The sequence below is a fragment of the Kordiimonas sp. UBA4487 genome (assembly GCF_002389025.1).
Classification (GTDB): Bacteria; Pseudomonadota; Alphaproteobacteria; order Sphingomonadales; family Kordiimonadaceae; genus Kordiimonas; species Kordiimonas lacus.
Map to the genome: position 1 here is coordinate 120,378 of NZ_DGNR01000013.1, position 55,426 is coordinate 175,803.

General features: G+C 57.8%; 60 protein-coding genes and 1 tRNA gene (1 of these 61 running past the window's edge). 39 read left to right on the top strand and 22 right to left on the bottom strand.

Annotation, left to right across the window (positions count from 1 at the left end; translation table 11 throughout):
* From yidC to rpmH, 4 genes are all read right to left on the bottom strand, one after another.
* On the bottom strand, positions 1-366 hold the start of the coding sequence (gene yidC, locus B3Z17_RS12025; RefSeq protein ID WP_286829996.1) for a membrane protein insertase YidC. 1,365 nt of this gene lie to the left of the window's left edge; 366 of the gene's 1,731 nt are visible here — the first part of the coding sequence; it begins with the start codon at positions 364-366; the stop codon falls past the left edge of the window.
* Entirely contained in the window at positions 359-703 is a 345-nt protein-coding gene (yidD, locus tag B3Z17_RS12030) for a membrane protein insertion efficiency factor YidD (protein ID WP_349680327.1), read from the bottom strand. Before yidD ends, yidC begins: the two co-directional genes overlap by 8 nt.
* Before the next feature lie 32 nt (positions 704-735).
* A complete protein-coding gene (rnpA, locus tag B3Z17_RS12035) occupies positions 736-1,152 on the bottom strand; it encodes a ribonuclease P protein component (protein ID WP_286829998.1) in 417 nt (138 codons plus the stop codon).
* A 123-nt stretch (positions 1,153-1,275) separates the two neighbouring features.
* A complete protein-coding gene (gene rpmH, locus B3Z17_RS12040) occupies positions 1,276-1,410 on the bottom strand; it encodes a 50S ribosomal protein L34 (protein ID WP_074519531.1) in 135 nt (44 codons plus the stop codon).
* Between the two features lie 314 nt (positions 1,411-1,724).
* Here rpmH and B3Z17_RS12045 point away from each other — a divergent pair, with 314 nt between their 5' ends.
* Together B3Z17_RS12045 and B3Z17_RS12050 are read left to right on the top strand one after the other, a co-directional pair.
* Entirely contained in the window at positions 1,725-3,119 is a 1,395-nt protein-coding gene (locus B3Z17_RS12045) for an ATP-binding protein (protein ID WP_286829999.1), read from the top strand.
* A 34-nt stretch (positions 3,120-3,153) separates the two neighbouring features.
* Positions 3,154-4,044, top strand: a complete 891-nt coding sequence (locus B3Z17_RS12050) for a P1 family peptidase (protein WP_286830000.1) — start codon at positions 3,154-3,156, stop codon at positions 4,042-4,044.
* On the opposite strand, the gene B3Z17_RS12055 is transcribed toward B3Z17_RS12050, so the two are convergent.
* Entirely contained in the window at positions 4,041-4,448 is a 408-nt protein-coding gene (locus tag B3Z17_RS12055) for a hypothetical protein (protein ID WP_286830001.1), read from the bottom strand. The two genes, B3Z17_RS12050 and B3Z17_RS12055, sit on opposite strands and share 4 nt — an antisense overlap.
* A gap of 294 nt (positions 4,449-4,742) precedes the next feature.
* On the opposite strand from B3Z17_RS12055, the gene B3Z17_RS12060 reads away from it, so the two are divergent.
* Positions 4,743-4,819, top strand: a tRNA-Arg gene (locus B3Z17_RS12060).
* A 105-nt stretch (positions 4,820-4,924) separates the two neighbouring features.
* Here B3Z17_RS12060 and B3Z17_RS12065 read toward each other — a convergent pair.
* The 3 genes from B3Z17_RS12065 to B3Z17_RS12075 all read right to left on the bottom strand — a co-directional run bounded on the left by B3Z17_RS12065 (position 4,925) and on the right by B3Z17_RS12075 (position 6,170).
* Positions 4,925-5,515 carry a GNAT family N-acetyltransferase gene (locus tag B3Z17_RS12065; RefSeq protein ID WP_286830002.1) on the bottom strand — a complete coding sequence of 197 codons (591 nt, stop codon included), beginning with the start codon at positions 5,513-5,515 and terminating at the stop codon, positions 4,925-4,927.
* Positions 5,516-5,595: 80 nt separating this feature from the next.
* Positions 5,596-5,820, bottom strand: a complete 225-nt coding sequence (locus B3Z17_RS12070; protein WP_074519543.1) for a hypothetical protein — start codon at positions 5,818-5,820, stop codon at positions 5,596-5,598.
* Positions 5,821-5,954: 134 nt separating this feature from the next.
* Entirely contained in the window at positions 5,955-6,170 is a 216-nt protein-coding gene (locus B3Z17_RS12075; protein ID WP_068301366.1) for a DUF3126 family protein, read from the bottom strand.
* Between the two features lie 177 nt (positions 6,171-6,347).
* Here B3Z17_RS12075 and B3Z17_RS12080 point away from each other — a divergent pair, with 177 nt between their 5' ends.
* Positions 6,348-6,746, top strand: a complete 399-nt coding sequence (locus B3Z17_RS12080; protein ID WP_068301363.1) for a hypothetical protein — start codon at positions 6,348-6,350, stop codon at positions 6,744-6,746.
* A gap of 93 nt (positions 6,747-6,839) precedes the next feature.
* On the top strand, positions 6,840-7,325 hold the full coding sequence (locus B3Z17_RS12085; RefSeq protein ID WP_286830003.1) for an MmcB family DNA repair protein: 486 nt from the start codon (positions 6,840-6,842) through the stop codon (positions 7,323-7,325).
* Between the two features lie 10 nt (positions 7,326-7,335).
* Here the strand turns inward: B3Z17_RS12085 and B3Z17_RS12090 are convergent, their stop codons facing one another.
* Positions 7,336-9,414, bottom strand: coding sequence for an HD domain-containing phosphohydrolase (locus tag B3Z17_RS12090; protein WP_286830004.1), 2,079 nt, complete (start codon positions 9,412-9,414; stop codon positions 7,336-7,338).
* A gap of 213 nt (positions 9,415-9,627) precedes the next feature.
* On the opposite strand from B3Z17_RS12090, the gene B3Z17_RS12095 reads away from it, so the two are divergent.
* Together B3Z17_RS12095 and B3Z17_RS12100 are read left to right on the top strand one after the other, a co-directional pair.
* Positions 9,628-10,314 (top strand): transglutaminase-like cysteine peptidase, encoded by a 687-nt coding sequence (locus tag B3Z17_RS12095; protein WP_286830005.1) that lies wholly within the window; start codon positions 9,628-9,630, stop codon positions 10,312-10,314.
* Between the two features lie 60 nt (positions 10,315-10,374).
* Entirely contained in the window at positions 10,375-11,697 is a 1,323-nt protein-coding gene (locus B3Z17_RS12100) for a hypothetical protein (protein WP_286830006.1), read from the top strand.
* 12 nt (positions 11,698-11,709) lie between these two features.
* Here the strand turns inward: B3Z17_RS12100 and B3Z17_RS12105 are convergent, their stop codons facing one another.
* The 4 genes from B3Z17_RS12105 to B3Z17_RS12120 form a co-directional block, all read right to left on the bottom strand.
* Positions 11,710-12,258 carry an ActR/PrrA/RegA family redox response regulator transcription factor gene (locus tag B3Z17_RS12105; protein ID WP_068301345.1) on the bottom strand — a complete coding sequence of 183 codons (549 nt, stop codon included), beginning with the start codon at positions 12,256-12,258 and terminating at the stop codon, positions 11,710-11,712.
* Between the two features lie 5 nt (positions 12,259-12,263).
* A complete protein-coding gene (locus B3Z17_RS12110) occupies positions 12,264-13,622 on the bottom strand; it encodes an ActS/PrrB/RegB family redox-sensitive histidine kinase (RefSeq protein WP_286830007.1) in 1,359 nt (452 codons plus the stop codon).
* A gap of 45 nt (positions 13,623-13,667) precedes the next feature.
* Positions 13,668-14,384, bottom strand: coding sequence for a hypothetical protein (locus B3Z17_RS12115; protein ID WP_286830008.1), 717 nt, complete (start codon positions 14,382-14,384; stop codon positions 13,668-13,670).
* 211 nt (positions 14,385-14,595) lie between these two features.
* On the bottom strand, positions 14,596-15,165 hold the full coding sequence (locus B3Z17_RS12120; protein ID WP_286830009.1) for an ankyrin repeat domain-containing protein: 570 nt from the start codon (positions 15,163-15,165) through the stop codon (positions 14,596-14,598).
* A gap of 150 nt (positions 15,166-15,315) precedes the next feature.
* Here B3Z17_RS12120 and B3Z17_RS12125 point away from each other — a divergent pair, with 150 nt between their 5' ends.
* Genes B3Z17_RS12125 through B3Z17_RS12140 form a run of 4 tightly spaced genes read left to right on the top strand, consistent with a single transcriptional unit; the run spans position 15,316 to position 17,720 of the window.
* Positions 15,316-15,909 carry an SCO family protein gene (locus B3Z17_RS12125; protein WP_286830010.1) on the top strand — a complete coding sequence of 198 codons (594 nt, stop codon included), beginning with the start codon at positions 15,316-15,318 and terminating at the stop codon, positions 15,907-15,909.
* Positions 15,909-16,337, top strand: a complete 429-nt coding sequence (locus B3Z17_RS12130; RefSeq protein WP_286830011.1) for a YcgN family cysteine cluster protein — start codon at positions 15,909-15,911, stop codon at positions 16,335-16,337. The genes B3Z17_RS12125 and B3Z17_RS12130 overlap by 1 nt, the downstream gene beginning before the upstream one ends.
* 46 nt (positions 16,338-16,383) lie before the next feature.
* Positions 16,384-17,025: a hypothetical protein gene (locus B3Z17_RS12135; RefSeq protein WP_286830012.1), complete on the top strand. Its 642-nt coding sequence runs from the start codon at positions 16,384-16,386 to the stop codon at positions 17,023-17,025.
* The gene (locus B3Z17_RS12140; RefSeq protein WP_286830013.1) at positions 17,022-17,720 is read left to right on the top strand and encodes a M48 family metallopeptidase; all 699 of its coding nucleotides are present in this window, start codon (positions 17,022-17,024) and stop codon (positions 17,718-17,720) included. Before B3Z17_RS12135 ends, B3Z17_RS12140 begins: the two co-directional genes overlap by 4 nt.
* 4 nt (positions 17,721-17,724) lie before the next feature.
* On the opposite strand, the gene B3Z17_RS12145 is transcribed toward B3Z17_RS12140, so the two are convergent.
* Positions 17,725-18,129, bottom strand: a complete 405-nt coding sequence (locus B3Z17_RS12145) for a group III truncated hemoglobin (RefSeq protein ID WP_286830014.1) — start codon at positions 18,127-18,129, stop codon at positions 17,725-17,727.
* Between the two features lie 98 nt (positions 18,130-18,227).
* A complete protein-coding gene (locus B3Z17_RS12150) occupies positions 18,228-20,216 on the bottom strand; it encodes a transglycosylase domain-containing protein (protein WP_286830015.1) in 1,989 nt (662 codons plus the stop codon).
* Between the two features lie 147 nt (positions 20,217-20,363).
* Here B3Z17_RS12150 and B3Z17_RS12155 point away from each other — a divergent pair, with 147 nt between their 5' ends.
* The 3 genes from B3Z17_RS12155 to B3Z17_RS12165 all read left to right on the top strand — a co-directional run bounded on the left by B3Z17_RS12155 (position 20,364) and on the right by B3Z17_RS12165 (position 22,009).
* Complete coding sequence (locus B3Z17_RS12155) at positions 20,364-20,933, top strand: TetR/AcrR family transcriptional regulator (RefSeq protein WP_286830016.1); 570 nt, start codon at positions 20,364-20,366, stop codon at positions 20,931-20,933.
* A gap of 53 nt (positions 20,934-20,986) precedes the next feature.
* Positions 20,987-21,334, top strand: coding sequence for a NifU N-terminal domain-containing protein (locus B3Z17_RS12160; RefSeq protein WP_286830017.1), 348 nt, complete (start codon positions 20,987-20,989; stop codon positions 21,332-21,334).
* A gap of 111 nt (positions 21,335-21,445) precedes the next feature.
* A complete protein-coding gene (locus tag B3Z17_RS12165) occupies positions 21,446-22,009 on the top strand; it encodes a NifU family protein (protein WP_068301309.1) in 564 nt (187 codons plus the stop codon).
* Here the strand turns inward: B3Z17_RS12165 and B3Z17_RS12170 are convergent.
* Positions 22,006-23,049, bottom strand: coding sequence for a polysaccharide deacetylase family protein (locus B3Z17_RS12170; protein ID WP_286830018.1), 1,044 nt, complete (start codon positions 23,047-23,049; stop codon positions 22,006-22,008). The genes B3Z17_RS12165 and B3Z17_RS12170 overlap by 4 nt on opposite strands.
* A 159-nt stretch (positions 23,050-23,208) precedes the next feature.
* On the opposite strand from B3Z17_RS12170, the gene B3Z17_RS12175 reads away from it, so the two are divergent.
* The 3 genes from B3Z17_RS12175 to rimI are packed head-to-tail and all read left to right on the top strand — an operon-like array spanning position 23,209 to position 24,983.
* Positions 23,209-23,811 carry a malonic semialdehyde reductase gene (locus B3Z17_RS12175; RefSeq protein WP_068301301.1) on the top strand — a complete coding sequence of 201 codons (603 nt, stop codon included), beginning with the start codon at positions 23,209-23,211 and terminating at the stop codon, positions 23,809-23,811.
* Positions 23,812-23,832: 21 nt separating this feature from the next.
* The gene (tsaB, locus tag B3Z17_RS12180; protein WP_286830627.1) at positions 23,833-24,489 is read left to right on the top strand and encodes a tRNA (adenosine(37)-N6)-threonylcarbamoyltransferase complex dimerization subunit type 1 TsaB; all 657 of its coding nucleotides are present in this window, start codon (positions 23,833-23,835) and stop codon (positions 24,487-24,489) included.
* Entirely contained in the window at positions 24,486-24,983 is a 498-nt protein-coding gene (gene rimI, locus B3Z17_RS12185; protein ID WP_286830019.1) for a ribosomal protein S18-alanine N-acetyltransferase, read from the top strand. The genes tsaB and rimI overlap by 4 nt, the downstream gene beginning before the upstream one ends.
* 14 nt (positions 24,984-24,997) lie before the next feature.
* Here rimI and B3Z17_RS12190 read toward each other — a convergent pair whose 3' ends face one another.
* Complete coding sequence (locus tag B3Z17_RS12190) at positions 24,998-25,297, bottom strand: sulfurtransferase TusA family protein (RefSeq protein ID WP_068301292.1); 300 nt, start codon at positions 25,295-25,297, stop codon at positions 24,998-25,000.
* Between the two features lie 109 nt (positions 25,298-25,406).
* On the opposite strand from B3Z17_RS12190, the gene B3Z17_RS12195 reads away from it, so the two are divergent.
* The 12 genes from B3Z17_RS12195 (at position 25,407) to B3Z17_RS12250 (ending at position 37,255) form a co-directional block, all read left to right on the top strand.
* The gene (locus B3Z17_RS12195; protein ID WP_139167676.1) at positions 25,407-25,817 is read left to right on the top strand and encodes a MucR family transcriptional regulator; all 411 of its coding nucleotides are present in this window, start codon (positions 25,407-25,409) and stop codon (positions 25,815-25,817) included.
* A gap of 151 nt (positions 25,818-25,968) precedes the next feature.
* Positions 25,969-26,391 (top strand): Fur family transcriptional regulator, encoded by a 423-nt coding sequence (locus B3Z17_RS12200; protein ID WP_068301284.1) that lies wholly within the window; start codon positions 25,969-25,971, stop codon positions 26,389-26,391.
* 33 nt (positions 26,392-26,424) lie between these two features.
* On the top strand, positions 26,425-27,360 hold the full coding sequence (locus B3Z17_RS12205; RefSeq protein WP_068301281.1) for a lysophospholipid acyltransferase family protein: 936 nt from the start codon (positions 26,425-26,427) through the stop codon (positions 27,358-27,360).
* A gap of 135 nt (positions 27,361-27,495) precedes the next feature.
* Positions 27,496-28,899 carry a tRNA (N6-isopentenyl adenosine(37)-C2)-methylthiotransferase MiaB gene (gene miaB / locus B3Z17_RS12210; RefSeq protein WP_286830020.1) on the top strand — a complete coding sequence of 468 codons (1,404 nt, stop codon included), beginning with the start codon at positions 27,496-27,498 and terminating at the stop codon, positions 28,897-28,899.
* Positions 28,900-28,941: 42 nt separating this feature from the next.
* Positions 28,942-29,976 carry a PhoH family protein gene (locus B3Z17_RS12215; RefSeq protein WP_082714415.1) on the top strand — a complete coding sequence of 345 codons (1,035 nt, stop codon included), beginning with the start codon at positions 28,942-28,944 and terminating at the stop codon, positions 29,974-29,976.
* A gap of 19 nt (positions 29,977-29,995) precedes the next feature.
* Entirely contained in the window at positions 29,996-30,559 is a 564-nt protein-coding gene (gene ybeY, locus B3Z17_RS12220) for an rRNA maturation RNase YbeY (protein WP_286830021.1), read from the top strand.
* Between the two features lie 18 nt (positions 30,560-30,577).
* Positions 30,578-31,510: a hemolysin family protein gene (locus B3Z17_RS12225; RefSeq protein WP_068301275.1), complete on the top strand. Its 933-nt coding sequence runs from the start codon at positions 30,578-30,580 to the stop codon at positions 31,508-31,510.
* 54 nt (positions 31,511-31,564) lie between these two features.
* Entirely contained in the window at positions 31,565-33,178 is a 1,614-nt protein-coding gene (lnt, locus tag B3Z17_RS12230; protein WP_286830022.1) for an apolipoprotein N-acyltransferase, read from the top strand.
* 74 nt (positions 33,179-33,252) lie between these two features.
* Positions 33,253-33,987: a tRNA (guanine(46)-N(7))-methyltransferase TrmB gene (trmB, locus tag B3Z17_RS12235; protein WP_286830023.1), complete on the top strand. Its 735-nt coding sequence runs from the start codon at positions 33,253-33,255 to the stop codon at positions 33,985-33,987.
* Between the two features lie 93 nt (positions 33,988-34,080).
* The gene (locus B3Z17_RS12240) at positions 34,081-35,394 is read left to right on the top strand and encodes a hypothetical protein (protein ID WP_286830024.1); all 1,314 of its coding nucleotides are present in this window, start codon (positions 34,081-34,083) and stop codon (positions 35,392-35,394) included.
* Positions 35,395-35,406: 12 nt separating this feature from the next.
* A complete protein-coding gene (locus B3Z17_RS12245) occupies positions 35,407-36,543 on the top strand; it encodes a cytochrome-c peroxidase (RefSeq protein ID WP_286830025.1) in 1,137 nt (378 codons plus the stop codon).
* Positions 36,530-37,255, top strand: a complete 726-nt coding sequence (locus B3Z17_RS12250) for an MbnP family protein (protein ID WP_286830026.1) — start codon at positions 36,530-36,532, stop codon at positions 37,253-37,255. Before B3Z17_RS12245 ends, B3Z17_RS12250 begins: the two co-directional genes overlap by 14 nt.
* Before the next feature lie 16 nt (positions 37,256-37,271).
* On the opposite strand, the gene B3Z17_RS12255 is transcribed toward B3Z17_RS12250, so the two are convergent.
* From B3Z17_RS12255 to B3Z17_RS12265, 3 genes are all read right to left on the bottom strand, one after another.
* Positions 37,272-38,594: a DUF1302 family protein gene (locus B3Z17_RS12255; RefSeq protein ID WP_286830027.1), complete on the bottom strand. Its 1,323-nt coding sequence runs from the start codon at positions 38,592-38,594 to the stop codon at positions 37,272-37,274.
* Positions 38,595-38,603: 9 nt separating this feature from the next.
* Entirely contained in the window at positions 38,604-41,771 is a 3,168-nt protein-coding gene (locus B3Z17_RS12260; RefSeq protein ID WP_286830028.1) for an outer membrane lipoprotein-sorting protein, read from the bottom strand.
* 165 nt (positions 41,772-41,936) lie between these two features.
* Positions 41,937-42,377: a MarR family winged helix-turn-helix transcriptional regulator gene (locus B3Z17_RS12265; RefSeq protein ID WP_286830029.1), complete on the bottom strand. Its 441-nt coding sequence runs from the start codon at positions 42,375-42,377 to the stop codon at positions 41,937-41,939.
* Between the two features lie 303 nt (positions 42,378-42,680).
* Here B3Z17_RS12265 and rimP point away from each other — a divergent pair, with 303 nt between their 5' ends.
* The 9 genes from rimP to B3Z17_RS12310 all read left to right on the top strand — a co-directional run bounded on the left by rimP (position 42,681) and on the right by B3Z17_RS12310 (position 53,851).
* Complete coding sequence (rimP, locus tag B3Z17_RS12270) at positions 42,681-43,220, top strand: ribosome maturation factor RimP (RefSeq protein WP_286830030.1); 540 nt, start codon at positions 42,681-42,683, stop codon at positions 43,218-43,220.
* A gap of 57 nt (positions 43,221-43,277) precedes the next feature.
* Positions 43,278-44,939, top strand: a complete 1,662-nt coding sequence (gene nusA / locus B3Z17_RS12275) for a transcription termination factor NusA (protein WP_286830031.1) — start codon at positions 43,278-43,280, stop codon at positions 44,937-44,939.
* A 32-nt stretch (positions 44,940-44,971) separates the two neighbouring features.
* Complete coding sequence (locus B3Z17_RS12280) at positions 44,972-45,619, top strand: RNA-binding protein (protein WP_286830032.1); 648 nt, start codon at positions 44,972-44,974, stop codon at positions 45,617-45,619.
* A gap of 1 nt (position 45,620) precedes the next feature.
* Positions 45,621-48,257 (top strand): translation initiation factor IF-2, encoded by a 2,637-nt coding sequence (gene infB / locus B3Z17_RS12285; RefSeq protein ID WP_286830033.1) that lies wholly within the window; start codon positions 45,621-45,623, stop codon positions 48,255-48,257.
* An 80-nt stretch (positions 48,258-48,337) separates the two neighbouring features.
* Positions 48,338-48,742 (top strand): 30S ribosome-binding factor RbfA, encoded by a 405-nt coding sequence (gene rbfA / locus B3Z17_RS12290; RefSeq protein WP_286830034.1) that lies wholly within the window; start codon positions 48,338-48,340, stop codon positions 48,740-48,742.
* 2 nt (positions 48,743-48,744) lie between these two features.
* Entirely contained in the window at positions 48,745-49,644 is a 900-nt protein-coding gene (truB, locus tag B3Z17_RS12295; protein WP_286830035.1) for a tRNA pseudouridine(55) synthase TruB, read from the top strand.
* 20 nt (positions 49,645-49,664) lie between these two features.
* Positions 49,665-49,934 carry a 30S ribosomal protein S15 gene (gene rpsO / locus B3Z17_RS12300; protein ID WP_068301236.1) on the top strand — a complete coding sequence of 90 codons (270 nt, stop codon included), beginning with the start codon at positions 49,665-49,667 and terminating at the stop codon, positions 49,932-49,934.
* A gap of 213 nt (positions 49,935-50,147) precedes the next feature.
* Positions 50,148-52,313, top strand: coding sequence for a polyribonucleotide nucleotidyltransferase (gene pnp, locus B3Z17_RS12305; protein WP_286830036.1), 2,166 nt, complete (start codon positions 50,148-50,150; stop codon positions 52,311-52,313).
* 143 nt (positions 52,314-52,456) lie between these two features.
* On the top strand, positions 52,457-53,851 hold the full coding sequence (locus B3Z17_RS12310) for an NAD(P)H-dependent flavin oxidoreductase (RefSeq protein WP_286830037.1): 1,395 nt from the start codon (positions 52,457-52,459) through the stop codon (positions 53,849-53,851).
* 101 nt (positions 53,852-53,952) lie between these two features.
* Here B3Z17_RS12310 and B3Z17_RS12315 read toward each other — a convergent pair whose 3' ends face one another.
* Positions 53,953-54,741 (bottom strand): Stf0 family sulfotransferase, encoded by a 789-nt coding sequence (locus B3Z17_RS12315; protein ID WP_333697919.1) that lies wholly within the window; start codon positions 54,739-54,741, stop codon positions 53,953-53,955.
* On the opposite strand from B3Z17_RS12315, the gene B3Z17_RS12320 reads away from it, so the two are divergent.
* Entirely contained in the window at positions 54,665-54,835 is a 171-nt protein-coding gene (locus tag B3Z17_RS12320) for a hypothetical protein (protein WP_286830633.1), read from the top strand. The two genes, B3Z17_RS12315 and B3Z17_RS12320, sit on opposite strands and share 77 nt — an antisense overlap.
* Before the next feature lie 128 nt (positions 54,836-54,963).
* Here B3Z17_RS12320 and B3Z17_RS12325 read toward each other — a convergent pair whose 3' ends face one another.
* A complete protein-coding gene (locus tag B3Z17_RS12325; RefSeq protein ID WP_286830038.1) occupies positions 54,964-55,407 on the bottom strand; it encodes a GNAT family N-acetyltransferase in 444 nt (147 codons plus the stop codon).
* Positions 55,408-55,426 lie beyond the last annotated feature (19 nt).

Below are 55,426 nucleotides of genomic sequence, written 5' to 3' on the forward strand. Positions count from 1 at the left end.
GGAAGCAAGCAGGCGTACGTTGGCAGCGCCATCGTCCAGGCTAACTTTGTGGTTGGTCAGCAACAGATCATTGATGCGGGCGCCACGCAGTGACAGGCTGCCGCTAAGCTCAGGATTGGTGATTGTGATCGAGCCTGCGTCTTCCAGCTGGGTTGGAGCGCTGACTTGTACCGGAGTGTCATCCCCAAAACTGGAGGGCGCTGCTTCTTTGGGCGCAAGGCCGTCTTCCAACTGCGCTGCGGCCTGTTGCTGTACGGCCTCGCGCTGCAGGGCTTCCTGCTGCGGCGAAATGAAAAGCGCGTTATAGCCGAAGAAGACAGCAATCGAGATTGCTGCAAACAGCACAATATTCTTAGTGTCACCCATGAGACGTCATACCCTGATCATCTGGCCGGTCTGGGCCGGCCTCCAAATTCTTGTCACATCCGCAGCCTGAGCCATGCTTGTGTGCATCTGCCGCGGGCGTTTCGCCCGGGCGCACGCTTTGTGGCACAGGATCGTATCCGAATCCACCCCAAGGGTGGCAGCGGGCGATGCGCTTTATTGCCAGCCATCCGCCCTTAAGTCCACCATGAAGACGCAAAGCGTCCACGGCATAGCTGCTGCAGGTGGGCTGGTATCGGCAGCGGGGGCCGATCATTGGCGAGATCACAAGTTGGTAGAAGCGCACCGGAATGAGGAACAGGAAGGCCAGCGGGCTCATGCGCTGCCCTGTCTTATGCTCCTTGCTCGCCATCAGGCATTTCCTCGGTTCTTGTAGGATTTCTGCGGTGTTTTCTGCGGTTTATCCGAGTTTAGATCGGCACCCGCATGCAGTTTTGCAAGGGCCCACTTCATATCGGCCTGCATTTTCACGAAATCATATTCGACAGACGAGGGCCTGCCAACCAGCACATAGGTCCAACCAGCCTGGCCATATTGCGGCAAAATGGCACGGCATGCTTCTTTGAGCCGCCGCCGCGCACGCGAGCGGATAACGGCCTTGCCCACCTTCTTTGAAACGGTAAAACCGGCTCGTGGCGGCGAATCACCCTCACCCGGCATGGCCTGCAGGATAAAGCTGGGCGTCACCCACTTGCGGCGGGTGCCCGCAACCGCCAGATAGTCCGGCCGTTTGGTAATGCGCGCGAGTTTTAAAGCCTGTTCGGTCATGGTGCCGATGTCTGCCCGCCAAATGCCAATAACAACTGGCTCAAAAACAACAAAAGCCGACCGGATATCTCTCGGTCAGCTCTCATCGTGTGTGATAGGGGTGCCCAAAAGGCGCCCAGACCTTTACGCCGAAAGGCGCTTCCGGCCTTTAGCACGGCGTGCCCGAAGCACAGCGCGGCCACCTACAGTAGCTTTGCGCGCACGGAAACCGTGACGGCGTTTACGCACCAGCACACTCGGTTGAAAGGTCCGTTTCACTTGACTTACTCCAGTTAATCGCCTTGCTCTGCGGTGAACCGCGGCCCGGCGTCCAATTTCGAGCGCGCTGTATAACCGTCAGAATTGTCGAAGTCAACAATACATGTCGCGCTTTTTGGTATCCGGTATGCCTTCTACCATATTTTGGTCGGATTTACCCATAAATTAAGGACTTCCGCCGTTCTGGCGCCATAAGGCGGGCGGCCCGATTGTGCCCTTACGGGCGAATCGGCGCTGGACGGATCGGGAAAAGTGCTATTATACGCCAATTAGTTTACTTGCATTTCCATGCGGGATGAGATTCATAACAGGTTATGCCCGAGCATTATAAACCTCTGACGTCCAGCCTCAGGTCGCGCCTGCTGATCCTCACCTTCCTCTTTGTGATGGTGATATCGGCCCTTATTTATCCGACGTCCATCGCGTCGTTCCGGCAGGACTATCTTGAGACCCGGCTGGAGAACGCCCAGATCGCGGCACTGGCGCTTGAGGCGGCACCCGGCAATATGGTCAGCCCCGAGCTTGAGCAGCGGCTTCTCAACCAGTCTGGTGTGATTGCCATCATCATGCGGCGCGAGGACAAGAGCCTGCTGCTGGGCTATGACGTGATGCCCGAAGAGGTGGAAGCCACGTTTGACCTCAGGAACCCGTCGCTCGGGACGCTGATCATGGATGCGTTCAACACGCTGGAGCAGGGCGGCAACCGTGCTATCCGGGTGGTCGGCGACCCGATGGTGCCCGGCACCCGCATGCTTGAGATCACAATGGACGAATCGGGCCTGTTTGCTGCGCTCAAGAATTATTCCAACAATGTGCTGGTGCTGTCGCTCATTACGTCTCTGTTTACGGGCATTCTTGTTTATCTGGCGCTGCACTGGCTGCTGGTGCGGCCCATGCGCCGCCTCAAGGACCGCATCGTTTCCTTCCGGCGCAAGCCAGAGGCCGTGCCGGCAAAGATGCGGCAGAACAGGCGCCCCGACGAGATCGGCCTTGTGGAACGCGAACTTGTGCGCATGCAGGAAGAGCTCCGGCTGAACCTGAAGCAGAAGTCGAACCTGGCCGCGCTTGGTGAGGCGGTGGCCAAGATCAATCATGACCTTCGGAATATCCTGGCGACAGCGCAGCTGGCATCCGATTCGCTCCAGCGGGTCGACCATCCAGGGGTCCAGAAGGTCTCGCGCAGGCTGGTAAACAGTGTCAGCCGGGCAGTGGCCTTGTGCGAAAGCACCATCCGGCACGGCAAGGCGGATGATCCGGCGCCTGAAAAGGAATGGACGCCACTGGGTGAGCTGGTGGCTGATGTGGCGGCGTCGCTTGGCCTTGAAGAAGACAGCAAGTTTGAATTCAACTGTGATGTGGATGACGACATAACGGTCTATGCCGATCCAGAACAGCTGCACCGGGTGCTCCTGAACCTGTGCCGCAATGCCCGCGACGTGCAAGGCGACGAAGGCTCCATTCTGGTCGGCGCCAAGAAGGACAAGGATGGCACAGTCCATATCAAGGTGACAGACAAGGGCCCCGGTATCCCGGAGGCCATCCGACCGACGCTTTTCAAGGCGTTCCAGTCGTCACGCGCGGGCGGTACTGGTCTAGGCCTTGCGACAGCCCGGGATATTGTTCTGTCCCATGGCGGGCAAATTGGCCTGGCAGAAACCGGCGCTGAGGGCACTACTTTCATGATCTGCCTGCCGGGCGAAGAAAACTGACACAGCCATACCTGTTGAGGTGAGGGGAGAGACCATGCGCATCACAGCCAAAGCGGGCAAATGCGATTCGATCACGGATATCGGCGGCCTGCGGGTCGGCCAGGTGGCATGCGAGAAGGCCCAGACCGGCGTGACGGCAATCATCCCCGACGAGCCCGTGGCTATGGGCGTGGACGTGCGCGGTGGCGGGCCGGGCACGCGCGATACAGACGCGCTTGACCCCACATGCCTTGTCGAACGGGTGCACGGCGTGGTGCTGTCTGGTGGGTCGGTGTTCGGTCTCGCGGCCGCCGACGGCGTGATCGCGGCCCTGTCGGAAAAAGGCATCGGTCTGCCGCTTGGGCCGCGGGCCGTGCCTGTGGTGCCTTCCGCGATCCTGTTCGATCTGATGAACGGTGGCGACAAGGACTGGGGCACCGAAGCGCCTTACCGGACGCTTGGCATGCAGGCTGTCGAGGCCTTGTCCCATGATGTTACCGAAGGGCGGGCAGGCGCAGGCTTTGGCGCCCGGGCAGGGGCAAAAGCGGGCGGTATTGGTACTGCCAGCTTTGAAACGGAAGACGGCCTGAAGGTCGGCGCCATCGTTGCTGTAAACAGTTTCGGGTCCGTAACTGATGCCTCTGACGTTGATCTTGGTGATGTCGCCCTACCGAAGCTTGGCTTTGTTGGTGCCAACACCACGATCGCAGTGATTGCCACAAACCTGGCGCTGGACAAGGCGGGCTGCAAACGCCTGGCGATGATGGCGCAGGACGGGTTGGCCCGTTCAATCAGGCCCATCCACACCCCGTTTGACGGCGACACGGTCTTTGCCCTGTCGACAGGCGCAAAGCCGCTGGAGGCAGACCTGGCGCCGACAATGGCGGTCCTGGGCACTTTGGCAGCGGATGCGCTGGTTCGCGCGGTGCAGAAAGCTGTGGCCTAAGGCTTTGATTCGAACAGCTTCTGGCGTTCGCCCACGACGAATCGTTCCATGATCTCGGCTTCGGTGCTGGCTTCTGCCACGATGCGCGGTATCTCAAGCGCCATCAGGGTATCCAACCGACTGGCCGTACGGCTAAGGCGCGTGAGTGCCAACTGCGCAGAAAACCAGGCGTCCTGCATGGCGTCGCCCTCTTCCGCCTCAGCAATTTTGGCCTTGGCCTTGCGGTACGCCAGCGTCTCATCCCTCAGGGCTTCCTTGATCGTCAGTAGAAGGTCGGACGCTTCTTCTTCTGACGAAGGCAGCGAATCGGCCACTGGTGCGGGCGATGCTGCCCCGGTCAGGGCCGGGCGTGTCGGCGGTGTGGGCTTGTTGGTGGGTACAGCGGCGGGGATTTCAGACCGCACGATTTCACGCTCCCTTTCCGACGGATTTGGCACCGGATCAGAAAGATTCGGCCAGCCGCCTTTACTGCTTGAACAAGCAGAAAGAATCACGGCGGCTGTAAAAATAGAGACAATTTTTGCGCTTATTTTCACCATAAAAGCCTTATATTATGGGCGTTTGAGGGCTAAAGCCTATCCCTGAAATGTGGCGGAAACAAGAAAAAGCGATTTCCCTCTTGCAATATAAAAGCAATCTGATTAGGTTCCGCCGCACACCTTGAGGGTAACCCCTTTCAGGTGACAATTTGATGGCATGCACCGGTAGCTCAGCTGGATAGAGCACCAGACTACGAATCTGGGGGCCGGGGGTTCGAATCCTCCCCGGTGCGCCACTCAAAACAACCCGCCTTCTGGCGGGTTTTTTTATGGCGCACCAACTTCTGGCCCATCTGGGCGCCACTCAAAAACAACCCGCCGTCCGACGGGTTTTTTATGGCCTAGCGAGCATCCCGCCACATCAACCACATGGGCGGGCAGCCGGGTGCGGGCACGATTTCTTCTATCACGCGAAAGCCGTGGCGTTCATAAAAGGGCGTGTTACGGGGTTTGGAATTTTCCAGAAACGCGGGCATGTGCGCAGCATCAATGGTGGCAAGCGCTTCTTCCATCAATTGGCTGCCAACACCCCGGCCCTGCAGGCTGGGGTCAACCGCAATGGCGAACAGATAATAGTGTGGCGTCCCGGGGTGCTTACCAAATAGCGCCTTATCCAGCGCCATCCCGCGCCGGAGCGCTGTGGTGCCACTGTGGGTCAGGATCGCAGATGCAAGAGCCAGGTTGCCCATCAAGCCATAGTCTTTGCAGTCACCCGGCGATAGCCAGAGCGTGCCGGCAAGCCCGTCCGTTGTGACATGGCCAAAGCCACGCTTCAGATAGCAGTGCCGGGCCATGGCGGTGAAAGCAGGCCGCATCGCAGCGGTACCGTTGAAGGCCCACTGATTTACGGGATCATCGGCGAATGACTCCGCAACGATGGATCCTATCAGGTCATGTTCCTGACGGCCGAGGCGTCGGCAGGCGCTGGACAAAGCATCTTCCTCCCAAAATGTGAAACAGTTTCACTTTATTTGGGCCAGAAGGCTGGCTTGGCAAGGAAAAAGGCTGCGCCTCAGGGGTGACGCTGCATGTCTTCCATCATTTTGCGGGTATTGCGGTCGCGTACCACCATGATGGCCCAAACCGCCAGGATGACCCACATAATGAAGCCCAGGCCCGCAACAATGCTCAAAACCCAGGCCAGAATCCAGATAATGGCGCTAAGGATAGCCTGGAACGGTTTACCTGCAAGCAGAAGCGCGAGTGGTGGAATGAGCAAGGCAACAAGATACAGCATGACGTCTCCCTTAATACTGATGCTGACAAAATAGGTCGGGCGGCTTGGCGATGGCAAGCGCCAAAAGACGCCGCATATAGAAAAGCCGGCCTCAAGGGGCCGGCTTGGTCAGGCATTTATGGGAGATGCGCCGCCTAGAGCTTTGGCAGGTCTTCCTCAAGAACGCAGACATTCATCGAATAGGATACTTCCCCTTCGTCGTCGTCTTTGTAGATCACACCGATAAATTCTTCGCCCAACATCATCTCGACCGAATCCCCAGCCTTCGGGCGGCGAACCAGCTTGATCATATTGTTGTTGAATTTGCCCTGCAGGTACGCCTGCAGCCGCGCGATCTCGTTCGGTGTCACCCTGATGCTCCTCGGTCCGGAATGGTTGTTGCCTTGGTTTATCGAAGGGCACCCCCCAATTGCAAGGAAAACCATCAATAAAAGCAGTCTCTCGCCCTGCGGGCGTTTTATCGCTTGTTAATGTTTGGGAGTTAGATAGCTTAAAGGGGGTAGAGGACAAGTTAAGGGCGAATACGAGTGACAGACGATCAGTTTTCATATGCCGACGACGAAGAGCTGGTGGGCCAATTTCTGGAATGGACCGGAAATGCCGTGGTGGAAATGCGCGGGATTGTAGACGCAATGCCTGAGCGCGACGCCGCAGAAGGCGAAACCGCCAGCCGCCTTTATGACCTGTCCCACAACATCAAAGGCATGGGCAGCAGCTTCGATTTCAACCTGATGACGACCGTTGGCACCTCCCTGTGCGTGTATATCAAAAAGCTTGAAGGCGAGATGAGCCGCCGTGTGGTGGATGCCCATGTGCGTGCCTTTGAAGTGATTCTTGCCAACAAGATCAAAGGTGATGGCGGTGAAAAAGGCGCGGCACTTGAAAGCCGGTTGACCACCATTATTGCTGAGGAATCCCAGGGCTAAACTGCACCATTGTTCCTCTTTTGTTCTTTTTTCTTGCGCGCAACTGCGCCATTCGCCATGCTGTTCCCCACCTTGACGCGCAGGAGGAACGCCATGGCCAACCAAGCCCCCAACACCTGTTCGAATGACAACGGCCGGCCTGAAGTGACCGAATCGGTCACCCGTGGTGTGGTCCGTTTCCTGATGGATCTCGGCTTCGCCCCCTTGACGGAACTGCCGCTCACCAACGGGCGGCGCGTGGATGTGCTCGGGCTGGACCGGCGGGGCAAGGCGGTGATCGTGGAAGTGAAATCGTCTGTGGCCGATTATCGGGCTGACACCAAATGGATCGAGTATCTCGATTATTGCGAGGAGTTTTATTTCGCTGTCGATGCAGCCTTCCCGCGCGACATCCTGGATGCCCCCGACAGCCTGCCGGATGTGGCAGGGCTGATTATTGCGGATGCATATGGCGCTGACATCGTTCGCCCGGCCGCGGTACGGCCGGTGAATGCGGCCCGGCGCAAGACCCTGACGCTCAAGATGGCGCGGGCCGGGGCCCAGCGCCTTTCTGCCCGGATGATCGGACGCCTTGGGTGATTCGCTCGCTTCAGGCGTCGCTGCCGTCTGCTTCCACCACGGTAGTATAGTTTTCCCAGCGCGCCCGCCCGCCTTTGTTTTCCAGCACATTCTGAAGGGCCGCCACCGTGCGGCGCTCATAGCGCGTACCAGCATCGCTGTTCAGGATATCAAGGGCCTTGTCGAAGCCCAGACCTTCGCGGTGCGCCCGGGCCGACACCATACCAACAAAGGCGTTTGCGACGCTGAGGATGCGCGCGCCGGGTTCAATGGCCTCCCCGGCTTTTCCGTCCGGTTCGCCGCTGCCGTCCCAGTGTTCGCGCATCTGGCCGAGAATCGCCGCGACAGGACCCTTGAAATCAAGGCCTGCCACCAGCGTGGCACCCTTCTGCATGCTTTCGCGTACCAGGGCGAGTTCCTCGTCGGTCAGCGGGGTCTGTTTGGTCAGGATCGCCGTAGGCACAAAAATCTTGCCCAGGTTCACCAGCTGTCCGGCAATCCGCACGCTTTCGAGGGCCTCGTCGTCCCAGCCGATCTCCTTGGCCACCGTGTGCGCAACATCTGCCACCCGGTCCGAATGGTGTTTGCTCCAGGGATCGCGGGCATCAATGATTTGCGTCAGTGTGCTGACCAGCTGTTTGAACAGTGTTTCGGATTGTTCCTTCGCGGCAACAAGGTCCGAGATATCCTGCATCACCAAAAGGGCCACAGCTTCGTTGTCGCCCTCGGCCTTCAGTGGCAGCAGCTGGGTTTGGAAAATCTGTTCCGCGCCGTCCTTCTCAAGCCGCAAATGCTGACTTGTGGCCTCGCCCGCGACGGCCTTGCCGACAGCAGTGCGCAGTTTGTCTGCGATCTCGCTGGCAAAGGCTGTGTCGAGGCGCCGGTCATTAAGGTCTGCGACCGGCAGGCCGGTGACATTCCCCAGATGCCTGTTGGCGAAATGTACTGTCATGTCCGCGCCAAGGGCGGCAATGGCGGTGGGCTGGTTGTCGCTGACAGACTGCAGGAACCGGCTGAGTGCTTCGTTTTTGGCAGACAATTCCGCCTGTTCCCGCCAGGCGGTCTCAAGGCGGCGGGACACGCCGTGGCGCCATACCATCACCAGCGCCGCCAGCACAAAGAGGGCTGCCAGCGACAGGGTGATCATCAGGCTGTTGCGGCGTTCGTCGATCTCGGCCATGGCTTCGTCGGCATTGATGGTGCGCACCAGAATCCAAGGAACGGGGGCTGAAAGCTCGCGCCCGGTCACCAGCACTTCGGTATCGGCATAATTGGTCAGTGACGCAAAGCCCCGCGGCTCACGCGCGGCAAAGGCGGCTGCCATATCCACGCGGGCATCACCGATGCGGCCGCCTTTCGCCAGGGGCGTCAGCGGTACGACGATGTCGCCTTCTTGCGGTTGAACCAGATAGGTTTCGCCGGTTTTGCTGGCAGCACCCGGTTGCTCAAGTGTCTTGAGGAAATCATCATTGAGCGGGCGTGCACCGACGACCCAGATGTCCTGTTCCGTCGCTGCTGTCATGCCTTCGCCTGTGATGCGAGCACCAAACAACACAAGGGGCGTCTTGTCTTCAAGGCGGGGACCCAGTGCGATGAAAGACCCGCGCGCATCAGCGGGCCATTCGCCGGGGCGCAGGATCGGCATGCCTGTCGAGGCGACAAGCGGTGTGCCGTCCCCCTTGATGATGGCAAGTCCGGCACGCTGTGGGCGTTTCACATTGGCGGCCACCTGGTCGATTGCGCGCTGTTCGTGGAATCCTTCCCTTTCGGCTGCTGCTGAAAGAAGCGCGAACACATAACCGCGCTGGCCTTCCGCAAATTCACTGTCGCCGCCGATGGCCTGGTTGGCATAAAGCTGTACGGTGGCATCTGCCGCCAGTTCTTCAACACTGGCAATGTGCCGGTTCAGCCATGCGGAAACTTCAAGCGCCCGGCTGTCAGCTACCAGGTTTAACCGGTCGTGCCAGCGGGTTAGATTCTGTTCTGCCTGCGACTGGGCAAACTGGAAGATCAAAAAGAAGCCGACAGCCGCGACTGCAAGAATGCCTGCTCCAGCCGCGAGAATGGATTTTCCTGACTCGGATTTGCCTGATTCTTTGGCGCGCGCCATAAGTTTCCCCTGCAGTTTCGGCTGCTTTAAGCGGCCATTGGCTCCCATCCTGGAAAGACGGGTTCGTTAAATTTATGGTGAGACATTGCCATTAGGCTTGGCGTCCCTTACCCCGGACACTATGTTGGAGCAGAATGCGTCTGAGCTCAAATGGTTTTGCGGCAAATGCCCCCAGGCTGGAAGCGTCCGTAACGAAGGCATGAACAAGGTTATATGACTGTAATAATGAGGATATTGGTAATTTGTGCACTTTTGGTGGGGCTTAGCGTCCCAACATTTGCTGCTTCCAAAATCGTCATGAACGGTTTGTTCGGCAGCCGGGAAATTCCGTCCAGCAACATGAAGTCTTTTGACAAATGGACTGAGATGTGGCGCAGGCACAACCTGCCACGCTCTGAAAAAGAGCCAACCGTTGAACCAGTGGATGGGCCGCCATGCCGGGGCCTCGCCCGCATCCAGTGTGGTCGCGACGCCTGGAACCAATTTATTACTGATCACACAGAATCCAGCGGATTTGATCTTTTAGAAGCTGTTAACGAATATATGAATAAATCCCCTTACATCGTGGACCCGGTGAATTGGGGGATACCGGACTATTGGGCTACGCCTGACGAGTTTTTCCTCAAGGATGGTGACTGCGAAGATTACGCGATCAGCAAATATATCACGCTGAAGCGACTGGGAGTGCCAATCGACAGAATGCGGTTGGTGATCTTGCAGGACGAAAATTTACGGACGGCCCATGCCGTGCTAGCGGTGGAAAGCGAGGGGGAGACATATATTCTGGATAATCAGGTGGACGCAGTCTTGCCGCACGGCCAGATTCTGCACTACCGGCCTGTTTATTCGATCAACGAAACCACCTGGTGGTTGCATCAAGTAAAGCGGTTTTCACGCTAAATTAATGTTTTTTCTGTTCAATTGCGTCTTAAATCGACGCACTTTCTGGATTATTGCAAGGTGAGCAAAAGCAACACAATCGAACGGATGGTGGATTATGCCCGTGGCCTTCGGCGGCATGCTGAAGGGCGCCGAGCTGTGCACGTCAAGATGTCGGCGCTCGAGCGAGAGTTCCGGCAGGAACACTACCGTTTGTTCGCGGCCTCGGCCCTCAGAGGTTTGGTTACCAAGTTTGGCGCGACCATTTTCTCGCTGCCAAACGCCGATATCGTTCTGGTTGTGAAAGATGCTTCCGTTGATGATATTGACCCGCCACTGAACAATATTCGGCGTAAGCTGAAGAAATCTGCCGTAGTGGCCAGGCTGGACCCTGTCCAGGGCGTCAGCGACGATTTCGTCACCTGGTTTGATTTGGAAGAGGATTACGACGGCTTCAACACCTATGTAGAACGGCTCTCTACCGCGCTCGAAGCTGGCGCGGCATTTCGGGACGATCTGGAAGCGGCAATCAAGGCGCCACCCGGTAAAAAGCTGGAGATCAAGAAGCCTGCGTCGTCTGAAACGCCGCCTTTGAAGCCACCGGCCCGCCATGTGCGGATGATGCCGATTGACGCGCCAGCCCACACCTTTGAAGACCGGGAACTGGACCCTGAACTTTTGCTGGCGATTACCAAGGCGCTGCACGGTGCTGATATCGCCGGACAGCTTCGGAAACAGCCGGTTATGGCGATCATCGGCGAAGGCGAAATGATGCCTGTGCTGGTGCATAAATGGATTCCGCGGCATCTCTTGTATGAAGTGCTGCTGAAGGGGCGTGTGCTCGGTGCCAATCGGTGGCTGGACGGCTACCTTGAAGACTATATCGCCAAGCGCGTGCTGGCTTCGACACCTTCGATGGCCAATATTGACTCGCTCGCATCCAGCATCCGTGTGACCTCAGCTGCCGTGATGTCTGATTCGTTTGACCTGTTTGACGGGTCCATCGGGGCCGCGCCGCGGTCAAAGATCGTGCTGGAGTTTGGCGCGGTAGATATCATTGCGAATCCGGTTGTCTATAGCGCCGCAAGCGAGAAGGTGCTGAGCCTGGGGTACAGGATTTCCATCGCCGATCTGCATCCGCTGTCGTTCCTGGCCATTGAATATGACAAGCTGAACGGGACGTTTGTGAAGCTGGTGAAGCCGGAAGGCCCGGTGGGCAATTGGCTGACGGAAGAAACCGAAACCGCCATCCACCGCAAAGTCGACCGGGTGGGGCAGGCGCGGGTGATCCTGGATGCCTGCCACGAACCGGCTGACATTGACCTTGGCCACTTGATGGGTATCACGCTTTTTCAGGGCCAGGCCGTTGCGCCGCTTGCGGAACTTTCACCGGAAGAATTCTAGGGCTACCGCCGCCTATTGGGGGGACCGTTTGGCCAGGATGCGCTGTAGCGTCCGCCTGTGCATATTCAGGCGCCGCGCGGTCTCCGACACATTGCGGTCGCACAGTTCATAAACCCGCTGGATATGTTCCCACTTCACCCGGTCCGCCGACATGGGGTTTTCGGGCGGTGGTGGGGTTTGCCCTTCCGGGGTCAGCAGCGTGCCCGCGATCTGGTCTGGGTCGGCCGGTTTTGACAGATAATCAACCGCACCGGCTTTCACAGCCGCCACCGCGCTCGCGATATTGCCGTAGCCTGTCAGGATCACAACCCGCATATCCGGATTGATCTGCCGCAGCGTGGGCACAAGGTCTAGGCCGTTCCCGTCTTCAAGGCGCATGTCGATCACGGCATATTCAGGTTTGTGTTCGGCGGCCAGTCGGGCACCTTCCTCAATGCCTTCTGCGGCGAAAACATTGAAACCGCGTCGTTCCATCGACAGGGTCAAACGACCGCGAAACGCCTTGTCGTCTTCCACTACAAGCAGGCGCATTTCGCCTTCATCGGTTGGTTGCTCCGCCATCGTTTCTATTCCTGTTCTGGGCTGCTCTGTTGCCCCGCTTGTACCCCAAGGGGTGCTGGTTCTTCAAGGGCGCTCCGAGGCCATTCGATAAGAATTTGCGCCCCGCCCATTGCCGCATTCTCGAAACTGACTTTGGCGCTGGTGCGTTCCAGAAGCGTTTTCGCTATGAAAAGCCCTAGTCCAAGCCCGCCATCCTTGCCCGGCGTCGGCTGACGCGTGGTGACATACGGTTCGCCCAACCGCTTTATGATCTGTGGGTCGAAGCCAGGGCCATCGTCTGAAACGGAAACTGAAACCACCTTTTCATCCCATCCCGCGCTGATCTGCACGGCAGTGCGTGCAAAGCCGGAGGCATTCTCGATGATGTTCCGAAGGGCGTGAATAAGTTCTGGCGTACGCATAACCTTCAGAGGGCCGTCGCCGCCTGTCGCATAGCGAATGGCGACGCCGCGGCTTTCATGGGGCGCAGCCGCTTCGCGCAACATGGCTTCCAGATCGACTGTAACAAAATGATTGTCGTCTCCGGCTTGCCGGTGCTTGCGAAGCTCTGACAGGATATCACGGCAGCGCTTGGTCTCATCAACAATTAGCTCAAGGTCCACGCGGGTTTCTTCATCACCCTCCCAGTGATCCAGCAGTTCCTTCGAGGCCAGCATGATGGTGCCAAGCGGCGTGCCCAGTTCGTGCGCGGCGGCGGCAGCCAGCGTGCCCAGGGCTGCCAGGCGCTGTTCACGTTCAAGCGCAATCTGGGTGACGGCGAGGGCCCGTGCGCGGCTACGGCCCTCGCGCCCAACCCGCGCCATATAAAGCGCCAGGAACACAAGCGTGAAACACAGGCTGGCCCATACGCCAGCCTCAAGCATGAGGGGCAATTCAGGCGGCGGCCCTGACCACGGCAACGGAAACGGTGTGACGGCAAGCGCAGACACAAGAATAAGCGACAGGGCGATCAGGAATTTGGTGCTGTGCTGCCCCAGGATGGAAGCAGAGACGCTGGTGGGTGCCAGCAGCAGGACGGCGAAAGGATTGTTCAGCCCGCCTGTTGTGAACACCAGGGCAAACAAGTGGATCAGGTCAAAGGCCAGGTGGGCGGCCGCCTGCCGGTCACCCAGCCGGATGTTCGGATCGCCTTTCAGGGTGAACCAGAGGTTCATTGCCGCGGATGTCAGGACAATAGGGACGGTTATTTCGGGGCGGACGTCATACTTCATGCCCCAGCCGACGACGGCAAGTGCCAGCAACTGCCCGGCCACCGCCATCCAGCGGATCAACACCAGGGTGCCCAGGCGCACACCACCGTCCAATGCCAGATCCGGATTTACCTGCAGCAGGTCGCTGTTGTTGGTGTAGAGCTGATTGGGCATCGGGCTGAGGTCCTTTGGGGCTTTGGTATTTCTTCGACAATGACCCTAAGGGCCGGCAAGCGCAAAGGCCAGCAGCATCAGTGTCGCCAGAAGGCCGATCAGGCCTGCCACCAGAAACACCAGCCCGGCTTTTCTAAGGTCAGCGCTGGTTTGCTTGGCACGCCCGTCCTTTGGCCCAACCCAGGGTTGGCGTTTGCCAGGGGCGAATCGGAAAGACAGGTTTAGGCCGTGCGCCAGCGCAGACAGGGGCAACAGGCGAGAGGGCAATGCCCCTTTGCGGCCCCTCAGCGGCGCCAGAAATGCGACAAGACGAGTGCTGGGAATAAAGATGTGCGCGGCTGCGATCATCAGCGTGGCAAGGATGCTGCCTGGCAGTGCCGCAAGCTCCCCGATCAGCCAGAAGGGACGCAGGAACGGGCTTTCCGGGCGGGCTACATTTAGCTCTGCTGCTTGGTCGATCACGGTCCGCAGGAACCGGTAAGGCAGCAGCAGGGAAAAGCCACCAATCGCGAAAATCACCAGATTGCTGACGACAGTGTCGGTGAAGCCGAAGGTTGCCCGTTTGATGTTTTCGCGCGTCAGGTCGTGCTGCTCGAATGCGGCACTTTTGCTGTCCCGAATGATACCCGCCCACAGCCTGTGTTGCCGCAGCAGCAGGGAAAGTGCAAAAGCAGCAGCCACAAAGCTGAAGGGGCTCAGAAACAGCAGCGGGTCAAGCGCCCGGCCAAGCCAGAAAAAGACTGGCAGAAAAAGGGTGAGCACGATGATCCCTCGGACAAGCCTTTCGCCGTTTGATCTTGTCGTGCGGTCCAGCCGTCCGGTCAGGAAGGCGGACAATTTGGTCAGGTAATCTTCTGGGCCGGGTAGCCAGCCCAAGAGGCGTCGGGAGCCAAAAGCCAAGTCCAGAACAAGGGCCAGGCCGAACAGTAATACGAAGTTCGGCCAGGCAGTCCCTGTTATGGCGATCAGGCTGTTAATATGTCGCCCCCGCTTCTTCCAAGATGCGCACCATGTTGCGGTTGCGGCTCAGCTTGGCATATTCAAGGGCTGTCTTGCCGGTGAAATCCTGCACATTCGGGTCTGCGCCGGCGTCAAGAAGAACGCGCGCCACGCGTTGTTTGCGCGCCCGTACTGCCTTGATCAGCGCAGTTTCCTGCCCGATGTCGGCCCGGTTTGGGTCTGCCTTGTAGCTCAGCAATAGCTTCACGCCAGTCACGTCGCCTGCAATGGCGCGGCGCATGAGAGCAGTCTCGCCGCGCTCCGGGTCACCGATATCCGGGTTGGCTTCATAATCCAGCAACAGTTTCACAAGGGCCAGATTGGATTTGTCCACGGCGATCAGAAGCGCGGGGACCTTGTCTGACCGGCGGCGTGTATCGGGCGATACGCCCTGAGCCAGCAGGGTGGTCACTTCCTTGATGTCCTGTTCGTCGACGGCCTTCAGCAAATCATACTGTGGCGAGGCCGTTACCTGCACAGCAGTGCCGATGACAAGCAGAAGAACAGTGGCGATCAGGGATAACTTGCGTTTAAGCGCGAACATGGAAACTCCGTATCAAAATTGTGTCATGATGCCCCAGGCATGCCGTTGGGCCGTGACATGTGCGGCACATATTTCTATAAGACTTGCGCGATCACAACCCCCAAGCCGCTTATTTGAGTACACGGGGCGATCAATTTATGGAGATGTGGCATGAAAGTGATACGGATTGTTGCCTGGTTGGCCGTTGCCATCGTGGGTATTTTCATCCTTGTGAACCGGTACCAGAGCATGCAGGACACCAATTCTGGTCCTGGTGGCCCGTTCGTACTGACATCCCATACAGGTGAAACCGTCTCCAACAATGATTTCAAGGGCCGCTATATGCTGATTTACTTCGGCTATAGCTTCTGCCCGGATGTCTGCCCGATTGAGCTGGGCAAGATGTCTGCGGCCATGACCATGCTTGAAGGCGAAGGGTATGACATCAGCCCGCTGCAACCGATCTTCATTTCGGTAGACCCTGAGCGCGATACAGTTGAGGCACTGGCGGACTATGTTACAGATTTCCATCCCAGCCTGGTAGCTCTGACCGGTAGCCCTGAGGAAATTGCTGCAGTCGCAAAGGAATACCGGGTATATTACAAGAAGCGCGAGCAGGAAGGCCTGGACAGCTATCTGATGGACCACCAGTCGGTGATTTTCGTGATGGACCCGGATGGCAAATATGTCCGCCTGTTCTCAAGCCGCAACACACCAGCTGATATCGCGGACGCGCTGAAGCCGGTGCTTTTGAAAGCCAACTGATGCCTTTCTGGAAAGAAAAATCACTTGAGGATATGACTCGCGAAGAGTGGGAAAGCCTGTGTGACGGTTGCGGCAAGTGCTGCCTGCACAAGCTGGAAGACGAAGATACAGGGGAAATCCATTTCACCGACGTGGCCTGCCGGTTTCTCGATCCGGAGACCACCCAATGCGGTAAATATCTGGTGCGCCAGCGCTATGTGGGCAACTGTGTGGTCATGAGCCCGGATCTCCTTGAGACCTTGCCCTGGATGCCTTCCACCTGCGCCTATCGGCTGCTTTATGAAGGCAAGGACCTTTATGATTGGCACCCGCTTGTCTCCGGTGACCGGGACAGCGTGCACAAGGCCGGCCAGTCAGTGAAAGGCCGCACAGTGGATGAGCGCGAGGCAGGCGACTACGAAGACCATCTGGTGGACTGGCCCGCCTGATGATCCTATGATTGTTGCCACAGGGAACATGGGGGCGCATTGAGCAATGGGCAGCGTATTTGGGGCATTATTTTCAGTTGGCATACCTGTCGCGGTAACAGCCTATCTATTGATTGGGTGGCTCATCCATAGTGGCCGACTGCAGAGCTTTTCCAACCGGAAAGAGCTCAATGAGCACATCCGGGGCATCAAGAAAGAAAAGAAAGAGCAGAAGAAAGAGCTCAAAAAGAAGAAAGAAAAGCACGCTAAAGAATCTGACGTGGCCTTCCGGAAATGGCTACAGTTCGGCGGTGGCTTTTATGGCACCGCAGCGCTCTATACTTTTGTGGTCAATGAGATTGCAGATATTTTCCGGTTCCTCGTAAAAATTCTGAACTTTGCTGCCTGGGAGATCGATTGGGCACTTGGAAGCATTATCAATTTCCTCGTGCGCACTTTCATAGATCTCCTGATCAACAGCCTGCAAAATTTTCTCGCCGCCATTCTTTGGTTCATGGAGTGGGGTGCTGACGATGACGGTTTGCGTATCGGCATGAACTTTGTGATGGCTTATGTGGGATACGGCATTGGCTCCAGGCTTGCCAATGACCATGCAGCCCGTGATGTCGGGCACCCGCGTCTGTGGCGGTGGACACAAAGAATGCGGGCCAAACGGAAGGGCGAAGAAACTGCCGAGGAGAAACAGTGACCGAACCGCTGCAGATCATGCTTGGCGACGAGGCAGTGCCCGTGAAGGTGCGGCGCAACGCCCAGGCCAAGCGGATGGTTTTGCGGGTTTGCCCGACGACCGGGGAGGTCAAACTGACCCTGCCGAAGCGGTCAAGCCTCAGGCAGGCGCAAAAATTCCTGGCAGGGCATCTGGACTGGATCGACGGTCAGCGCGACAAGGCAGACAGCGTGGCGCCGCTTGGGCACGGGGACAGCGTCCTCTATCTGGGGCAGCCCCATCAAATTGAGTTTACTGACCAGTCGCCGCGGAAAGTGCTGGCCGTTGGCGGCGTCATCCGCGTCGGCGGGCCAACGGACCTGGCCCCGGGCAGACTGCTGAAGTGGTTCAAGGCGTCGGCGAAAGAGGCCCTGACTGACGCGTCAGAGGCTTATGCAGACCTTCTGGATGTGCGCTTTAACCGCGTCAGTATCGGTGACATGAAAAGCCGCTGGGGTAGCTGTTCTTCGCGCGGCACGCTGCGCTACAACTGGCGTCTTGTTCTGGCGCCGCATGATGTGCTCAGGTATGTGGCCGCGCATGAGGTGGCGCATCTTCTGGAGATGAATCATTCAGACAGGTTCTGGGCCCACGTGGCGCGGTGCGAACCTGACTATCAGACCCACCGCCGTTGGCTGAAACGCCATGGTAGCGATTTGTTTGCCGTGAAGCTCTGATTGGCTATTCCGCCGCGCTCAGCCGAAAGAACAGGCCCTGGCGCAGGCTGTCGGCGATGCGGCGGGCTTTTTCGCGTGCGATCGCGGCCAACTCTGCGGGCAGCGTGGCAGCCGTTGAAGCATCGAAATAGGTCAGCCAGATATCGAAATGGTCGGCCTTCATCCGGTGCTGGCCTTCCTTGACCACCTGATGATGGGCGCCGAAGGGGTTGCCTTTATAAGCCGGAATGCCGCCCAGCACAGTCATCCAGAAGTCGGTCAGCTTGTCGAAATGCTCTTCCCAGTGGCCGTCAAGGCGCTCATTGAAGATTGGCCCCAGCGTATCGTCCAGCCGTACCCGACCATAAAAATCCACAACAAAGGCGTGGATCATGGTGCGATCAATCTTTGGGTCCAATGGCAGTGGCACGGCAGCTTTCCTCGTCGGTGTTTCTTTCACCTAAGGGGCATGGGCGGCATTCACAAGGTGTAAATTGGTCGCACCGAGGGTGCCGGATGCTGGCAGCGTCAGGAACCACCGAACAGACGCTTGAAAAAGCTCTTTTTCTTTTTCGGCTCTTCTGGCTGGTTTTCATCCATCAGCCGGGGGTCTGGCTCGGTGGCGGAATTGGCATAGAGCCCGGCATCAGCCAACAGCGGCCTCACGGGGGAGCCCGCATGGGCCTCAAGCATGAAATCTGACCAGATGCGCGCGGGCAAACCACCACCCGTAACCCCCTTCATCGGGGCACCGTCATCGTTACCGACCCAAACGGTGGCGGTCATGTCGCTGGTGAAGCCGGCAAAGACGGCGTCGCGACTATCCTGGCTGGTGCCCGATTTTCCGGCGGCGGCCCTGTCGATCTTGGCATTCTTGCCCGATCCCCACTCCACAACCGACGTCAGCATCCCGGCCATATCTTCGACAACCGGATAGGCAAGTACCGGACGTGGGCGGTCCGGCAATTTGCGGTAAATCACCTGACCCTCGAGCGTGGTCATCTCAAGAATGCTGTAGGGCTCTACCGAAAACCCGCCATTTGCGATGGACGCATAGGCACCCGTGAGGTCAATCAGCTTCACTTCTTCGGTGCCCAGGGGCAGGCTGGGAAGCGGCGTGACGTTGGTGGAGATTCCCAGCCGTTTGGCCATGGCCGCCACCCTGTCGCGCCCAACCTGTTCCGCCACCTGAACGGCAACAGTGTTGATCGAGCGGGCGAAGGCCTCGCGCACGGTCATTTCACCGTCAAAGGTGCCGCTGTAGTTTTTGGGTGTCCAGCCGTCGATGCTGATCGGGGCATCGACAAACTTGTCTTCGGGCTTGATGCCCGCTTCGAATGCCGCAAGATAGGAGAAGAGCTTGAAGGCAGACCCCGGCTGCCTGAGCGCCTGCACCGCGCGGTTATATTGGCTTTCACCATAGTCGGCCCCACCCACCATGGCCCGCACAGCGCCGTCATGCTCAATCGCCACAATGGCGCCCTGGCTGGCGCCGCGGTTTTTCCCTTCTCCAGCCAGGCCGCGGTCAAGCGCCATGGCTGCTGCCCGCTGCACGCCGGGATCAAGCGTGGTGTATATCACCAGCGACCGGCCTCTGACTTCCGGAAGGACACGGGTGGCCTCGGTGGTGACCCAGTCGGTGAAATAGCGCACATCATTGCCAGCGGCCGCGCCTCGAATGGTCGGGGGCTGGGCTTTGATTTTGTCGGCAGCGGCCTTGGTCAGGGCGCCGGCCTCAACCATGGCGCCGAGCACCACTTTGGCCCTGTCCCAGGCACCCTTCGGGTTGATGTGCGGTGCCAGGCGGGAAGGAGCTTTGACGAGCCCCGCCAGCATTGCCGATTCGGCGATGGACAGGTTCCTGGCCGTATGGCCGAAAAACTTGCGGGAGGCTGCGTCAACACCGTAGGCACCGCCGCCAAAATACACGCGGTTCAGGTATAGTGTCAGAATCTGTTCCTTGGTGAACTTCTGCTCCAGCCAGAAAGCAAGCAACAGTTCCCGCGCCTTCCTTGTCATGGTGCGGTCGCTGGACAGGAACAGGTTTTTCGCCAACTGTTGGGTGATGGTGCTGCCGCCCGCGCGGATGCGGCCGCGTTGAACGTTGGTTACCACCGCCCGCGCCAGCCCGCGCCCGTCAACGCCGCTGTGCTCAAAGAAATGTCTGTCTTCAACTGACGTAAAGGCCCGCACCAGCGCGTCGGGTACTTCTGAAAAGTGGATCCAGTCGCCATAGATGGGGCCGTTTCGTACCAGTGTCGCGCCATTCGCAGCCTTGATGATAATGGCCTGGTCCCCCGCGCCGGGGGCTGGCAGGTTATCAAGATCCGGCAAGTCGTGTGCCAGATAGCCAAGGGTGATGATGCCAAGAATGGTGGCCCAGACGCCAGCAACCGCAGTGCCGTAAAGAATACGCCGGGCGAGCGGACGCTTGGGCCCGGTGGTTTCAACCCCAATGGTTTGTGCGCGCTGTCGGCCCTTGGTCTTCTTGGGCTTTTTCGGTTTCTGGTTACTCACGGACATGTCCTGCTTGTTTGGCAGCTTTGTACCATGGCAGCCAATTGAGGCAAAGTTGCGAAGTATTCCTTGTTGAAATTTGCATGGCTTCCGGGCATCATATAATTTACCGAACGATTGGTTGGTAATCGCCGCAGGATCGCCCATATGACGCGCCCACCCAAATACAGCAAGGCAGCCATGGCCCAACGGCTTGAGCAGGTGTTCAAGGAAAATGGCTATGAAGGCGCCAGCCTGCAGCTGTTGGCCGCAACCACGGGGCTGTCAAAAGCCAGTCTGTATCACCATTTCCCGTCTGGTAAGTCAGAGATGGCCGCGCACGTATTGGCCTATTCCGGGGCAAGGCTTCAGAAGCTTGTGCTGGGGCCACTCGGGGCCAAAAACCAGGCGGGATTGCTGAAATCGCTCGCAGGCACGGCCAACTATTATGATGGTGACATCCCCATTTGCCTGATGAACAGCCTGCTGCTTGGCGAGGGGCGTGATTTGTTCGGCGACCGAATTCAAACCGCAGTGGAAACATGGCAGAGTGGGCTGTCGGGCTGCCTTGTCGGCGAAGGGGCTGCCAAGGCGGAGGCCCAAGCCTGGGCGGCCGACGCCATTGGTCGCATCCAGGGAGCTCTGGTGTTATGTCGTGTGCAGGGAAGCCGCGGCTCACTTGATGACTGTCTGGAAGGGCTTACAGACGACGTGGAAAGCTGGTTGGCTGACGGTTGAAGCTGTCCTTTTGTCTCCCTATCTGAGTTTATAGAACAACGATGGGGACGAGAATGATTGAAATTGAGACAACGGCAGACCTGAATCGCCGTAATTTTTTACCGCACCGGATGCTTCACTCAGGTGATGTAGTCAAATTTCCAACAAAGCAATCGGCAGTGGGTTCGCCTTTGCCGGAAGGTCTGTTCGCCGTCAGTGGTGTGACAGCAGTGCATATTGGGCGCGACTATGTTGGGGTTTACAAGGATGGTGCCGCAGACTGGGACGATATCCAGGGGCCGATTAAAGCCTTTCTGGAGGAGGTTTTCCCCGAAGAGCGCAGTGAAGAAGGCGGCAACTTCATGGAAGGCCTGCTGGCCGCAGACATATTGGCAAGCATTGGCGTCATTTTCTTTTCCTGACAGCTATGGGGTTTGTGACTTTCCCAATTTAGGTGAGACAAATTCTCTCTTTGGGCTTGACCTTTTGGCGGTGAAGCGCCACATCAGGGTCAAATCAAGAAGGATTTAGTCATGTTTATCGAAACCGAAGTTACACCAAACCCGGAAACCCTCAAGTTCCTGCCGGGCCGGACAATCCTGGAAACCGGAACTGCAAGCTTCAGTGATCCAGAAGGCGCCGATGCGTCGCCCCTGGCAGAAGCCATGTTCGGGCTCGACGGCGTGACCGGTGTGTTTCTGGGGCATGATTTTGTCACCATCACCAAATCCGAATCTGCCGATTGGGGTGATGTGAAGCCGCAGGTGCTCGCGGGGCTGATGCAGTTCTTCGCAAGCGGGGCGCCAATCCTCAATCATGAGGGCGCTGTGGATACGTCGACAGCGGTCGATGAGGACGAAGCCGACGCTGAGATCATCGAGCAGATCAAGACACTTCTGGATGAGAAAATTCGCCCAGCTGTAGCGGGCGATGGCGGCGATATCATTTATCGTGGTTTCAAGGAAGGCGTTGTCTACCTGACCATGCAGGGGGCCTGTGCGGGTTGCCCAAGCTCAACCATCACGCTGAAGCACGGTATCGAGAATCTCCTGAAATACTATGTGCCGGAAGTGGTGGACGTTCGCGCGGTCGATTAATCCAGCGGCCCGCCGGGCACCAGGAAAAATTTCCCATGCCAGTACCAGCGCCCGCCTCCGGCGGGCAGCGTGCAATTGATACGGTTCCGCCCTTTGGGGAAAGCCTTGTCAAAGCGCACCTCTACGCGGCGACCCAGATGGATCAATTCAGCCGGTTGGCCCAAGTGGCTGGGGTAACATGCAAGCGCAGAAAGTCCCCTGACTGTATCATCGACCGTAAAGCCGTAGACTGGCGGATTGCGGTCGTCCGTCAGCAGGGTTGAGGCCGGCACCACATCAGACACCGGCAGCGCCATCGACTGGCTGATCAGCTTGAAACGCGGCATCTCGCCGTAGCGTTCATTCACCGGAAAACGTGGCAACGCGAATGGATCGCTCCACAACGCCGCGGGGCTGGAAAACTGCGCGAAGGCAGCCGTGAAACCTTCCGCCTTCACGGCATTCTTGATGGCCTCATCATACTCACCGTAAGGGTAGGCAAACAGTGCGGGTATTTCGCCAAGTTCAGCCTCAAACCGTTCGCTGGCGCGTCGGACATCTGCCATCGCGGCCTCAAGACCGGCGTGTGGCATATGCAGGTGGCTGGCCGTGTGGTGGCCAATTTCAACACCTTCGACCTTAAGCTGTCGAACGTCATCCCAGGTCATATAATTGCTGCTGGCCTGGTTGCTGGCGCTATCGACCGGGTCGGTGGAGACGAACAGGGTCATGGGAATGCCGGCGGCCTTCAGTTTTGGCCAGCCATGGGTGACGACAGACTTGTAGGCATCGTCGACTGCAATGGTGACGGTCTTTTCTGGCAGCTGTTCCTTGGCTTTCAGTTTCGCGGCTATGTCGCCAAGTGTCATGAAATGATAGCCGCCTTCCTTCAGCAGCTTGATCTGTGCGTCCAGCTGCTCCATCCGGATATTTGTGGTGGGATAGCTGTCCTCACCGAAGCGGTGGTACAGCAAAACAACAGCAGACTGATCCGCGACAGCAGCGCCGAACCCGACAACCGCCATAACGAGCGAAAAAAGAATGCGCGCCGCTCTTGTCATTCATGACCCCCTTAATTTAGCGTTCCAGGACCGATTCTGGTGTCGATCCTGGAACGCAGTCTTGCCTTGTTTGATGCAAACTGGCAAGAGAGGCAATAAAGTTTCATATGAAACCGAATTGACGCCTATCTCACCTATTATAGAGGAAAGGGAACCAAAATGGCCATTACCCCGACCACCAAACTGGATGATGCAGCGCTTGACCAGCTGTTCCGTGAGGCTCGCACCATCAATGTCTGGACTGACCGCGCCGTCAGCGACGATCAGGTGCGTGAGCTTTTTGATCTTCTCAAGATGGCCCCAACCAGCGCCAACTGTTGCCCGGCCCGCTTCACTTTTGTGAAAAGCAAGGAAGCCAAGGAGCGCCTGGTGCCGCACCTGATGGAAGGCAATCAGGCCAAGGTCATGCAGGCCCCGGTTACAGCCATTATCGCCACCGATACGGCCTTTGCAGAAAAGCTTCCGAAATTGTTCCCGCACGAACCGGACGCGAAAAACTGGTTTGCTGACCCGGCGGTGAGCGAGGAAACCGCGTTCAGGAACGGTACGCTTCAGGGTGCCTACCTGATCATGGCAGCGCGCAGCCTGGGGCTTGACTGCGGGCCGATGTCCGGCTTCGACAAAGAAGGTGTGGACAAGGAATTTTTCTCTGGTACCACCTTTAAGTCCAACTTCCTGTGCTCGTTGGGGTATGGTTCCGATGAGCGTATTTTTCCGCGCAGCCCACGCTTCGACTTTGATGAGGCCGCGCAGATTCTGTAAGGACCTCACCACGTGACCGACATGACCCTGCTGGCAATCGATACCTGCGAAGGCACTTGTTCCGCCGCACTTGTGCGCGGGTCTGAAACACTTGCCAGCCGCATGGAGTGGATCGGGCGGGGACACGCGGAACGTTTGCTGCCCATGATCGCAGAGCTGATGGCGGAGGCGGGCATCGGATATGGTGATCTTGACCGCATTGCTGTGTGCACGGGGCCGGGTACTTTCACGGGGCTGCGGATCGGGCTTTCCGTCGCGCGTGGTCTGGCGCTTACCAAGGGCCTGTCGTGCGTTGGTTTGATGAGCCTACCGGTTCTGGCGGCACAAGCAGGTGCGGGTTCAGGCGCCATCGTGCATGCCATTGTGATGGGGCGCGGTGGCCAGGGCTTTTATCAGGCCTATCAGGGCACTAGGCCGGACGGTCTACCTCAGCCGATCTCTGACGCGGAATGCCTGGACGGTGACGTGATTGCCGCAAAGGTCGCTGCACAGCCCGGTGTGGTGGTGGGCAGCGGGGCGTCACTTGTTGGTGCCGAAAGCAGCCATGATGCTGTTGATCCCGTGGTGCTGGCGCGGCTGGCGTGCGGTCTTGACCCCTCAAATTACACACCCGAGCCAGCGTATTTGAGGGATGCCGACGCCAAGAAAGCCAAAGCGCTCCTGACGGTTGAGACATGAGCCCCGTCAGCATAACGCCCTTCCCGAAGGGGTGGGATGCCGGATATGGCCTGCTCGCCGACCTGCATGACGCGGCTTTTTCTCCGCAAGGCGACCGGCCCTGGTCGGCAGGTGAGTTTCGCCAATTGGTAGAGTCATCAACCGTTGAAGTTTTTCTGGCCCACCAGGGTGATCAACCTCTTGGTTTCACGATGGTTCGCACAATCTGTGACGAGGCCGAGCTGATCTCGATTGGGGTCGATCCAGTGTATCACGGTAGGGGTGTGGCTGGCTGCCTGCTTGACGAGGTGACCAAAAACCTGGCCGGCGCCGGGGTGCAAAGCTTCTTCCTGGAGGTTCGCGAAGACAATGTTGCCGCCCTCAAGTTATATGAAAGCAAAGGCTTCAAGCCAAACGGGCGTCGGCCAGAATATTATCAAACTCAAAGTGGTAGTAGGGTGGATGCCCTATGCTTGACTTTGATTTTAGATGTCTGCCCAAATCAAACCAAATAAAGTGAATGGACTGTTTAAGTCTTTACTTCGATTTCCAGGATGGTTAATTGTACTTCATCGCTTGGGGGAGGGATGTCGGTGACAGTGTCATCATCGGTCAGGAAAGACGCCGCAACAGTCTTTTCAGACAGGATGATGTGCCCCAAGGAGCAGATGGAGCGGACCAGCGGTTCGTTACCTTGAGATTGCTCGAAAACAACGGTTGTTGTTTCTCCAGGCGGGATTTGGTCCAGGTGGAGTTTTGTTTTGACAAAAGCCATGGGGCATGTGGCGCCGCGTAAATCTAGAAACTCTGACAGGTTTAGGCGTTGCATATGGGTGGCCCTTTGATTGCACGAGATGGTTATCTCATCTGCGATCAGCTTTTGTAAAGCCAAACGGAGAATTGGCTCTGTTCAATCCTGGCGAGCTGGAATGAGGGTTATGGAACAAAAAGAAGTAATGAAGGAAGAGCTGTTGGGGCTTACGGCCGAGATTGTCTCGTCGCATGTTGCCAACAACTCCGTGGCAGTAGCTGAGCTGCCGCAATTGATTGAACAAGTATTCAATACGCTCCAAACTTTGGGCAGCGCGAATGGCGGCCAGGAATCCAGGCCGGAACCGGCGGTGCCGATCAAGAAATCTATTACGCCTAACTATATGATTTGTCTTGAGGACGGAAAGAAACTCAAGATGCTCAAGCGGCACCTCAAGACCCAATATGACATGTCTCCCGAAGATTATCGGGAACGCTGGGGCCTGCCTGCCGATTATCCGATGGTCGCGCCAAATTATGCTAAACAGCGGCGTGAGCTGGCAAAAAAAATCGGCCTCGGCCGTAGCCGGAAAAAATAGCCGGTTTCAGGACTTTCGTCCCTGTCCGGCGGTTCTTGCTTACAGAACCATACAAAAGGCGGCATGCATGGCTTGCGTGCGCGCCGTTGCTGTGCCATCTTCCGGACATATTCCAGCAATAATCAGAAGCCATTAGGAGTGTCTCGAGGTCATGACTACGGATCATCCAAATATCGAAGACCTGTGCCTGCAGAAGGGCATGCGGATGACGGATCAGCGGCGTGTGATCGCTCAGGTTCTTACCGAAGCAGATGACCATCCTGACGTCGAAGAGGTTTATCGTCGGTCCACAGCGATTGACGAAGGCATCAGCATCGCAACCGTATACCGGACGGTGCGCCTTTTCGAGGAAGCAGGCATTCTTGAGCGGCATGATTTCCGAGACGGCCGGTCGCGCTATGAGCCGGTCTCCGACGAGCATCATGACCATTTGATCAATGTGGAGTCGGGCGAAGTGCTCGAGTTTCACAATGATGAAATAGAAAAGTTGCAGGAAGAGATTGCGCGCAAGATGGGTTTCCGGTTGGTTGACCACAGGATGGAGCTCTACGGCGTGCCTCTCAAGGACAAGTAAGAGCCGCCCGCTGGGGCGGGCACGGAGCACGACATGGCGGAGGAATACGGCGGGCTGAAAGCCAATCTGGATAGCGAAGGTTGGACCTTCCTTGGATTCATGAGGCTTCTGGCCGTAATTTCCGCATCCGTTTTCCTGTTGCCCCTTCAATATGTCATGGTGAAGTTCTTTCCCCGCGTCTGGTGGCCGGTCGCGGGCATGTGGCACCGCACTATGTGCCGCATCCTTGGCATCACCGTGCGCATCACCAGCCGCAATTTGGACGCGCACCTGACCCACAAGGGGTCCATCCTTTATGCCGCCAACCATATCTCCTGGCTCGACATCATTGTCCTTGGCGGCCATCTGGAAAACGCCAGCTTTATCGCCAAATCCGAAGTGGCGGGCTGGGGTTTTGTGGGGACCATGTGCAACCTTCATAAAACCATCTTCGTCAACCGCGCGCGCCGAAGTGAAAGCCTTAAGCAGCGGGATGCACTGGTGGAGCGGGTGCAGGAAGGCCACAGCCTGATCCTGTTCCCGGAAGGCACCAGCACGGACGGTATGCGCGTGGCGCCCTTCAAGTCTGCGCTGTTCTCGGTGGCCGAGCAGGCCGATGAGGCGTGCGATCATGAGCTTCTGATCCAGCCCGTGACGCTGGCCTACACGGAAGTCAACGGCATGCCGCTGGTGCGCTCGCAGAAGCCGTGGGTGGCGTGGCTCGGGGATGTGGAACTGTTCCAACACCTGAGGCAGGCGCTGGGGCGTGCGCGCATTGAAGCGCTGGTGGAATTCCATGCGCCAGTGACTGTAGCCGAGGCCGGTTCCAGGAAGGCGCTGGCAGCTTACTGCGAACAGGAAGTGCGCCAAGGGCTTGAGCGTGCACACCGCGCAGAGATGCGCCTGGGCCCACGTGAATTCAATGGCGTTTTGCCGCCCTCCGGCGCGCCAGATGAAAGCCTTATTGATAATGGGGCTGAACCCGCTTGATGTGTATCCCTTGAATAGGGGCGCAATCCGTTGGCAAATCTTGACTCTGACAGGGTGTCTGGACTAGGTTCCGGCACCTTTTCACGCTGGGGCCTACGGCCTGGCAGGACAGCAGCTGCGGCAGGAGCAGAGACCTTGAGTAAAAAAGTTTTCATCAAGACCTATGGTTGCCAGATGAATGTCTATGACAGCAAGCGTATGGCTGACGTGCTGAAACCCCACGGCTATGAAGTGGCGGATGAGGCTGACGGCGCCGATCTTGTGATCCTGAACACTTGCCATATCCGCGAAAAAGCGGCGGAAAAGGTTTATTCCGAAATCGGCCGCCTGCGCGCCGAAAAGGAAGCCAAAGCCCTTGAGGGCAAGAATATGTATATCGCGGTTGCGGGCTGTGTGGCGCAGGCCGAAGGGCCTGAAATGATGAAGCGCGCGCCTGCGATTGACATGGTTCTGGGCCCGCAGACTTACCACCGCCTGCCCGATATGCTGAAGTCGGCGGAAGAGCAGCGCTCCGGCGGTCGCCGGTCTGCCCGCGTGCTGGATACAGAATTCCCGATTGACACCAAGTTCGATCATTTGCCGACCGACAGTGATTTTGACGGGCCGGCCGCTTTCCTGACCATTCAGGAAGGGTGCGACAAATTCTGCGCCTTCTGCGTGGTGCCTTATACCCGCGGCGCGGAATACAGCCGCCCGGTGGCGGATGTGCTCAAGGAAGCCCAGTCATTGGTGGACAAGGGCGTGGTGGAAATCACTCTCCTTGGCCAGAATGTGAATGCCTACCACGGTGATGACGGCAAGGGCGGCACCATGACGCTGGGTGGCCTGATCAAGGCGCTCGACAAGATCGAAGGCCTGGGCCGCATCCGCTATACCACGTCACACCCGCGCGACATGGATCAGGAACTGATTGATGCACACCGCGATCTGAAGTCCTGCATGCCGTACCTGCACCTGCCGGTGCAAAGTGGCTCTGACGCCATTCTCGACGCCATGAACCGCAAGCATACGCGGGATGAATATTTCGCGGTGATTGATCGGCTGCGTGAAGCACGGCCTGATCTTGCGCTCTCGAGCGATTTTATCGTCGGTTTCCCGGGCGAAACGGACCAGGATTTCGAGGACACGCTCGATCTGGTGCGCCGGGTGAAATACGCCCAGGCCTACAGTTTCAAATACAGCCCGCGCCCCGGTACGCCGGCAAGCGTGAACGAGGACCAGGTGCCGGAAGAAGTAAAGTCTGAACGTTTGGCTCGGCTGCAGGCGCTGATCAACGAGCATCAGCTTGAGTTCAACGAAGCCAGTATCGGCAAGGAAATGGACGTCCTGCTTGAACGTGAAGGCAAGCTTCCGGGCCAACTTCTGGGCCGCAGCCCTTATCTTCAGTCGGTTCATGTTGATCTGACAAAGGGCGACAATGCGCTGGACGTGGCAGGCGATAAGCCATACACTGATTTCATGGGGCAGTTGGTTCGGGTGAAAATCGTTGAAGCCGGCCCTAACAGCCTTAAAGGGGAACTTGTCAGCGCCCTGCACTAAAGGCATGGACGCGGGCACTTAAGGAGCCGCAAACAGCACAATATGTACGCCAAGGCAAGCTCAGCGTCCGCCCGTCCGGGCACCTCATCATCCAACCACAAGAAAGTGGTTGAATTCGAAGACAACCGATTAGCGGCCGTCGTTTTTGGCCAGCATGACAGAAACCTAACCCGCATCGAACAGCGGCTCGGGGTGGTGCTGATCAACCGCGGCAACAGGATCGCCATTGAAGGCACGCCCGAACGCGCCGAAGTCGCGCGTACAGTGCTCGCAGATCTCTACGACATGGCCCGCCGCGGGCAGCCCGTGGATGTGGGCGAAGTGGACGGCGCGATCCGCATGGCGGAAGCCGTGCCGTTGGAGCCCATAGAGCAGTCTATCTCCGCCCGCCCTGACGTGACCAAGCCGAAGGATGCGGACCTCAAGATTACCACCCGGAACCGGGTGATCATGCCACGCTCACCGGGCCAGGCAGACTATATCAAGAATCTCGTCAAGCATGACATGGTCTTCGGGGTTGGCCCTGCTGGTACCGGCAAGACCTATCTGGCGGTTGCCATGGCTGTTGCGCGCATGCTCGCCGGTGAGATCGACCGTATTATCCTCAGTCGCCCGGCGGTGGAAGCAGGTGAAAACCTCGGTTTTCTGCCCGGAGACCTGAAAGACAAGGTAGACCCGTATCTGCGCCCGCTTTATGACGCGCTCTATGACATGATGCCTGCCGAACAGGTGGAAAAACGCATCGCGTCCGGCCAGATCGAAATCGCGCCGCTGGCTTATATGCGCGGCCGTACGCTGGCAAATGCCTTTGTTATTCTGGATGAAGCCCAGAACACATCACCCATGCAGATGAAAATGTTCCTCACCCGCTTTGGCGAGAACAGCCGTATGGCGATCTGCGGTGACGTCACCCAGGTGGACCTGCCGCGCGGCACGCGCTCGGGCCTTCGTGACGCGCTTGATATCCTCAAAGGCGTGGAGGGTATCGCCGTGACCCGCTTCACCAAGAAAGATGTGGTCCGCCATCCGCTCGTGGGCCGCATCGTCGACGCTTACGGCGACGAAGATGGTCGCTAGGAGCAGGTAAGGTAGAGACATGAGCGACGACCCTTCACCTAGTATCCCCGGCCGGGCAGGCCTTGATGCGCTGCCTGGCCTCACCTTCGATCTTGACCTTCTCGATGGAAGCCTTGGTGAGGCAGCCTTCGTGCGCCCCATAGTCGAGGCTGCGGCCAGTGCTGCTTTGCTGGAAACCATCGCACGGGTTCATGTGCCGATGGAACTGTCTGTGCGCATTGTCGGTAACGCAGAAAGCCAGGACCTGAACCGTGATTACCGTGGCAAGGACAAACCGACAAATGTGCTTTCTTTCCCCGGTATCGACCCCGACGGCCTGATGGATGCATTCGACATGGCGGAAGCCGGTGGCCCGCCCGTGATGCTGGGTGATCTGGTGATCGCCGGCCCTGTTGTCGTGACTGAGGCAGGCAAGCAAAACAAACAAGTGCATCACCATTTGGCACATTTATCGCTGCATGGGGTTTTACATTTGATGGGTTTCGACCATATCGAAGAAGAAGATGCAGAAGAGATGGAAGCGCTGGAGCGCGAAATACTCGCGGGCCTTGGGATCAGTGACCCTTACGCCCTGCCTGAATAATATGATGGACGACAAAGAGTGACAGACCAATCGGCAAATACACCTTCGGGTGACAGTAGTAGCGCCTCCTCAAAGGGGCAGGGCGGTTTCTGGCGTTCCCTCAAGGACCTTCTTGGGTTCCGGAACGGCGAGGTCAGCCTGCGTGAAAGCCTTGAGGAGGCGATCGAGGAACATGAAGAAGAAACCCGTGGTCAGTCCCTGGGGGACGAAGAGCGCGAGATGCTCTTTAATGTGCTTCGCTATGGGGCCTTGCGTGTCGATGACGTGATGGTGCCGCGCGCTGATATTGTGGGTGTGCCCAGTGATATCGGCTACAGCGGCCTGATCAAGGTGTTTGCGGACGCCAACCATTCACGCATGCCGGTGTACCGCGAAACACTCGATACCGTTTTGGGCATGGTCCATGTGAAAGACGCCCTGCGCGTCGCCGCTGAGGGTGCCGAGCTTGAAGAGTTCAAGCTGTCGACAATCCAGCGCCCTGTGCTTTTCGTGCCGCCGTCGATGAAGGTGATCGACCTTCTGGCCAAGATGCGTCTGTCGCGGACCCACATGGCCATTGTGGTGGATGAATATGGCGGTACTGACGGCCTGTTGACTGTTGAGGATATCGTTGAAGAAATCTTCGGCGAAATCGAAGACGAGCACGATGAAATCGAAGACCCATACATTACCCCGCTTGAAAATGGTGGCTATGATGTGGATGCCAGGCTTGAGGTTGACGAGCTTGAGGAAATCATCGGGGTGGACCTGCTTCCTGAAGAGCTGGATGAAGGTGTCGACACCGTCGGCGGCCTTGTCTTTTCACTGGCGGGTTGCGTGCCCGAGATCGGTGAGGTTATGGTTCACGAAAGCGGTTACCGGTTTGAAGTGGTTGACGCAGACCCGCGCAGGATACACAAAGTGCGCATTCATGTGGGTGCTGAAGACAGCACCCTGACAGCTGAGGACTAAAGGCGCGCCTTAGACGCCCGGCCAAATGATTGGCAAGAACAAGCAGAGCAGCAAATGAGCGATCAAGGTCGGGATCAGTCCATGTTGGGCGCGCAACTTACGCGCCTTTTTGATTGGCTGGATAAGCGCAGCAGTTTTGCTGTGCATGCTTTCGCATTCCTTGTTGGGGTGCTGCTGTCCCGCACGTTCGCGCCCGCCAACTTCTTTCCCCTACTGTTTGTTGCCATCCCACTGATGATCGCGCTCATTGACCGGTCGAAAAACAAAGCGCAGGCTTTTGCCCACGGCTGGTGGGTTGGCTTTGGGCTGTTTGCAGTCGGGCTTAGCTGGATCGGGCATTCCTTCACCCAGCAGCAGGCTGTGCCTGTGATTTTGGCGCCTGTGGCCATCCTGGCCTTGTCGGCGATCCTGTCGCTTTACGTCGGCATTGTGTTTGTGGTTTGCCGTATGCTCTGGTGCAGGGGCTGGCTCAGGGTACTTTTGTTCGCAGCAGTCTGGACCCTTTTCGAGGTCGCGCGCGGCATGTGGTTTACGGGCTTTCCGTGGCACCTGGTTGGGGCGGCGTGGGCCGAATGGCTGCCCATGGCACAAAGCACCTATTATATCAGCGTCTATGGCCTGTCGTTCCTGACCGTATTTGCGGCAGGCATGTTTGTGTTGCTGCTGGATACGGGGCGCTGGCAGACAACCATCCTGCCGCCCGTTTTGGCTGTGCTGGTTCTGGCGGCCACAGCGACGGCAGGATATGCGCGGCTGGACGGCAACCAGACGCACTATCACCTGGGCGTTTCCATGCGCCTGGTGCAGGCCAATGTGAAACAACGCGAAAAGTGGCTTTCCTACCTGATCGAGGACCATTTCGACAAACATATGACCTTGTCGCGCGCGGCAGACCCGGACGGCAAGGCCAAGGGCGTGCGGCTTCTGATCTGGCCGGAAACCGCGGTGCAGACCGAAAGCTTCGACCGCGATGGCTCGATCCACCGCTGGCGTATGTCCAAGCTGTTGGATTATGGGTCATTCGCCATTACCGGCGCGCCGCGCTATCAGCGTACGGAAGATGGCTATAATTATTATAACAGCCTGTTTGCCTTGAACTCGAGCGCTGACCTGTACGCGCGCTATGACAAGGTGCATCTGGTGCCGTTTGGCGAATATCTGCCCTATGAAAATCTGTTGAAAAAGCTTGGCCTGGCACAGCTGACAGGCGGCAGTGCTTGGACAGCGGGGCGGGCACGCCAGACCATCGCATTGCCCGGCACGCCCGGATTTTCGCCGCTTGTGTGCTATGAGGCTGTGTTCCCGGGGCAGGTGATCGACACCCGTGACCGACCCGAGTGGATTTTGAACATTACCAACGATGCGTGGTTTGGGTTCACAGAAGGGCCCTACCAGCATCTGGCACTGGCGCGCCTGAGGGCGATCGAGGAAGGCCTGCCGCTGGTGCGCGCGGCGTCGACCGGGGTGAGTGCGGTGATCGATGGGTACGGTCGCACGCTTTCAAGCATGCCGGTGGGGCGCGAAGGCATTCTGGACAGCCCGCTTCCCCAAGCCATCGACACCCCGCCGATCACCACCGGGGCGCGGATTCTGCTGGTGACACTCTTGTGTGCGCTGATTGCGCTGGCGCGTGTGATCTACTGCTGGCGCCAGGGCAGAGCGGCCTGAAAAAGGGCACACGGCGCGTAAAAGGGCACAAAAGGGGCTTTGTCATAGGGCCCGTTTGCGCTATAGGGGCGGCCATGAGCGGTACAGACAAAAACACCAAGGACTTCAGGCTGCCGGAGCAGCGCTTTTTCGGGCGCCGCAAGGGACAGAGCTTTTCAAACCGCCAGCAAAGCCTGATGGATGACTTCCTGCCGTCCATTTCCGTCGAGATCCCTGAGGGTGAAGACGCGACCTTGGATGTGGATACTGTCTTCGGCACGCCAGTGAAGGCGCTGTGGCTTGAGATCGGCTTCGGCAAGGGTGAGCATCTGGCCTGGCAGGCGCAGGCGCACCCGGATGTGTCGCTGATCGGTTGCGAGCCTTACCTCAATGGTGTGGTTGGCCTGTTGACGCATATCGAGGAAAACGACATCCAGAATATCCGGGTTTACGGCGACGATGCCCGGCACGTGATCTGGAAGCTGCCGGACGCCAGTGTTGACCGCCTGTTCCTGTTGCACCCGGACCCCTGGCCCAAGACCCGTCATGCCCGCCGCAGGTTTGTCAACCAGATGAACCTGAATGACCTGGCGCGAATCATGAAAGATGGCGCTGAGTTCCGTATTGGCACGGATCATCCGATCTACCGCGAGTGGACCATGCTTCAGATGGCCGAGCGCAATGATTTCGAATGGCTGGCTGAAGGTCCCGAGGACTGGCTGACCCGCCCGGACGACTGGCCGGAAACGCGCTATGAGGTCAAGGCGCTTGAGGGCCGCGCCACCTATTTCCGCTTCCGCCGGGTGCCGCGCGCTGACGTGAAGGCCTGAGGCCCACCACCCGACCCGCAACTGCGCAGTTGAGTAGCTGCACCTTTAGTTATAGCATCTCCCCCTTGGAACTCTTTCGGGAAGGGGAGTCTTATGTCCATCAAAAACACATTGTTAATCGCTGGCCTGACGCTGGCGCTGGCCGGTTGCTCTGATCAGGCGGAAGAAGCCGCGCCTACGCGTAATATGGAGGAAGGCCACGGGGTGGTCTTGTTGAGCGGCCTGCCGACACTTGGCACCAAAGATAGTATCGCCATCATTGACCTGGATCCTGAATCAGAGACATTCGGCGATCTGCTGTATGATTATGACCTGCCGGAATTCAATGGGCCGCTGCACCATCTGTATTACAGCCCCAACGGCCGTCTGTACGCCACCGGGCTGAACACCGATTGCAGCCTCGCGGAAATCGGCCTTGCGCGGAACGCGCAGGGTGACCCGGTTATCAACGGTGTCACCTGCATCGATACCCAGGGGCAGGTGATTGCCGAAGACATCATGTGGCACACGGCGAACGGCACGGAATATATGTTCGTGACCTTCATGGGCGGCACGGGGCTGGATCAGGCGGATGGCGGTTCGGTTGGCGTGTTCGACGCCCAGACCAATGCTGTGGTGAAGGTGATTGAACAGCGCAAGAGCAGCGTTGAGGAAGGCGAACCCTTCATCATGTATCCGCACGGTATTTCGGCCTACGGTGACCGGATGGTCGTTGCTTCCACCGTGCACCCGGACCTCAAGACCGGCGTTGGCAACTCTATCCATGTGATTGACCTCAATACCATGGAGCCGATCGAGAATATCGTGGTCGAGGACAGCCAGCCTGTCGGTTTCCCGTCTTCCCCGGTCGAGCTGATGTTTGTGCGTCCAAGTATTGTACCTGATGTGGAACCGGCCGTGCTGGTCAACACCATGTTCGGGTTTGAAACCTGGAAAGTGCCCTATGACGCTGAAAACAAATCCTTCGGCGCGCCCGAGAAGCTTTACGACGGCGCTTCAAACGGCACCGGGGTTCCGCTTGAGTTTTACGGCAACGAGACAGAGCTGTTTATCAGCCATGCGATCCCGGGCATTGTGAAGCGCTATGATCTTGCCAAACTGCCTGACCTGGTATCGACCGGGCCAGACATCAAGGCGGAGCTTGGCGCCCACCATATGGTCTTCTACACCACAGCTTCGGGGCGCAAGGTGATGGCGGTACAGAATAACCTTCTGAACCTTGGGAATGCGGCTGACAATGACCCGACTGACGTTGATTTCATCGCCAAACTGAATGACCATTCCCTGACGGTCCATGATCTGGCGACAGGCGAGCGCCTGGGCACGATCAACATCAAGGAGAGATACAATAAGGGCATCGACAATGTGGAAGCCCTGTTTGGATCGGGATTTGTACACCACCACTAGAAGCCAGTTGGCATGAGTAAGAAGTTCGTCATAGCAGCACTGTTGCTGGCTGGGGTTGCGGCCTATTTCCTTGCGGGTATGCCACGGAAGGCCGCCACCCCTCTTGCGGACTTCACAGTGCCATTTGTCTATGGGCACTTTCAGGTGCCGAAAGAAAACCCGCTGACCAAGGAGGGCGTCGCCCTTGGTCGGCGGCTTTTTTACGATCCGCGCCTGTCGGGCAACAACGAGATTTCCTGTGCCACCTGCCACCAGCAGGCGCTTGGCTTCACGGATGGCCTGAAGGCATCCGTCGGGGCGTCGGGTGTGCCGCTCAGCTTCAACAGCATGGCGCTGACCAACCTCTTGTGGGGGCCGCAGCGCTTTTTCTGGGACGGCAGGAGTGTGTCGCTCGAAGACCAGGCGCTCAACCCCATCCAGCACCCTGACGAGATGGCGCAGGACCTGGACGCGCTTATGGATGAGCTGGCGGAAGATGAAACCTACAAAGCGCTGTTCGATACGGCCTATGGCGGCATCAGCCCAGAGGCAGTTGCCATGGCGCTGGCCAGTTTCCAGCGCACCCTGGTGTCGGCCAACAGCCGCTATGACCAATATCTGCGGGGCGAGATTTCCCTGACGCCGGAGGAGGAAAAAGGCCGCAAACTTTTTATGGCGCATCCGGATGCCAAGGTGGCGCAGAAGGGCGGTAACTGTATCGACTGTCACAGCCAGTTCCTGACAAGCGGCTTTTCAACAGCCCTGGACGGCTTCTCCAACAATGGCCTGGGCGGTGAAGACAGCCTGCTGCCCGGCCTGTCAGCGGTGACAGGCAAGGCAGCACACAGGGGCTTCTTCAAGACGCCGTCCCTGCGAAACATTGCGGTGACGGCGCCCTATATGCACGATGGCCGGTTTGACACACTGGAAGAGGTGCTGGACCATTATGATAGCGGCATCAAGGACAGCAGTACGCTGAGCCCGCTTATCGTCGAGGCCGATAACCAGCCGCTCGACCGGCGCCAGCGTGGGCAAATCAGCCTGAATCTCACAGCAGATGAGAAGAAGGCTATCATCGCGTTCCTGCATACGCTGACGGATGAAGAGTTCCTGACAGACCCGCGTTTTTCGAATCCATTTGAAGAGGAGGCCGGAGATGACGCGCGCTAAAACACTTCTTGCCGTTACGATTCTTTCTGCTGCGCTGCTGTGGGTCTTTCTGGAGATGAAGCCGGCCGTGAAGCCCATATCGCTTCGCTTCCACGCCCTTGTGGACGGTGAACCCCTCGTGCTCGACGATATGCGCTACAAGAATCCTGGCGGGGAGGGGCGCTTCATGGTCCGGGATTTCCAGTTTTACCTGAGCAACATCAGGCTGACGGGGCCAGGCGGAGATTATGTTCTGCCTGACAGCTATCACCTGCTGCGCTTTGACGGCGACCTGCCGTATGCCGAGATCAAGCTGCCAGCGATGGACGCGGGCGTCTTCGATGCCATCCACTGGGGTATCGGGGTGGACCCGGAAGCCAATGGCACCATCAAGATCGCAGGGGACCTCGACCCCAACAACCGTATGGCCTGGAACTGGCAGGTTGGATACAAATTCATCCTGTTTGAGGGCGGGCTGGAGGACAGTGAAGGCTTCCTGCCGCTTGTCTATCATGTGGGCTTTGACGAAAACTATACGCCGCAGTCCCTGCCTTTTGCCGCGGGCGCAGAGAGCAGTGAGGAAACCATCGTGCGCTTTACGGTCGATATTGCTGCCCTGTTCAGGGCGGATGGGCCACTTGATATGGTCACTACACCGTCTGTGAAGTTTGACCGGGACGATGCCGCCAGAATAGCCGCAGGCTTCCCGAATATGATTTCCGCCAGCCAATAGCGGTGTTTGCTGGTTTCTAGAAGCTGACTTCCATGCCAACACTTATCCTGTCCCTGTTGCGAAACTGGCCGAACAGGCCATCGCGCTTGCCGTAGAAAATGTCAGCACCGGCTTTCAGCCTTATATTGCTGCGCCATTCATAAACCAGCGAGGCCTGCAGCAGGCCGTCGCCGTCATTCAGGCTCTGGATCAGAAGGGCTTCCGCCTGCAGGGCTTCGTTCATGAAACTGCGGCGCGCCAGAAAGGTGGCCCGTGTCTCAATACCGGACCGCACAAGGCCAAGGGGTGCCTTGCTCAGATGAGACTGGAAGATCTGGGCGCTCAGGAACCAGTCGGTAAAGCCGGCATAATCCGCCCCCAGCACATAGGAAAATTCATTGGCGCGCACCACGCCGTCCTGATCTGTCATGTCATCGGTGCGGAAGTATTTGTTGGTGGCGTATCCGATTTCGCCCCGCACAGTGATGTCGCCAAAGACATTGGAAAATGTGCCGCCCAGCAAATGGCTGCGTTCATAGTTTTGGCGGATGGTTATGCCTTGCGCAGATGCAATCCGGCGCACCACAGGCCTGTCGGCATAGTGATAGGCATAATTCAGGCTGAGGTCCCAGCCGCCTGTGAAGGCCGAAAGCTTAGCGGCAACGTCGCTGTCCGTGAAGGCGTTGCCCGGCTTGTCGGCATCGGCAAAAGTGACGGGCACACCGGGCGGCGCGCTGGGAACAATCAGCGGTGAGGTAAAGGCGAAGGCCGAGCCGGGCTCAGGAATTTCGTCGTATGTGGTGTCGGGAATCCAGATCAGCTGCAGCGTCAGGTCGCCAACCGGAATTTCAGCGTTGGCCGCCCACAGGGGAATGCGGCTGTCTTCAAAATCCGGCAGGATGAATTCGGCAAAGGATTGCGGGTTAAGGACATCAAGCACCTTCAGGCCATCCGCCTGCCCCCAGACAATCTGTTGCTTGCCAAGCCTGAGGAAGGTGGCGCCGATTTCCGTGTCCAGGTAGGCCTCTCTCAGTTCCGCCTCAAGATAGCTGCCGATATGCCACCGGTCGCTCAAGGTTGCGCGGGCCTGACCATCTGGCCTGCCGGGCTCCAGCGTGTCTTTCAAGTCGCTGCGCAGGCGACCGATCAGGGTTACGCGTGTCCGGCTGGACAGGTCGAAGCGGACTTCGGGTGTCAGTGTTACAGTGCTTTTCTGCAAGCTGCCGTCGCTGAGGTCCAGGGCCAGGCTGGTTTCAGCGATGCCGGACACCTCCAGGTTTTCAAACATGTCGGCGCTTACAGGGGCAGTGGCAAGAATGAGGGCGCCAATGGTTGTTCTGATACTCGGTACAAGCCGCATGCTCGTCTCCTATCGGCCGCGTTTCAAGCTGCGCTGTTCAAACATGGCTTCATCCACTTCGGTGCCGTAATCCACTTCTGCGAAGGTGAAGATTGTCCGGTGGCCGGTCTTGAGGTTTTCTACGTCAATCCGGTGTGTGGTCCAGATGCCGGAGACTTTGCGAATGTCAGAATTATGGACGACCTTGAGCGGGTTGCCGCCCACGTCCCACATCTCGGCCTTGCGCGACATCCATATGGTGGGGTCGATCCGCCACAGCACGCGGCCATAGCCAAGTTCCTTTGCCGTCTCTTCATCTTTTGGAATGCCTTCTATGACGATGGTTTCAAACCCGTCCACCGTTTCCAAGCCCATGGTTTGGAAGGCATAGTCTTCAGCGGCAATCTTGCCTTCCTTCTTGATGTCCTCATAGCTGAGGTCGGTTCCCAGGAAATAGTCGCCTCTATCTGACGCTGAGATGCGGCGAATTTTCCTGAGCGCAGGCAGGTAAAGCCACTGATCGTCTTCCGTGTCGGCGTCGGGATAGTCGTAGGTCAGGAAGCCTGTGCCCTTCACGCTTGAAGGCGCGGTGTAGAACAACACAGTGCGTTTCTCATCGCCGAAATAGCGCCGATACCCCTCCGTATCCCGGGTTCGTGTCTTGCCGCGCCGATCAATCAGTTCCATCCTGAGCGTGCGGCTGACCCATTCGCCTTCTTCACGGGCGTTGACCTTGGCGATTACCTCGTCTGCGCTGGGCAATGTGTCTGCCTCTGCAGGGAACGTGTGCAGCAACAGCGCCGCGCCAGTTGCGGCGATCAGCAGGGAAGCCGTTACGGATGCCGGCTTTGACAGCCCCGCCTCGTCTGCGTTGCGGAACAGGAAGGCCGGGCGCACCAGCTTGCCCAGGACCGGCAACAGCGTGATACCCGCAAGGAAGGCGGTGGACACAGCGGTGACAACAAGCAGACCGAAGCGCAGCAGCGGCGGCACTTCGCTGGTGGTCAACACCGCAAAACCAAGGGCCAGGGCAGCAAAATTGAAGAACAGCGCCCGACCCGTTGACGGGAACAGGTCCTGCAGGCGTTCGTCATAGCTGCCGCTTCTTGTGGCCAGCAGGTCCTTCATGCGGTCCAGCGTGTGGATGGCAAAGTCAATCCCCAGGCCGATTGCGATGGCGGCAAACATGCTGGTGCCAACGCCCAGCCAGATGCCACCAAAACCCATGACGGCATAAACAAGCAACAGGGCCATAACCACCGGCACAAGGGCAAAGAGCCCGGCAATGCTGGACCGGAAAACAAGCACAGTGGCGATGAAAACAAACAGCAGGGAAAGGCCCAGGCTTTTCACATGGTTTTCTTCGATGGTCTGTATCCATTTGTGCGTTACCGCCACGCGGCCGGAAAGGGTGGCTTTTATACTGGCCGTATTGAAGCGAGTGTCCACGTAGGTCTGGATTTCCGGGATCAGCTGTGTCAGCAGCTGATAGTCGGCCACCGGCAGGTTGAAACGGATATTGGCCTTCTGATAGTCATAGTCCACTTCTTCTTCAAAGTCGGTCGGGTCACCTGACGCGGCATAGAGGAAGAAGAGCTGTGCGACGAGGTCCGGGTCATCCGGGATGGTGTAGAATTCCTGGCGGTTCTCGTTCACGGCCTTGTGCATCTGCTTGATATAGTCAACCACCGACGTTGACCCATGAACCGCCGGAAGGCCCTCGACATAGGCCTGCAGGCTTTCCATGCGGCGCAGGTTGGCCGGTTGGAACAGGGCTTCTTTTTCATCTGCCTCCACAATGACGTCCAGGAAATAGGTGCCGTCCATGCGGGCGTTGATTTCAGTGTCTGCGATATAGAGCGGCTCGTCGGTTTGGAAGTTTTCAATCTGGGCTTCCTGGATCAGCACACGGCTGGTGCCGGCCACCCCCAGAACAGCCACAAGGATGCCGATTGCCAGGGTGACCTTCGAATGCTTGAGCCCGCGCGCACCAAGGGCCGCCAGCAGGCGACCATAGCGGTCACCAACGTTCGCCCCGGCAAAAAGCCGGCTGGGCTTGATGTTGAAAAGCGTCAGCGCTGCGGGCAGGAAGGTCATGGAATAGAACCAGGCGCCAGCTACGCCAATGGCAGCAAACAGGCCGAAGTATTTCATGGGCGGCATTTCGGCGCCCAGCCATAGCCCCATGAAGCCAGCGATGGTGGTGATGGTTGTCAGGGTTACCGGTTGCCACATCTTGGCCATGGCCCGAACGGTAATCTCGCGCTGCGACGCGTCCGGGGTGCGGACTTTCTCCTCATACACCTGGCTCAGGATATGGATGCTGTCGGCAACCGCGATCCCGATCAGGATGGTCGCAAGCCCGTTGGTGATCACATAGAAGGACACCCCAAAGGCGGCCATCAGTCCAAGCGACGCTGCGACAGTCCCCAGAACGATGACGTTGGGCAGCAGGGCGCCGGCGACAGTGCGAAAGGCGACAAACAGCACAATGGTGATAACAACGCCCGCCAGGGGGTTCAGGGTTTTGGCATCATTGTCGATATAGGTGGCAAGATAGCCCGAGATTGCGCCCTCACCCGCGACATGAACGGCGTTGCCGTCCGGGATATCCTCGGCAGCCACAACCGCCATGACGTCCTGATAGGTTTGTTCGGCGATTTCCTGGTCAAGCAATTCGGCGATGATCAGTGTGGACTGACCGTTTCTGGCAACCAGGCTGCCCTGGTACAGGGGAAAGTCCTGGACGGCATCGCGGATGGCGTCTGCGTGCGCCTGCGTAGTTGGCAGGGGATCGTAAAAGTCTGTCACCTCCATGCCGTCGAATGTACCGACAATGTTGCTTTCGGTAGCCAGCGACATGATCTTGTCGGGGTCGACGTTTGGCAGGGCGGCAACCTTTTCCGTCAGGGCGCCAACCAGCGCCAGGCTTTCGGGGTTGAACACGCCGTTTTCACCGTCGTTCACCACAGCCACCACAATCGGGTCTTCAAGCCCGAAGGTGCGCCGGACATGTTCCCGGTACAGCAGCACCGGATCATCTTTTTCGATGAAGGCGTCGGAGCTGGTGTCCTTGTGAATTTTTGGCATGAAGCTGGCGGTTGCCACAATCATCAGGATGCTCAGGACCAGGATGGTCTTTGGCCAGTTCGTCAGCAGGGTGAAAAGACGGGTGGCTTTGGGGGAAGGCGTATTCATGGCATGTCTCGCTTATGGTGTAATTACACGTTTTTGGGTAAATGACCGGGATGGCAAGGGGGGGAGGCACTTGCGGTCACCGGCGCATGGTTTCATATACGTGTATATACACATTATGGTTGGTGTTACGGTGATGCGGGTATTCATTCCGGTATTCCTTGATATCTAGCTGATGGCGTCCAGCCCCTGGTGCACAACCTGCCAGGTCTTGTCCCCCAGGTCGGCTTTCAGTGACGCTTGTGTGTTGCGCCACACGGGAAGGGCCTTTGAAAGTGTGTTCAGCCCCTGGCTGGATATGGTGGCGTGCTTGGCCCGGCGGGACTCTTCCGCGGCGATGGTCACAAGCCCCGCGCGCTCGAGCGGTTTCAGGTTGCGGATCAGGGTTGTGCGTTCCATGCCGATGATCTCCGCAAGCCGGGACAGGGTTACCTTATCGGCCAGCGAGATGATCGTCAGCATGGTGAACTGGTTGCCTGTCAGGCCGAAAGGCTTGAGCGCGTCATCGTAACGGCGCGTGATGGTTCGGCTTGCCTTGCGTATCTTCTGGCATGCGCACTGGCCGGCGACGTCCTGCCGAAGCTGTTCTATGATGTCTTGATCATTCATAATATGTGTATATGCACTAATGTTGATAAATGTCAAGGTGACGATCTGCGCCTGATGCGGTATACCATGACGGAAGAAGACCGAATCGGCACCGCTGTTTCGACAGGCCAGACCAATAAGAGGAAGGCTTCAGATTCGGGGTTGCCCCAAAAGCGTGTTCGCTGTATACAGAGCCCGCTTCTCCTAGAGTATTGGTTGATTATTCCAGGAGTGGGCTTCGGCCCACTGCCCGCGATAACCCATACCTAGAACGTAGTGGGCCAGTGTGTTCGGCCCGGCGTGAAGTGTGAAAGGACAGGACTAGTGAGCGACGCTGCGACTAACATTGCTGCTTTGATCGAACCGACCGTAGAGGCCCTCGGCTTTGAACTTGTTCGCGTAACCTATGGCGGTGGGCGCAAGCCTACGCTGCAGGTGATGGCGGAAAAGCCGGACGGCACCATGGGTGTTGATGATTGCGCGAAATTGTCTCGCGAGCTTTCGCTTATCCTGGATGTTGAAGATCCATTGCCGGGTGAATACCTCCTTGAGGTCAGTTCGCCGGGTGTTGACCGTCCGCTGACCAGGCGCAAGGATTTCGAGCGCTGGGTAGGCTTTGAAGTGAAGGTCGAAATGGAAGAGCAGATGGACGGCCGCCGGCGTTTCCGCGGTCCCATGACGTCCTTCAAGGACAATATGGTGACCATTGAGACCGAAGAGGGCGTTGTCGAGCTTGATTTTGACGGCATCTCGAAAGCGAAACTGATCCTGACTGATGAACTTCTTGAGGCTGTGCAGAAAGCTGCAAAGGCTCAGGCGAACCCTGACGATGCGCCAGACGGCACAGATGGGGCGGACACTTAAGGTTTTTTGCTGGCATGGCGCCTCCGGGTGCCACGCTCTGAAAGCGACGGAGTAAAGATGATGGCTGCTGCTGTCAGTGCAAACAGGTTGGAATTGCTGCAGATCGCGGATCTTGTGGCGCGTGAAAAATCGATCGACAAGGACATCGTTCTTGAAGCCATGGAAGAGGCGATCCAGAAGGCGGCTCGTTCCCGCTATGGCGCTGAAAACGAAATCCGGGCCCAGATCGACAAGAACACCGGCGACATTCGCCTGTTCCGCGTTCTCGAGGTTGTCGAGGAAGTCGAGAACCCGGCTGTAGAGATCAGCCTGGAAGATGCCAAGGAAGACAAGCCAGACGCCGAGATCGGTGATTATCTGGCTTCCAGCCTGCCGCCGATGGACTTCGGCCGTATCGCTGCCCAAACCGCCAAGCAGGTGATTGTGCAGAAGGTGCGTGATGCAGAGCGTCAGCGTCAGTATGAAGAATATAAAGACCGCGTGGGTGAGACCATCACCGGCGTCGTCAAGCGCGTTGAATATGGCAACGTGATTGTGGATCTGGGTCGTGCGGAAGCTATCATGCGCCGCGATCAGGTGATCCCGCGTGAGCATATCCGCCAGAACGAACGTATCCGTGGGTATATCTATGAAGTGCGCCGTGAAAACCGTGGCCCGCAAATCTTCATGTCCCGCACCAAGCCAGACTTTATGGCCGCCCTGTTTGCACAGGAAGTGCCAGAGATCTATGATGGCATTATCGAGATTCGTTCCGTAGCCCGCGATCCGGGCAGCCGCGCGAAGATCGCCGTGATCTCCAACGATGGCGGTATCGACCCGGTTGGTGCCTGCGTTGGTATGCGCGGTAGCCGCGTGCAGGCCGTTGTGAACGAGCTGCAGGGCGAGAAGATCGACATTATTCCTTGGTCCCCTGATGTGGCGTCCTTCATTGTGAACGCGCTGCAACCTGCGGAAGTTTCCAAGGTGGTTCTGGACGAAGAGCGTTCCCGCGTTGAAGTGGTGGTGCCTGACGATCAGCTGTCGCTGGCCATTGGCCGCCGCGGCCAGAACGTACGTCTGGCATCGCAGCTCACGGGCTGGACCATCGATATCATGACCGAGGCGGAAGAAAGTGAACGTCGCCAGGAAGAGTTCATGACCCAATCCAAGCGCTTCGTGGAAGCCCTGGATGTGGACGATACGCTGGCACACCTTCTGGTGGCTGAAGGCTTCACCGAGGTGGAAGAAATCGCTTACGTTGAGCCTGAAGAGCTTCTGGCTGTTGAAGGCTTCGACGACGATCTGGTGGCTGAGCTTCAGCGCCGTGCTGCTGACTTCCTTGAAGCTGAAGCGCGTGCTGCTGACGAAAAGCGCCGTGAGATGGGCGTTTCCGACGACCTCGCAGACGTTGAAGGCCTGACGCCACAGATGCTGGTGAAGCTGGGTGAAGACGAAGTGAAAACGCTTGAAGACTTCGCCGGCTGTGCAGCAGACGAGCTTACGAGCAAGGAAGATGGTATCCTGCGTGACTTCAGCCTGACTGAAGATGAAGCCAGCGATATGATCATGTCGGCGCGTGTGGTTCTGGGCTGGATTTCGGCTGAGGAAGCATTCGGTAATTCCGAGGAAGCTGAAGAAGCATCCGAAGAAGGGGCTGAGGAAGCCGCCGAAGAAGGCGAAGCCGAAGCCGAAGCCGCTGAAGGCGACGCGGACGCCGCAGAAAAAGGCGAAGAGGCGTAAGGCCTCTTCTTCACCGCAAGTTGGAGCAGCCAATGCGAGAACGGCGGTGTATACTAACGATGCAGCCTGCGTCGGAGGATACTCTGATCAGGCTGGTCATGAGCCCCGACGGCACTTTGGTGCCGGACGTGGCAGCCCGGTTGCCCGGGCGCGGCATGTGGGTTACTGCTGACCGGGCAATGATCGACCAGGCGGTTGAAAGCGGCCAGCTTGCAAAAGCGGCCAGCCGGTCCCTCAAGGCGCAGGTGCAGAAAAGCGCGGTGCCCGGGGACTTAGGCGAGACGATCGACCGCTTGCTAGAGCGCCGCTGTCTGGACCGTATGGGTCTGGAGCAACGCGCAGGACACCTGGTAACAGGCTTTGACAAGATCAAGGCCGCGCTTACCAAGAAGGGCACCGGCAAGCCGGCGCTTCTGGTGACTGCGACAGACGGCGCCGAAGACGGTCGGCGGAAGATCAAGGCTGCGGTTGGCGCGAAAGTGCCGGAAGTGGCTGTGTTTGACCGTGAAGCGCTCTCGAATGCGCTCGGTCGGGATAATGTTGTACATGTGCTGCTGATGCAAAGCGGCGGCACTGACAGGCTTAAGGTCGATTTTGGTCGACTTTATGGAATGCGCGGGCTAGGCCCGCTGATCAGTGAAGCGCCCTCTCATGAAGAAGGGCAGAGGAACGAAGATTAGTATGACTGACGAAAAGAAACTGACACTGTCTGGACGCGGCACCCTTGGAGTAGGCAAGGGGGTTGAGACCGGCCAAGTTCGTCAAAGCTTCAGCCATGGGCGCAGCAAGGCAGTCGTTGTAGAGCGCAAGAAGAAGCGCATCCTCAAGAAGGGCGCGACCGATACCGCAGCCCCTGAGGCCGCGCCAACAGCGCCGAAGCCACAAAAGACCTACGTTCCGAAGAAACCGGTTGGTGAAGGCGGAGGCAAGCTCTCAAACACCGAGCATGAAACCCGGCTGAAGGCCCTTGAGGAAGCGCAAAAGCGTGCCGAAGAGGAAGCCAAAGAGAAGGCAGAGCGCGAAGCACGCGAAGCTGCGGAAGCTGCAGAGCGCAAGAAGCGTGAAGCTGCTGAGGCTGCTGCTGCGGAAGCCGCGCACGACGATGAGGCGGAAGCCCGTGCCCGTGCCGAAGACGACGTCAAGAAAAAGAAAGCTGCAGACGCTGCCAAGAAGGCTGAAGTTGAAGCCGCCAAGAAGGCAGAAGAAGAGCTGAAGACCAAAGAAAAAGCGGAAGCGGAAGCGCGCAAGAAAGCTGAGCTTGAAGCGCGCGCTGTGCAGCTCAAGAAAGCCAGCGAAGCCCGCCAGGCGGCTGGCCCTGCTGGTGATGATGAGCGCAAAGGCAAGCCGAAGCGCGGCAAGGAACGCAAAGCAGGCCCGGGCGGCGATGACCGTAACCAGCGTGGCCGCGGCCGCGGCGACGACCGCCGCAAGGGTGGCCGCCTGACGATCTCCAGCGCCATGGGCGACGGTGAGCGTCAGCGTTCGCTCGCAGCCTACAAGCGCGCGCAAGCGAAGAAGCGTCAGGCCGAGATGGGCGGTAGCCAGCAGCAAACGCGCCAGGCCCGCGAAGTAACCATCCCTGAAGCCATTACGGTTCAGGAACTGGCGAACCGGATGGCTGAAAAAGCCGTTGCCGTGATCAAGGTTCTGATGGGTCTTGGCGTGATGGCAACCATCAACCAGGTTCTGGACCAGGATACGGCAGAGCTGGTGGTTCAGGAAATGGGCCACACGCCGAAGCGTGTATCGGACGCAGACGTTGAGATCGGCCTCACCGGCGGCGAGGACCAGGAAGGCGAACTGCTGCCACGCGCGCCAATCGTGACCGTTATGGGCCACGTTGACCACGGCAAGACCTCGCTTCTCGATGCGCTCCGTAAAGCCAACGTTGTGTCGGGCGAAGCCGGCGGCATCACCCAGCATATCGGCGCCTATCAGGTTAGCGTGAACGACAGCAAGATCACCTTCCTCGATACGCCAGGCCACGCCGCCTTTACCCAGATGCGGGCCCGCGGCGCCAGCGCGACGGACATCGTGATCCTGGTTGTGGCTGCTGACGACGGCGTCATGCCGCAAACCATTGAAGCCATCAACCACGCGAAAGCGGCTGAGGTTCCGATCATCGTGGCCATCAACAAGATGGACCGCGAAGGCGCCAACCCGGACCGTGTCAGGAACGAACTGCTGCAGCATGAAGTGGTGACCGAGAGCTTCTCGGGTGACGTTCAGGAAGTTGAAGTCTCCGCCAAAACCGGCGACGGCCTCGACAAACTGAAAGAAGCCATTGCGCTGCAGGCTGAAATTCTTGAGCTGAAGGCCAACCCTGACCGCTCCGCTGAAGGCGTGGTTGTGGAAGCCAAGCTTGATAAAGGCCGCGGTCCCGTTGCCACGGTTCTGGTACAGCGCGGCACCCTGAAAGTTGGTGACATCTTCGTGGCTGGCGCCGAATGGGGCCGGGTACGGGCATTGATCAACGACAAGGGTGATCAGGTACAGGAAGCTGGCCCAAGTGTGCCGGTGGAAGTGCTGGGCCTGAACGGTACGCCAGACGCGGGTGATGAGTTCGCTGTTGTGGACAACGAAAGCCGTGCACGTGAAGTGACGTCTTATCGCCAGGACCAGAACCGCAAGAAACGCCAGGCTGCTGCCGCTGCACCGAAGACGCTGGAGAGCATCTTCTCGCAGATGAAGGAAAACGAAGGCCTGCAGACGTTTGAAGTTGTCATCAAGGGCGACGTTCAGGGTTCTGTGGAAGCCATCACCCAGGCGCTTGAAAAAGCGGGTAACGACGACATCCAGTGTCGCGTGATCCACGGCGCGGTGGGCGGTATCACCGAATCCGATATCACGCTTGCCCAGGCCAGCCATGCGCTGGTGATCGGCTTCAACGTACGCCCGAACAAGCAGGCGCGCGAAGCAGCCGAAGCCGAAGGCATCACGATCAAATATTACTCCGTGATCTATGACCTGATCGACGACGTGAAAGCCGCGATGGCTGGTCAGCTGGGTCCGGAATACAAAGAGAATGTTATCGGCCAGGCGGAAATCCGCGAAGCCTTCCAGGCCGGCAAGGCCGGCAAGGCAGCAGGCTGTATGGTTGTCGACGGTTCGATCCGTAATGACCTCAAGGCTCGTATTCTGCGCGATGACGTGATCATCTACGAAGGCCAGATCGAGAACCTGCGCCGCTTCAAGGATGACGTGAAGGAAGTGCGCGCGGGCCAGGAATGTGGTCTGACGTTTGAAAACTATCACGACTTCAAGGCCGGCGACGTTCTCGAGGTTTATGAGCTGGAGGAAATGGAGCGCAAGCTTTAAGCCTGCGACGACCAGCCGATCAAGAGTGTTAGGAGGGGTGGTCCATCGGGGCCGCCCTCCGCTGTTTTAAGGATAAAGTCATGTCCAAATCTTCTCAAACTGGCGAACCCAGCCTGCGCCTGTTGCGCGTGGGCGAGAATGTGCGCCACGCCATTTCCGCGATTCTGACGCGCGGCGATGTGCAGGATCCTGACCTGGCCCGCGCGTCGGTAACCGTGTCCGAAGTGCGCATAAGCCCGGACTTGAGGAACGCCACGGTCTTCATCATGCCGCTGGGCGGCGACCCGAAACTGAAGGTGACCAAGGCACTCAACCGCAACAGTGCCTTCATCCGCGGTGAGATGAGCAAGGTGGTGCATATGAAATATATGCCGCGCCTCAAGTTCAAGCTGGACGAAAGCTTCGATGAAGCCAGTCATATTGATGCCATCCTGCGCGACCCACGCGTGACCCGCGACCTTGAGCACAAGGACGAGGAAGAGTAGGCGTGGCACGGCGCAAGAAGGGCATCAAGATTGACGGCTGGCTGGTGATCGACAAGCCGCTTGGCATCACCAGTTCCGGCGTGGTCGGCAAGGTGAAGTTCCTCACCAAGGCCCAGAAGGTGGGCCACGGCGGCACGCTGGACCCGCTGGCTTCCGGCATTCTGCCCATCGGGCTTGGCGAAGCCACCAAGACCATGCCTTTCATTGTTGATGCCTCGAAAGAGTATGCTTTTACCGTCAAATTCGGCACTGCGACCGATTCGGACGACCTTGAAGGCGAAATTATCGAATCCGGTGGCCGTATCCCTGAAGAAGCGGAAATTCTTGAGGTCCTGCCGCGCTTTACCGGCTCCATCGAGCAAATCCCGCCTGCCTACAGCGCCATCAAGGTGGACGGCCAGCGTGCCTACAAGCTGGCGCGCGACGGCGAGCTGGTGGAACTCAAGGCAAGACGTGTTGAAATTCAAGAACTTAGCCTGACATCCTTCGACGCGGACCAGGGCGAGGCAGCGTTTCACGTGACCTGCGGCAAGGGCACCTATGTGCGCTCGCTGGCGCGCGACATCGCCCGTGCGGTGGATAGCTGCGGCCATGTGGTTCAGCTCAGGCGCCTTCGCGTTGGGCCCTTCAGCCTTAAGGACGCGATTTCACTGGAAAAACTGGAGGAGTTGGGCCATAGTGCGCCCGCTCAGGACTATGTAAGTCCGATTACGACAGCGCTGGACGACATCCCGGCGGTTGCCGTAACGGATGAGGAAGCGAAACGCATCAGATGCGGCATGACCCTCCTCAGGCCTGAGATCAAGCAAGGAACGCTTGTGTTGATGGACGGCGACGTGCCGCTGGCAGTCGCTGAAAACACCCATGGCACCATTCGCTCCTTGCGGGTCTTCAATATGTAACTTTTTTGTAGGAGAAGACGATGTCGATTACTGCTGAACGGAAACAAGAACTGATCAAAGAATACGCCACCAAAGAAGGCGACACCGGCTCCCCTGAGGTGCAGGTAGCAATTCTTTCCTCGCGTATTGCGACTTTGACCGAACACTTCAAAGACCACAAAGGGGATCACCATTCCCGTCGCGGTCTGATCAAGATGGTAAACCAGCGCCGCAAGCTGCTGGACTATCTTAAAGGCCAGGACGTAGAGCGTTACACGACGCTCATCGGTCGTCTGGGTCTGCGGAAGTAATTCAGTTCAGGGAGGCCGGTTCAAGGGAACCGGCCTTCTTCGCTTTTGGGACTTCCGTTTCGAACTTTCCCTAAAAGCGACAAGAAGACACGCCTTGGCTTCTAATCCGGGAGGCCTGGGATTTTTATTTAAGCGGGGCGTCTTCATAGGGAAGGCGCCGAAGTTGTCCGGCAGTGTAGTGCGATACCCGGGCAGCTGCTGAAAGGTTAGAAAATGTTCAATATTCATCGCAAAGAAATCGAATGGGGCGGCCGTACCCTCTCTCTGGAAACCGGTCATGTAGCTAGACAAGCTGATGGGGCCGTAATGGCCAAATATGGCGACACTGAAGTTCTGTGTACCGTTGTTGGTGCCAAGTCTCAGAAGCCAGGTCAGGACTTTTTCCCACTGACCGTAAACTATATCGAGAAATTCTACGCTGCCGGCAAGATCCCTGGCGGCTTCTTCAAGCGGGAAGGCCGCCCAAGCGAAAAAGAAACGCTTGTGAGCCGCCTGATCGACCGTCCGATCCGTCCACTGTTCCCATCGGGCTTCAAAAACGAAGTTCAGGTGATCTGTACGGTTCTGAGCCACGACCTGGAAAACGATAGCGATATCGTTGCCATGATCGGCGCTTCTGCGGCCCTCACGCTTTCCGGTCTGCCATTCTTTGGCCCGATCGCCGGCGCGAAAGTTGGTTACAAGGACGGCGAATACATCCTGAACCCGACCCTTGATGAAGTGAAAGAGTCCGAGCTTGAGCTCGTTGTTGCAGGCACCAAAGACGCTGTTCTGATGGTTGAGTCTGAAGCAAAAGAACTTTCCGAAGACATCATGCTGGGCGCTGTGACCTTCGGTCATGACGAGCAGCAAAAAGTAATCGACGCAATCATCGAGCTTGCTGAAGTTGCTGCGAAAGATCCTTGGGAGCTTGAAGAAGGCCCGAACAAGGATGACCTGATCAAGGCGATCGCAGACGCTGGTGAAGCTGACCTGCGTGCCGCTTACGAGATCACTGCCAAGCAAGACCGCGTTCTGAAGATCAACGAAGCGAAAGCGAAGATCAAGGAAGCCGTTGCGCCTGTTCTGGAAGCCAACGAAGAGCTGACTGAACAGATGGTTGGTGACCTGACGAAGAAGCTTGAGAGCAAGATCGTCCGCGGTAACATCCTGGAGACAGGCAAGCGTATCGACGGCCGTAAGCTTGACGAAGTTCGTGACATCATGTCTGAAGTTGGTGTTCTGCCACGCAGCCACGGTTCCGCGCTTTTCACCCGCGGTGAAACGCAGGCCCTTGTTGTTGCAACGCTGGGCACCGGCGAAGATGAGCAGATCATCGACGCGCTCGAAGGCAGCTGGCGCTCCAACTTCATGCTGCACTATAACTTCCCACCCTTCTCTGTGGGCGAGTGTGGCCGCGTTGGCTTTACCGGCCGCCGCGAAGTGGGTCACGGCAAGCTGGCTTACCGCGCTGTTCGCGCTGTACTGCCGAATGCTGAAGAGTTCCCATACACCATCCGTCTGGTGTCCGAGATCACTGAATCCAACGGCTCATCTTCGATGGCAACCGTGTGTGGTTCGGCTCTCGCCATGATGGACGCAGGTGTTCCAATCAGCCGTCCGGTTTCCGGTATCGCCATGGGCCTGATCAAAGAGGGCGACGATTTCGCAGTTCTCTCTGACATCCTGGGTGACGAAGACCATCTCGGCGACATGGACTTCAAGGTAGCTGGTACCGACAAAGGTGTGACTGCGCTGCAGATGGACATCAAGATCACCGGCATCACCCGCGAGATCATGGAAAAGGCACTGGCACAAGCTGCTGGTGGCCGTGGTTACATCCTTGATGAGATGAACAAAGCTCTGACTGGCGCGCGTACGGAACTTTCCGAGCATGCCCCACGCATCGAGACCATGAAGATCCCATCAGACAAGATCCGCGAAGTGATCGGCACGGGCGGTAAAGTGATCCGTGAGATCGTTGAAGTGACCGGCGCCAAAGTGAACATCGAAGACGATGGCACGATCAAGATCGCGTCTTCCGTCGCTTCTGAAATTGAAGCTGCGAAAGCATGGATCAACGGCATCGTGGCTGAGCCAGAAGTAGGCACGATCTACAAAGGCAAGGTTGTCCGCATCATGGACTTCGGTGCGTTCGTGAACTTCATGGGCAGCCGTGACGGCCTCGTACACATCTCCGAGCTCGTTGAAGAGCGCGTGGAAAAAGTGACCGACGTTGTGAACGAAGGTGACGAAGTGTACGTGAAGTGCCTTGAAATCGACGGCCGCGGCAAGGTCCGCCTGTCGATGCGCGTGGTGAACCAGGAAACGGGTGAAGAAAACCCGGATGCTCGTCCACCAAAAGAGTCCCCCAAGAAGGGTGGCGGTCGACGCGACTAAGCAATTTTCCCTGACCGGGGAAGAACTGCTTAATTGATTTGAAACCGGCGTGTGTTACCATCACGCCGGTTTCACCCCTTTTAGGAGGGTCCGTTTTACGCTACGGTTGACTGAAAGACGGGCTGGGGTTTCGGGAGAGTTTGATGAGTTTTAGTTTGAATAGTATCCGCCTTGGCGGCAAAGAGGTCCTTCCCCTGATCGAGGGCGGCAAGGGCGTTGCGATTTCCACCGGTGCCAGTTCCGGCCCGTGGGCCGCAGCCGGCGGTATCGGCACGATTTCCGCTGTGATCGCAGATCAGTATGACGCGCACGGCAATGTGGAGCCCCATGAATATCTGGGCCGCACCCGGAAAGACCGCCATGAGGAAATGGTCGAGTACTCCATCAAGGGTACGATCGACCAGGTTCGCAAGGCGTGGGAGCTTTCCAAAGGCGAAGGCCTGATCAACATCAACATGCTTTGGGAAGTCGGCAGCGCGCAGCGAATCCTGCACGAAGTGCTCGAGAAAACCAAGGGCATGATCCACGGTGTAACCAGTGGTGCAGGCATGCCCTTCAAGTTGGGCGAGCTGACCAGCAAATATGGCGCGCACTATTACCCTATTGTGTCTTCCGGCCGGGCCTTTGGCCTTCTGTGGAAGCGCGCATACAAGAATTTCGCAGAACGCCTGGGCGGCGTTGTGTATGAGGATCCATGGCTCGCGGGCGGTCACAATGGCCTGTCGAACGCCGAGGACCCCAACAAACCGGGCGATCCATACCCACGGGTTGTCGAGCTGCGCGCCATCATGCGCAAGCTGGGCCTGGACCATGTGCCGATCATCATGGCCGGCGGTGTGTGGAACCTCAAGGAATGGAAAGACTGGATCGACAACAAGGAAGTCGGCCCGATCATGTTCCAGTTCGGCACGCGCCCGCTGGTCACGAAAGAGAGCCCGATTTCCGACAAATGGAAGAAGAAGCTGCTGGGCCTGAAGCCTGGTGATGTGCTGCTGCAAAACTTCAGCCCGACCGGTTTCTTCTCCTCCGCGCTGAAGAACAGCTTCATTGGTGAGCTGGTGCAGCGCAATGATCGTCAGATCGAGTTCCGGACCGAAAAGGACGAAGAGTTCGACACTGAACTGCAGGTCGAGCGCAAGACCTACATCGTGCGCCGCGCCGACGAAGGCAAGGCACGCGAATGGCTGGCTGCCGGCTATGAGCGGGCGATGAAAACGCCTGATGGGTCCCTGATTTTCGTCACGCCTGAGAAATGTGCCGAAATCCGCAAGGACCAGGCCGACTGTGTTGGCTGCCTAAGTCAGTGCCGTTTCTCCTCGTGGGCGACGAACGAGAAGAACTCAACGGGCCGCCTGGCGGACCCCAGGAGCTTCTGCATCCAGAAGACGCTCGAAGACGTGGCCCATGACGGCAGTGTTGACGATAACCTCGTGTTCGCGGGGCATAATGCGTTTCGTTTCGGATCCGATCCGTTCTATTCGAACGGCTTTATCCCAAGCGTCAAGCAGTTGATGGACCGCATCGTCTCCGGCGACTAAAGCCTGACCCATCAAAATGCAGAAAGCCCGGCGAAGTGCCGGGCTTTTTTGTTGTTCGCAGCATTATGTCGGCTGGGGGCGCAGGGCGGCCGGGGCTTCAATCAAGCCCCTGCGTCACCGGGTGCAGTCTTGGCTTTGCCTGGCTTGTTTGGCTTCTTCTGCCCAGGCACAAAGGTGCCGTTCCTGATCCGGCGCACCAGGTCCCGGCAATATTCCTCGCGCAGTTCGTCGTTACGCTTGTTGGGAAGCCGCTTGATGGTGCGCTCGGCTGGCATTGTCTCCAGCATTATCCCTGCGACATTGGCAATGGCTTGCAGGTAAGTGTGATGGTCCTCGACACAGTCTTCATACGTGAGCCTGACCGGCTCGATACCCTGTGTGGTGAAGAAATGCTCCCACAGCACCTGTTCCCGGGCGATGTTCTGGACACCCTTGTTTATCGGGAGGAATTTGTAGTCCAGATCGTCGCTATAGCTTTCGCCCTTCGCCTTCAGGACCGTCTTGCTTTTGCTGTGCCGCCCATCATCAAAATTGTGATAAACGCCGGTCTTATTGGAGATATAGCGTGAAATGGCCTGGCCCAGGATATCGTTCCGCTTCAGGTAAACCCAAGTGGCATCTTTGAAGACGTCATGAAAATAGGGAAACAGACCTTCCTCTGGTCGGTCTTCCCGAGTGCCCTGAAGGGCTGCCTCCGTGTGGGGCAGATACCGCGACATGACCTTGACGGAGAACACGCCGTTCTCTGTCACTTCCTCTTCAAAGAGCTTTTCCAGCTCCTTGTATTTATCGGCTTTGCCGGGACGCCAGTTCATGAACAATTCTCGGGCGGTGCCCAGCGACCGGGTATTCCGCATGTCCTCGCATATCATCGTCGAGCCAGACCGCATGGTCGAACAAATGACAATGGAAGGCGGTGTCTTGACGGACTTCTTTTTGCCGGACAGGAATTTCAGCATGCAGGACAATCTCTCGTTGGAGTGAAGGGTGCCACTATACTCATCATGGGAAAGGCTGCAAGTACAGGAATGTGCGGGTGTCACATCCCGGTTTCCTGGCCATGCCCGGGGGGCCGTTTATGAGCTGGTATTCAAGAAAGCGTGGGCGGGGGCCTACAGGCGCCGGCGCATGTAAACAACATCGTTTTCCGGGTTGTAGTTGTATGGCGTGGTTTCTTCAAACCCCAGCTTGCCATAAAGCGCGACGGCAGCTTCAAGCCGCCTCAGGCTGTCGAGCAGCATGGTTTTGTATCCAAGCGCCTTGGCGTGCTTCAGCAGGGCTTCACACAGCATGCGTCCGGCGCCTGTGCCCTGGCCTTGCGGCAGCACATACAGCCGTTTCATCTCACACACGTCACTATCGTGCGCCTTCAGGGCGACGGCCCCTATGGGGGTGTCACCCTGCTTGGCGATCAAGAGCAGCACATAGCCGTCCGGAAAGCGGGCCATCTCATCCTCGATGCCCTGGAAATCCAGGTCGATGGGCAGGAATTCGACAAATGCCCGGAAGATCGCCTTCACCGCGGCGATATCCTCCGGGCTTTCTGCTGTCGTCACAAGGGTCTCTGGTTTGTTG

Excerpts from the sequence above, each read along its gene's own strand:
- B3Z17_RS12240 (WP_286830024.1), top strand. The coding sequence starts at position 34,081 with ATGTCCATCAAAAACACATTGTTAATCGCTGGCCTGACGCTGGCGCTG.
- rbfA (WP_286830034.1), top strand. The coding sequence starts at position 48,338 with ATGTCCAAATCTTCTCAAACTGGCGAACCCAGCCTGCGCCTGTTGCGC.
- B3Z17_RS12105 (WP_068301345.1), bottom strand. The coding sequence starts at position 12,258 with ATGGCGGAGCAACCAACCGATGAAGGCGAAATGCGCCTGCTTGTAGTG.
- yidD (WP_349680327.1), bottom strand. The coding sequence starts at position 703 with ATGAGCCCGCTGGCCTTCCTGTTCCTCATTCCGGTGCGCTTCTACCAA.
- B3Z17_RS12200 (WP_068301284.1), top strand. The coding sequence starts at position 25,969 with ATGACTACGGATCATCCAAATATCGAAGACCTGTGCCTGCAGAAGGGC.
- B3Z17_RS12205 (WP_068301281.1), top strand. The coding sequence starts at position 26,425 with ATGGCGGAGGAATACGGCGGGCTGAAAGCCAATCTGGATAGCGAAGGT.
- B3Z17_RS12090 (WP_286830004.1), bottom strand. The coding sequence starts at position 9,414 with ATGGCGCGCGCCAAAGAATCAGGCAAATCCGAGTCAGGAAAATCCATT.
- B3Z17_RS12315 (WP_333697919.1), bottom strand. The coding sequence starts at position 54,741 with ATGCGGTCTGGCTCGACGATGATATGCGAGGACATGCGGAATACCCGG.
- B3Z17_RS12160 (WP_286830017.1), top strand. The coding sequence starts at position 20,987 with ATGATTGAAATTGAGACAACGGCAGACCTGAATCGCCGTAATTTTTTA.
- B3Z17_RS12170 (WP_286830018.1), bottom strand. The coding sequence starts at position 23,049 with ATGACAAGAGCGGCGCGCATTCTTTTTTCGCTCGTTATGGCGGTTGTC.
- lnt (WP_286830022.1), top strand. The coding sequence starts at position 31,565 with ATGAGCGATCAAGGTCGGGATCAGTCCATGTTGGGCGCGCAACTTACG.
- B3Z17_RS12120 (WP_286830009.1), bottom strand. The coding sequence starts at position 15,165 with ATGTTCGCGCTTAAACGCAAGTTATCCCTGATCGCCACTGTTCTTCTG.
- ybeY (WP_286830021.1), top strand. The coding sequence starts at position 29,996 with ATGAGCGACGACCCTTCACCTAGTATCCCCGGCCGGGCAGGCCTTGAT.
- B3Z17_RS12215 (WP_082714415.1), top strand. The coding sequence starts at position 28,942 with ATGTACGCCAAGGCAAGCTCAGCGTCCGCCCGTCCGGGCACCTCATCA.
- infB (WP_286830033.1), top strand. The coding sequence starts at position 45,621 with ATGACTGACGAAAAGAAACTGACACTGTCTGGACGCGGCACCCTTGGA.
- B3Z17_RS12195 (WP_139167676.1), top strand. The coding sequence starts at position 25,407 with ATGGAACAAAAAGAAGTAATGAAGGAAGAGCTGTTGGGGCTTACGGCC.
- B3Z17_RS12250 (WP_286830026.1), top strand. The coding sequence starts at position 36,530 with ATGACGCGCGCTAAAACACTTCTTGCCGTTACGATTCTTTCTGCTGCG.
- B3Z17_RS12190 (WP_068301292.1), bottom strand. The coding sequence starts at position 25,297 with ATGCAACGCCTAAACCTGTCAGAGTTTCTAGATTTACGCGGCGCCACA.
- trmB (WP_286830023.1), top strand. The coding sequence starts at position 33,253 with ATGAGCGGTACAGACAAAAACACCAAGGACTTCAGGCTGCCGGAGCAG.
- B3Z17_RS12280 (WP_286830032.1), top strand. The coding sequence starts at position 44,972 with ATGCGAGAACGGCGGTGTATACTAACGATGCAGCCTGCGTCGGAGGAT.
- B3Z17_RS12110 (WP_286830007.1), bottom strand. The coding sequence starts at position 13,622 with ATGCCCAATCAGCTCTACACCAACAACAGCGACCTGCTGCAGGTAAAT.
- B3Z17_RS12255 (WP_286830027.1), bottom strand. The coding sequence starts at position 38,594 with ATGCGGCTTGTACCGAGTATCAGAACAACCATTGGCGCCCTCATTCTT.
- B3Z17_RS12245 (WP_286830025.1), top strand. The coding sequence starts at position 35,407 with ATGAGTAAGAAGTTCGTCATAGCAGCACTGTTGCTGGCTGGGGTTGCG.
- rnpA (WP_286829998.1), bottom strand. The coding sequence starts at position 1,152 with ATGACCGAACAGGCTTTAAAACTCGCGCGCATTACCAAACGGCCGGAC.
- B3Z17_RS12130 (WP_286830011.1), top strand. The coding sequence starts at position 15,909 with ATGCCTTTCTGGAAAGAAAAATCACTTGAGGATATGACTCGCGAAGAG.
- B3Z17_RS12320 (WP_286830633.1), top strand. The coding sequence starts at position 54,665 with ATGAACAATTCTCGGGCGGTGCCCAGCGACCGGGTATTCCGCATGTCC.
- B3Z17_RS12125 (WP_286830010.1), top strand. The coding sequence starts at position 15,316 with ATGAAAGTGATACGGATTGTTGCCTGGTTGGCCGTTGCCATCGTGGGT.
- rimI (WP_286830019.1), top strand. The coding sequence starts at position 24,486 with ATGAGCCCCGTCAGCATAACGCCCTTCCCGAAGGGGTGGGATGCCGGA.
- B3Z17_RS12095 (WP_286830005.1), top strand. The coding sequence starts at position 9,628 with ATGACTGTAATAATGAGGATATTGGTAATTTGTGCACTTTTGGTGGGG.
- B3Z17_RS12085 (WP_286830003.1), top strand. The coding sequence starts at position 6,840 with ATGGCCAACCAAGCCCCCAACACCTGTTCGAATGACAACGGCCGGCCT.
- tsaB (WP_286830627.1), top strand. The coding sequence starts at position 23,833 with ATGACCCTGCTGGCAATCGATACCTGCGAAGGCACTTGTTCCGCCGCA.
- B3Z17_RS12175 (WP_068301301.1), top strand. The coding sequence starts at position 23,209 with ATGGCCATTACCCCGACCACCAAACTGGATGATGCAGCGCTTGACCAG.
- pnp (WP_286830036.1), top strand. The coding sequence starts at position 50,148 with ATGTTCAATATTCATCGCAAAGAAATCGAATGGGGCGGCCGTACCCTC.
- B3Z17_RS12050 (WP_286830000.1), top strand. The coding sequence starts at position 3,154 with ATGCGCATCACAGCCAAAGCGGGCAAATGCGATTCGATCACGGATATC.
- B3Z17_RS12155 (WP_286830016.1), top strand. The coding sequence starts at position 20,364 with ATGACGCGCCCACCCAAATACAGCAAGGCAGCCATGGCCCAACGGCTT.
- B3Z17_RS12135 (WP_286830012.1), top strand. The coding sequence starts at position 16,384 with ATGGGCAGCGTATTTGGGGCATTATTTTCAGTTGGCATACCTGTCGCG.
- B3Z17_RS12265 (WP_286830029.1), bottom strand. The coding sequence starts at position 42,377 with ATGAATGATCAAGACATCATAGAACAGCTTCGGCAGGACGTCGCCGGC.
- B3Z17_RS12260 (WP_286830028.1), bottom strand. The coding sequence starts at position 41,771 with ATGAATACGCCTTCCCCCAAAGCCACCCGTCTTTTCACCCTGCTGACG.
- B3Z17_RS12165 (WP_068301309.1), top strand. The coding sequence starts at position 21,446 with ATGTTTATCGAAACCGAAGTTACACCAAACCCGGAAACCCTCAAGTTC.
- nusA (WP_286830031.1), top strand. The coding sequence starts at position 43,278 with ATGATGGCTGCTGCTGTCAGTGCAAACAGGTTGGAATTGCTGCAGATC.
- B3Z17_RS12070 (WP_074519543.1), bottom strand. The coding sequence starts at position 5,820 with ATGCTGTATCTTGTTGCCTTGCTCATTCCACCACTCGCGCTTCTGCTT.
- rpsO (WP_068301236.1), top strand. The coding sequence starts at position 49,665 with ATGTCGATTACTGCTGAACGGAAACAAGAACTGATCAAAGAATACGCC.
- B3Z17_RS12045 (WP_286829999.1), top strand. The coding sequence starts at position 1,725 with ATGCCCGAGCATTATAAACCTCTGACGTCCAGCCTCAGGTCGCGCCTG.
- B3Z17_RS12310 (WP_286830037.1), top strand. The coding sequence starts at position 52,457 with ATGAGTTTTAGTTTGAATAGTATCCGCCTTGGCGGCAAAGAGGTCCTT.